The 57,671-nt window shown below is 48.4% G+C and carries 44 protein-coding genes (1 of these 44 running past the window's edge); 35 read left to right on the top strand and 9 right to left on the bottom strand.

The window, feature by feature from the left end; genetic code table 11:
* Positions 1-284, bottom strand: the beginning of a protein-coding gene (shc, locus tag IEY34_RS13140; RefSeq protein ID WP_189012213.1) for a squalene--hopene cyclase. It extends 1,660 nt beyond the left edge of the window; 284 of the gene's 1,944 nt are visible here — the first part of the coding sequence; the start codon lies at positions 282-284; its stop codon lies off the left edge, out of view.
* A 183-nt stretch (positions 285-467) separates the two neighbouring features.
* Between shc and IEY34_RS13135 the strand changes: the two genes are divergently transcribed.
* Positions 468-1,289 (top strand): squalene/phytoene synthase family protein, encoded by an 822-nt coding sequence (locus IEY34_RS13135; RefSeq protein ID WP_229757631.1) that lies wholly within the window; start codon positions 468-470, stop codon positions 1,287-1,289.
* Between the two features lie 166 nt (positions 1,290-1,455).
* Entirely contained in the window at positions 1,456-1,674 is a 219-nt protein-coding gene (locus IEY34_RS13130; RefSeq protein WP_189012211.1) for a hypothetical protein, read from the top strand.
* 45 nt (positions 1,675-1,719) lie between these two features.
* On the opposite strand, the gene pdxR is transcribed toward IEY34_RS13130, so the two are convergent.
* Both pdxR and IEY34_RS13120 read right to left on the bottom strand, forming a co-directional pair.
* The gene (gene pdxR / locus IEY34_RS13125; protein ID WP_189012210.1) at positions 1,720-3,156 is read right to left on the bottom strand and encodes a MocR-like pyridoxine biosynthesis transcription factor PdxR; all 1,437 of its coding nucleotides are present in this window, start codon (positions 3,154-3,156) and stop codon (positions 1,720-1,722) included.
* Positions 3,157-3,200: 44 nt separating this feature from the next.
* Positions 3,201-4,040 carry an AraC family transcriptional regulator gene (locus IEY34_RS13120; protein WP_189012208.1) on the bottom strand — a complete coding sequence of 280 codons (840 nt, stop codon included), beginning with the start codon at positions 4,038-4,040 and terminating at the stop codon, positions 3,201-3,203.
* A gap of 124 nt (positions 4,041-4,164) precedes the next feature.
* On the opposite strand from IEY34_RS13120, the gene galA reads away from it, so the two are divergent.
* The 3 genes from galA (at position 4,165) to IEY34_RS13105 (ending at position 8,231) form a co-directional block, all read left to right on the top strand.
* Positions 4,165-6,546 carry a beta-galactosidase GalA gene (gene galA / locus IEY34_RS13115; RefSeq protein ID WP_189012206.1) on the top strand — a complete coding sequence of 794 codons (2,382 nt, stop codon included), beginning with the start codon at positions 4,165-4,167 and terminating at the stop codon, positions 6,544-6,546.
* 22 nt (positions 6,547-6,568) lie between these two features.
* Positions 6,569-6,709: a hypothetical protein gene (locus tag IEY34_RS13110; protein WP_189012205.1), complete on the top strand. Its 141-nt coding sequence runs from the start codon at positions 6,569-6,571 to the stop codon at positions 6,707-6,709.
* Between the two features lie 331 nt (positions 6,710-7,040).
* Positions 7,041-8,231 (top strand): stalk domain-containing protein, encoded by a 1,191-nt coding sequence (locus tag IEY34_RS13105; protein ID WP_189012204.1) that lies wholly within the window; start codon positions 7,041-7,043, stop codon positions 8,229-8,231.
* A gap of 50 nt (positions 8,232-8,281) precedes the next feature.
* Here IEY34_RS13105 and IEY34_RS13100 read toward each other — a convergent pair whose 3' ends face one another.
* Entirely contained in the window at positions 8,282-9,175 is an 894-nt protein-coding gene (locus IEY34_RS13100) for a helix-turn-helix domain-containing protein (RefSeq protein ID WP_189012203.1), read from the bottom strand.
* 118 nt (positions 9,176-9,293) lie between these two features.
* Here IEY34_RS13100 and IEY34_RS13095 point away from each other — a divergent pair, with 118 nt between their 5' ends.
* Positions 9,294-11,168 carry an ADP-ribosylglycohydrolase family protein gene (locus tag IEY34_RS13095; RefSeq protein WP_189012202.1) on the top strand — a complete coding sequence of 625 codons (1,875 nt, stop codon included), beginning with the start codon at positions 9,294-9,296 and terminating at the stop codon, positions 11,166-11,168.
* A 3-nt stretch (positions 11,169-11,171) separates the two neighbouring features.
* Positions 11,172-12,005, top strand: a complete 834-nt coding sequence (locus IEY34_RS13090) for an amidohydrolase family protein (RefSeq protein ID WP_189012201.1) — start codon at positions 11,172-11,174, stop codon at positions 12,003-12,005.
* Positions 12,006-12,411: 406 nt separating this feature from the next.
* On the opposite strand, the gene IEY34_RS13085 is transcribed toward IEY34_RS13090, so the two are convergent.
* From IEY34_RS13085 to gap, 4 genes are all read right to left on the bottom strand, one after another.
* On the bottom strand, positions 12,412-13,542 hold the full coding sequence (locus IEY34_RS13085) for an NADH:flavin oxidoreductase (protein WP_189012200.1): 1,131 nt from the start codon (positions 13,540-13,542) through the stop codon (positions 12,412-12,414).
* 133 nt (positions 13,543-13,675) lie between these two features.
* Positions 13,676-16,357, bottom strand: a complete 2,682-nt coding sequence (gene ppdK / locus IEY34_RS13080) for a pyruvate, phosphate dikinase (protein ID WP_189012198.1) — start codon at positions 16,355-16,357, stop codon at positions 13,676-13,678.
* A complete protein-coding gene (locus IEY34_RS13075; protein WP_189012196.1) occupies positions 16,354-16,533 on the bottom strand; it encodes a GapA-binding peptide SR1P in 180 nt (59 codons plus the stop codon). The genes ppdK and IEY34_RS13075 overlap by 4 nt, the downstream gene beginning before the upstream one ends.
* A complete protein-coding gene (gene gap / locus IEY34_RS13070) occupies positions 16,512-17,567 on the bottom strand; it encodes a type I glyceraldehyde-3-phosphate dehydrogenase (RefSeq protein WP_189012194.1) in 1,056 nt (351 codons plus the stop codon). Before gap ends, IEY34_RS13075 begins: the two co-directional genes overlap by 22 nt.
* A gap of 278 nt (positions 17,568-17,845) precedes the next feature.
* Here gap and IEY34_RS13065 point away from each other — a divergent pair, with 278 nt between their 5' ends.
* The 15 genes from IEY34_RS13065 (at position 17,846) to IEY34_RS12995 (ending at position 40,947) form a co-directional block, all read left to right on the top strand.
* Positions 17,846-20,095, top strand: coding sequence for an AraC family transcriptional regulator (locus tag IEY34_RS13065; RefSeq protein ID WP_189012186.1), 2,250 nt, complete (start codon positions 17,846-17,848; stop codon positions 20,093-20,095).
* Positions 20,096-20,295: 200 nt separating this feature from the next.
* Positions 20,296-21,288: an ABC transporter permease gene (locus IEY34_RS13060; protein WP_189012184.1), complete on the top strand. Its 993-nt coding sequence runs from the start codon at positions 20,296-20,298 to the stop codon at positions 21,286-21,288.
* A gap of 1 nt (position 21,289) precedes the next feature.
* Positions 21,290-22,168 (top strand): carbohydrate ABC transporter permease, encoded by an 879-nt coding sequence (locus tag IEY34_RS13055; RefSeq protein ID WP_189012182.1) that lies wholly within the window; start codon positions 21,290-21,292, stop codon positions 22,166-22,168.
* A 98-nt stretch (positions 22,169-22,266) separates the two neighbouring features.
* Positions 22,267-23,799, top strand: coding sequence for a type 2 periplasmic-binding domain-containing protein (locus IEY34_RS13050; RefSeq protein WP_189012180.1), 1,533 nt, complete (start codon positions 22,267-22,269; stop codon positions 23,797-23,799).
* 207 nt (positions 23,800-24,006) lie between these two features.
* On the top strand, positions 24,007-26,328 hold the full coding sequence (locus tag IEY34_RS13045; RefSeq protein ID WP_189012178.1) for a glycoside hydrolase family 95 protein: 2,322 nt from the start codon (positions 24,007-24,009) through the stop codon (positions 26,326-26,328).
* Between the two features lie 468 nt (positions 26,329-26,796).
* Positions 26,797-28,098, top strand: a complete 1,302-nt coding sequence (locus IEY34_RS13040) for an LLM class flavin-dependent oxidoreductase (RefSeq protein WP_189012176.1) — start codon at positions 26,797-26,799, stop codon at positions 28,096-28,098.
* A 25-nt stretch (positions 28,099-28,123) separates the two neighbouring features.
* Positions 28,124-28,966, top strand: coding sequence for a sulfurtransferase (locus IEY34_RS13035; protein ID WP_189012175.1), 843 nt, complete (start codon positions 28,124-28,126; stop codon positions 28,964-28,966).
* Between the two features lie 112 nt (positions 28,967-29,078).
* Positions 29,079-29,699: a thioredoxin family protein gene (locus IEY34_RS13030; RefSeq protein ID WP_189012173.1), complete on the top strand. Its 621-nt coding sequence runs from the start codon at positions 29,079-29,081 to the stop codon at positions 29,697-29,699.
* Between the two features lie 12 nt (positions 29,700-29,711).
* On the top strand, positions 29,712-31,217 hold the full coding sequence (gene argH, locus IEY34_RS13025; RefSeq protein ID WP_189012171.1) for an argininosuccinate lyase: 1,506 nt from the start codon (positions 29,712-29,714) through the stop codon (positions 31,215-31,217).
* A gap of 113 nt (positions 31,218-31,330) precedes the next feature.
* Positions 31,331-32,272, top strand: a complete 942-nt coding sequence (locus IEY34_RS13020) for an amidohydrolase family protein (RefSeq protein WP_189012168.1) — start codon at positions 31,331-31,333, stop codon at positions 32,270-32,272.
* Positions 32,269-33,642, top strand: coding sequence for a sugar ABC transporter substrate-binding protein (locus IEY34_RS13015; protein ID WP_189012166.1), 1,374 nt, complete (start codon positions 32,269-32,271; stop codon positions 33,640-33,642). The genes IEY34_RS13020 and IEY34_RS13015 overlap by 4 nt, the downstream gene beginning before the upstream one ends.
* Positions 33,642-34,511, top strand: coding sequence for a carbohydrate ABC transporter permease (locus tag IEY34_RS13010; protein WP_189012164.1), 870 nt, complete (start codon positions 33,642-33,644; stop codon positions 34,509-34,511). The genes IEY34_RS13015 and IEY34_RS13010 overlap by 1 nt, the downstream gene beginning before the upstream one ends.
* A 35-nt stretch (positions 34,512-34,546) precedes the next feature.
* On the top strand, positions 34,547-35,332 hold the full coding sequence (locus IEY34_RS13005; RefSeq protein ID WP_229757630.1) for a carbohydrate ABC transporter permease: 786 nt from the start codon (positions 34,547-34,549) through the stop codon (positions 35,330-35,332).
* 1,170 nt (positions 35,333-36,502) lie between these two features.
* Positions 36,503-39,784, top strand: coding sequence for a pectate lyase-like domain-containing protein (locus IEY34_RS13000; protein ID WP_189012162.1), 3,282 nt, complete (start codon positions 36,503-36,505; stop codon positions 39,782-39,784).
* Between the two features lie 116 nt (positions 39,785-39,900).
* Entirely contained in the window at positions 39,901-40,947 is a 1,047-nt protein-coding gene (locus IEY34_RS12995) for an S-layer homology domain-containing protein (RefSeq protein WP_189012160.1), read from the top strand.
* A 67-nt stretch (positions 40,948-41,014) separates the two neighbouring features.
* Here IEY34_RS12995 and IEY34_RS12990 read toward each other — a convergent pair whose 3' ends face one another.
* Positions 41,015-42,520 carry a phytoene desaturase family protein gene (locus IEY34_RS12990; RefSeq protein ID WP_189012158.1) on the bottom strand — a complete coding sequence of 502 codons (1,506 nt, stop codon included), beginning with the start codon at positions 42,518-42,520 and terminating at the stop codon, positions 41,015-41,017.
* A gap of 131 nt (positions 42,521-42,651) precedes the next feature.
* Here IEY34_RS12990 and IEY34_RS12985 point away from each other — a divergent pair, with 131 nt between their 5' ends.
* The 13 genes from IEY34_RS12985 to IEY34_RS12925 all read left to right on the top strand — a co-directional run bounded on the left by IEY34_RS12985 (position 42,652) and on the right by IEY34_RS12925 (position 57,060).
* Positions 42,652-44,109 (top strand): aldehyde dehydrogenase family protein, encoded by a 1,458-nt coding sequence (locus IEY34_RS12985; RefSeq protein ID WP_189012156.1) that lies wholly within the window; start codon positions 42,652-42,654, stop codon positions 44,107-44,109.
* Entirely contained in the window at positions 44,106-45,248 is a 1,143-nt protein-coding gene (locus IEY34_RS12980) for a glycosyltransferase family 2 protein (protein ID WP_189012154.1), read from the top strand. The genes IEY34_RS12985 and IEY34_RS12980 overlap by 4 nt, the downstream gene beginning before the upstream one ends.
* Positions 45,245-45,745 carry a glycosyl-4,4'-diaponeurosporenoate acyltransferase CrtO family protein gene (locus IEY34_RS12975; protein WP_229757629.1) on the top strand — a complete coding sequence of 167 codons (501 nt, stop codon included), beginning with the start codon at positions 45,245-45,247 and terminating at the stop codon, positions 45,743-45,745. The genes IEY34_RS12980 and IEY34_RS12975 overlap by 4 nt, the downstream gene beginning before the upstream one ends.
* Positions 45,745-46,656 carry a MerR family transcriptional regulator gene (locus IEY34_RS12970; RefSeq protein WP_189012152.1) on the top strand — a complete coding sequence of 304 codons (912 nt, stop codon included), beginning with the start codon at positions 45,745-45,747 and terminating at the stop codon, positions 46,654-46,656. Before IEY34_RS12975 ends, IEY34_RS12970 begins: the two co-directional genes overlap by 1 nt.
* Positions 46,657-46,767: 111 nt before the next feature.
* Entirely contained in the window at positions 46,768-48,318 is a 1,551-nt protein-coding gene (locus IEY34_RS12965; RefSeq protein WP_189012150.1) for a phytoene desaturase family protein, read from the top strand.
* Positions 48,309-49,751 carry a phytoene desaturase family protein gene (locus tag IEY34_RS12960; protein WP_189012147.1) on the top strand — a complete coding sequence of 481 codons (1,443 nt, stop codon included), beginning with the start codon at positions 48,309-48,311 and terminating at the stop codon, positions 49,749-49,751. Before IEY34_RS12965 ends, IEY34_RS12960 begins: the two co-directional genes overlap by 10 nt.
* A gap of 4 nt (positions 49,752-49,755) precedes the next feature.
* The gene (locus IEY34_RS12955; RefSeq protein WP_189012146.1) at positions 49,756-50,631 is read left to right on the top strand and encodes a phytoene/squalene synthase family protein; all 876 of its coding nucleotides are present in this window, start codon (positions 49,756-49,758) and stop codon (positions 50,629-50,631) included.
* Complete coding sequence (locus IEY34_RS12950) at positions 50,628-51,350, top strand: carotenoid biosynthesis protein (RefSeq protein ID WP_189012144.1); 723 nt, start codon at positions 50,628-50,630, stop codon at positions 51,348-51,350. Before IEY34_RS12955 ends, IEY34_RS12950 begins: the two co-directional genes overlap by 4 nt.
* Positions 51,319-52,074 (top strand): lysophospholipid acyltransferase family protein, encoded by a 756-nt coding sequence (locus IEY34_RS12945; protein ID WP_189012143.1) that lies wholly within the window; start codon positions 51,319-51,321, stop codon positions 52,072-52,074. Before IEY34_RS12950 ends, IEY34_RS12945 begins: the two co-directional genes overlap by 32 nt.
* The gene (locus IEY34_RS12940; RefSeq protein WP_189012142.1) at positions 52,050-53,306 is read left to right on the top strand and encodes a glycosyltransferase family 2 protein; all 1,257 of its coding nucleotides are present in this window, start codon (positions 52,050-52,052) and stop codon (positions 53,304-53,306) included. Before IEY34_RS12945 ends, IEY34_RS12940 begins: the two co-directional genes overlap by 25 nt.
* Positions 53,303-54,772: a phytoene desaturase family protein gene (locus tag IEY34_RS12935; RefSeq protein ID WP_189012141.1), complete on the top strand. Its 1,470-nt coding sequence runs from the start codon at positions 53,303-53,305 to the stop codon at positions 54,770-54,772. The genes IEY34_RS12940 and IEY34_RS12935 overlap by 4 nt, the downstream gene beginning before the upstream one ends.
* 82 nt (positions 54,773-54,854) lie before the next feature.
* Positions 54,855-55,592: a (S)-benzoin forming benzil reductase gene (locus IEY34_RS12930; protein ID WP_189012140.1), complete on the top strand. Its 738-nt coding sequence runs from the start codon at positions 54,855-54,857 to the stop codon at positions 55,590-55,592.
* Between the two features lie 85 nt (positions 55,593-55,677).
* Positions 55,678-57,060 carry an extracellular solute-binding protein gene (locus IEY34_RS12925; RefSeq protein WP_189012139.1) on the top strand — a complete coding sequence of 461 codons (1,383 nt, stop codon included), beginning with the start codon at positions 55,678-55,680 and terminating at the stop codon, positions 57,058-57,060.
* The last annotated feature ends 611 nt before the right edge of the window (positions 57,061-57,671 follow it).

Below are 57,671 nucleotides of genomic sequence, written 5' to 3'. Positions count from 1 at the left end.
AACGCGTAATAGGCATCAACTGTGGCGTCTAGGTTACCGTCCTCTTCATCCTGATAGACCTTCCAAGCACCATTCGCTTCCTGCTGGGAACGGATTCGGTCATGGAGCTGCCTAATCAGCGTCTCCTGCGGTTGTTCCAACGTCCTAAGGACAATGATCAAGTAGGCATCTGTCAAAATACCATTTTCAAAGCAAAATCGCCAGGAACCATCTTCTTTTTGTACACGTTCGAGCATGCCGGTCATGCGGTGTATTTCCGCGGCAACGTCCCTCCAAACAGGCATTTCTCGTCCACCTGCCTATTCCAAAACGAATTTAGATCCATCTCTCCATCTTATGAATCTCGCGCAAGATCATGCGATGAACTTTACTTTAACTTAGTGGTCACGAGGATATTTGGATTGACATTATCAAAGTGTGTTATGATAGGTAGTAAACTATGAATAAGTCAAAAGCTAAGCGCATATTTGGAGGTAATTGTCATTAATAACACCGCACTGACCGATGCACTGACCATGTTGAAGAAAACGAGCCGCACTTTTTATATCCCCATAAGTCATTTGGATGCGGGACTGAAGGAGGCTGTATCCTCTGCATATTTGTGTATGCGGGCCATAGATGAGATCGAGGATCATCATGAACTGACAGATGAATTGAAAGTGAAGCTCTTGTTTGGCGTTAGCGAAGTATTTCAAACTTCGGATTTGAAGGAAGCTACCCAGAAACTGTTCGCTCCATACGAGAAGGAACTCCCTGATGTGACGCTGCAGCTGAATGATTGGTTCATTCTTTGTCCGACGACAGCAGCGCCAATTGTCTTTCGCTACATTGCCAAAATGGCCTTCGAAATGGCAGAATGGGTGCAAAAAGGGTGGCAGATCCAGACAGAAGAGGATTTGGATCGCTATACCTACAGCGTGGCAGGCATGGTTGGAGAAATGTTATCCGAACTCTGGTTATGGCATGATGGCACCAAATCTGATTTAACGAAGGCAGTTGCCTTTGGACGAGGTTTACAGGCGGTAAATATTCTTAGGAATCAAAAGGAAGATGCGGAACGCGGTGTGAGCTTCTTTCCAGAAGGTTGGGGATTCAAGGAAATGCAGCAGTATACACGCCGCAACTTGCAGATCGCTGATTCGTATGTAGCTGATCTGAAGAGTGGTCCGGCTTTGAAATTTTGCAAGATTCCATTAGCGCTGGCTCATGCAACCGTAAACCTCATCTCCGCAGGCGGGAACAAGTTGACAAGAGATGCTGTGTTGAAAATTGTGAGCCGCGTGACATGATGATCGGAAGGAAGGGGCAGGTGCCGCGGCAGTCTGCTCTTTTTTGTTGTACAAGCCAAGTGGATGGTATGAAAGGGACAAAAGTGGCTGATGATATTTATAGATCATTCAGCTATACTTTCCTCATAGACATATGGACTAACAAAATGGATCAGAGGGGTGTCTTATGAACTTATATGCCTATTACATCATATTTGCGGTTATCTTGCTGTTCGGTTCTGTTGCTACGATTATGATCGGGATTTCGCGCAAGAACCAGGACGGGGATCAAACGTATTTCCAAAAAACAGGGGTAAAATGGGTGCGACTTACTGCTCTCTATGTCATTGCGATTGCGGCAGGGTTGTTGGCCTTATTAGCTTATATACGGTACGCTGTTGAATAAAGATGACAACGTCTTCGGGATAGAACGCGAAGACGTTGTCATCTTTTACTTACAATGGATGTCCAAAGCTTCTTTCAGATAACTGAGGCCAGGAAGGATCTCATCGAAATGAGGTCTCGCAAAACTGATGCGAATATGCCCTTGATCAGAACCATAAACACTACCCGGAACAAAGAGCACGCCTCGTTTGATAGCCTCATCCAGCAATTTGAAATCGTCGACTTCCCGGTTGATTTTACACCACAGATTAAGCCCGCCCTGCGGCAACGTATAGGACATATAATCGCCCATAATCGTTTGCAAACCTCGAACCATCTCATTTCTTTTCTTCTCTAATTCTCTTCGTAAAGTCTTCAAATGATTCTCGAAATGTCCTTCGGAAATAAATTGTTCAGCGATCCATTGCGGAATCGTACTCAAGCCGAAATCCATTTGCTGCCGTGCGTCAGTTAAGCGATCAACAACGGTTTGAGGAGCTAGCAGCCAGCCGATGCGTAAGCCGGAGGCGGCAATTTTGGAAAGGGATCCTATGTACAAGACATTGCCGGTTTTATCCAATGACTTCAAGGTAGGCGGAGGATTCCCATCCAGAGCTGTAAGTGTAAAAGGATCGTCCTCGACGATCGGAATTCCGAGCTCGGAAGCAATCTCGAGCAAGCGGATTCTGCGCTCGGTCGCCATAATGCTGCCCGTGGGATTCTGAAAATTAGGATTCAAAAATATCATGCGTATGCGGTGCTGTCGATATAACGTAATTATATCCTCGGGATTAATGCCATGCTCATCGACAGGCAATCGAAATAGACGTAGTCCTGCGGATTGAAACATGGGCAAGGAATAACTGTAAGAAGGATCCTCGATGGCAACCGCATCGTTCGGGCTAAGGAGACATTGCGTAATCAAATACAAGGATTGCTGAGAGCCTGATGTTATCAGAATGGAAGCATCTGTACTCTGAATTTGCAAGTGTTCCTCTAGAAACGAGACAAGCGTTTGTCTCAGAGGGCGATAGCCCTGAGGGTCTTCATAGCCCAGTTGTCCAAGGAAGGGATGCTCTTGCAGCAGGCTGCGTATGGTGTCCGCAGGAAATAAATCATTCGATAATTCCCCGCTTGCGAAGTCGATGATCCCCGTCTTTTTGCGCAGTTCCTCGCGAATTCTGCGAATGAAAGGAAGATTCGGAAGGAAGGTACCGCCTTCAACATAGGTTTTCCAATTCGGAGTTTGTTTAGGCGTAAGCCCCCATTTATGTTTCGTCACCCGTGTGCCGCTTCCTTGAGCGCTTTCTACGATGCCGGAAGCTCGCAGTTCCTCGTAGGCAAGGACAACGGTGCTGCGGTTTACTCCAAGCAGGTTAGCCAGCTTTCTCTCTGAAGGTAGCACACTTCCAGGCGGAAATTCACCGAAAGAAATTCTGCGTTCCATGTAATCTGTTATTTGCTGGTAAATAGGTTTTCTAGTTGATCTATCTGGTTTCCACATGACTAATTTCATCACCTTTTTACTAGTATAACATTCTCAGGCGATCATCGGACAGCATGCATCTTACGAAAAGCGTTAGGCGTCAATCCCTCGCTGTTCTTAAATAGCTTGATAAAATAGCTGGGACTCTCAAAACCGACCTGCTCAGCGATGTATCTAACTTCCATTTCGGGCATTTGTTGAAGAAATTCCTTCGCTTTCTGGATCCGGTAGCGATTGATATAGGCGAAGGGCCTTGTGCCTAATGTCCGTTGGAATAGAACACAGGTATAATGCGGTGTGACTTCCAATTGATCTGCCAAATTCTGCAGGGTAATAGGCTTGCTATAATGCTTCTCAATATAGTCGAAAATTGGTTTTAACTGTTCGAAATGCTCATGATTGGAACGGTTGTCGGAAGCGGATGTATAGCGAAATAAATCAAGGAGCAAACCATACAACAGTTGGGAGCCCTCGTAGCTCGAAAGCTGGTTTTTGTGCCTGTTGTACCTATGATTGATTTCATTAATTCGTGCCTGCAGAACTTCCGGTTTGGTTATATACAGCACGATGGATTCAAAAAAATGCAGCGAATGAAGGAGAGATTCGGCGAAATTGCCATTAAATTCAACCCATTGTACGGTCCAAGGTTCACTGATTGGGAAATAGCGATGAGGTACTCCCGGATACAATAGCATGCCTTGACCTTGAGATAAAGTTAGGGACTTACCGGCGATTTCGAGAATGCCTTGTCCGGAGAAGCATTGAAACCATTGAAATCCCTTATATCCATCTTTTCTGGCCACTTGCGGTTGATTCTCCCAGTAGCCAGTCGATACGAGATAGAGGGGTAAATGAAAGTCGATATCCGTTAGTAAATTCCAGAAAAAACGCTTCTTCTCCATATCAACCATCCTCTATAAATCTTAATATTATTATATTAAAGTAAATATCCTTTGATTGATGATGGTTTTATTGAGGCATATAATTATCAATAAAATTATATTCAGGTGAAGGAGAGACGTCAATATGCCGCTTCAATTTGCAAGAGATAAAGAAAGCTTCGATAGGGACTGGTTTTTTCACAAAGGGGATATCCCGATTAAATATGCCGTCAAAGCTGGGATGACTGGAGGCATCACGGATTGCGGGAAGCGAGAGGAGGGAGACTGGCTGGAAATCGCTTATGTGGATAAGGATACGGGAGATGTCCCCATCCCTCAAGACTGGCAGCGTGTCCAGATTCCTCATGACTGGGTTGTTGAAGGAAGCGCTGTTAATGACCCGAATTTAGGAAGCCGACCAGGCAGTCATGGTTATTTGCCCACAGGCGTTGGCGTATACCGTAAAATGTTTGCGATGCCATCCGATGATCTCGGGAAAAAGATAACGGTTCATTTCGATGGGGTTATGGGAGTAAGCACAGTCTGGTTGAATGGTCATCTGCTCGGTACCCATGAGAGCGGCTATACCGAGGTTCATTATGACATTTCGGATAAAATACGTTACGGTGACGAAGGGCTTAACGCTATTGTCGTCAAGGTAGACGCTAACCGTTATGAGGGTTGGTGGTATGAAGGCGGAGGGATTTACCGGCATACATGGCTGCAAAAAACAGATTGTTTGCACGTCGCTCATTCGGGCACTTACGTCACCACACCCCGCGTGTCAGAGGAGTCGGCTGACGTAGTTGTCCGCACAATCATACATAACGAGTATGAGCAGGATCAGACATGCGAGCTTAGATCTACGATTGTAAATAACCACGGGGTAGGGGTCGCCAAATTTACCGAAACCATAACTGTACCTTGGCTGGATCAAATGGAAATAGAACATAAGCTTAGCATCGCGGCTCCCCAACTATGGTCACCAGAGTGCCCTAATTTATATAGATTAAATACGGAAGTCATTGTTAACGGGCAGCAAGTAGATTCGTATGAAACGATGTTCGGCGTTCGCACGATCGCTTTTACGAGAGATGGCTTTATTTTAAACGGAAGGCCTACACTGATTAAAGGTACGTGCAATCATCAGGATTTTGCAGGCGTCGGTGTGGCCTTGCCGGATGCAGTGATCGCTTACAAACTTCAACTGTTGAAGGAAATGGGGTGTAATGCGTATCGAAGCGCTCATCATCCACCTACGCCTGAATTATTAGATATGTGCGATAGGCTTGGTCTGCTGGTCGTTGATGAGAACCGCCTGCTGGATAGTTCGCCGAATGGCATAGCCGATCTTCAGAATTTGATTAGAAGGGATCGCAATCATCCCTCGATTATTATATGGTGTATGGAGAATGAAGAAATTCTGGAGGGGAAAACCACGGGAGCACGAATCCTGCGTTCCTTGGCGAATGTGACCCGTAAGCTGGACCCAACCCGGCCTACGATGGCCGCGATGAATCATGGCTGGAACGGAGAGGGCTACAGTGATCAAGTGGATATAGTCGGCTACAATTATGGACAAAGAAACCAACAGGATATCAACGATCATGCTGCCTATCCGTCTAGAATTATGCTGGGAAGCGAGAGTGCAAGCAGCACAACGACCCGCGGCATCTATGAACTCGATGCGGAGAGAGGATATTGTCCTGCCTATGAGGGCATCTACATGCCTTCATGGTCTTGTACGGTTGAACAAGCATGGAACGATGTCGTGAACAATCCCTTTCTAACGGGTGTATTTCTTTGGACGGGCTTTGATTATCGAGGAGAGCCTACCCCTTACAGTTGGCCTTGTGTGAACTCCCATTTTGGCATCATGGATACTTGTGGATTTCCCAAAGATGTGTATTATTATCTCAAGTCCGTATGGACACCAGAGCCGTTGATCCACATCATGCCGCATTGGAACTGGGGGGACCGCATTGGAGAGTTGATCGATGTGTGGGTGTACACCAATGGCGAACAGGTTGAGCTCGCATTGAATGGACGAAGCCTCGGCATGAAACCGATGGTTCAAGCTGGACACTTAACGTGGCAAGTACCTTATGAACCAGGTGAACTTAGCGCAATAGCCAGACAGGATGGCCAAATTATTGCTGTGAAAAGAGTCCAAACAACAGGAACTCCTGCTGTCCTTCATATGGAACCTGATCGACGTATTATTCAGGCAGATGGCACCGATGTTTGTCTTGTCAAAGTATCGATTCGTGACGAGCGCGGTAATGTCGTTCCGACCGCTGATCAAGAAGTCATGTTCGCAGTGGAAGGCCCAGGCGCCATCCTTGGCGTGGGCAATGGAAATCCCAGCAGCCATGAACCGGATAAAGCGAATCGCCGCAGAGCCTTCAACGGATATTGCTTGCTGCTCATTCAATCCAGTTTGTTAGCTGGCGAGATAGTAGTGACCGCGACATCGACCGGTTTAGCAGCTGCGAAACTTGCCATTTTGGCTGGGCCAGCCGCTTAGCATAAGAGAGGAGACGGTATCAATGAACCAAAGTCAGCCTACGGTTCCGAATGGGTGCAGTTGTGGGTGGATCGGGGATATGCGGCGATCGCGATGGATCTGGAAGGACATATCGGCATCGCTAAGAATGAGCGCCGAGTTTGCCGATAACTTGGAGTCATGATCCCCATTTTCCGCTTCATTTGTTCAGCAAATCGTTTCAGGCGGCGAAGCAAGGTGTATATCCGTCAAGTTTAAGCATTCATTTCGGACTTCAGCATTCCCATGCAGCAGCATGGAAGCCTTTGGAAATTTATGCGTTCGCTGATTTAGTACCCCTTTGTATGACAGCTACTATTCTTGCTTTTAAGTCCTAGCTGGTGCTCCAACTCGGCTACTCTGTTTTCCAGTTCAGTGATCCGCTCTAGCAGTTTTAATAATCTTCATTGACAGTTTGACTTCCTGTAATGGTATTATAAGTAAGGCATTATTATACATACCAAAGGGGAACTACGATGAAATCCAGTTTAAAAGGTTTTATGTTAGGCGTTGTTACCACATGTCTTATGCTGGGAGCAACCGTCGCCTATGCGGCAGGTGGGACACAGATCGAGGTTTATTTTGAAAAGTTGAAGTATGTTTTCGAAGGGGCCGAGAAGCAACCCACGGCAGAACAAGGACAAGGGTTTATCTATAAGGGGACAACGTATGTGCCATTGCGTTTTGTGAGTGAATCTCTCGGCAAGGAGGTTGGTTGGAACGCTACTTCCAAGACGATTTGGATCGGGAAGCAGCCGGAGAACACAAATACAAACGCTGGGAACGAGAACGGCAGCAATCCGACATCTACAGGAACAGAAGCTGCTGTGTATTTGACAGACTTGACCGGGATGACCAAGGAAGATGAAGCTAGCATGCTCAGCGTAAATAGCTGGGGGAAAAGCTTCAATACAGCAGCGCGCAAACCTGCTTATCAGATTGCTGGCACAAGCTATAAGAAGGGATTAGGTCTTTACCATCATGATCATCCGTATCCCCCGAACATCAAAACAGGGGGAACCGTTCAGTACCCGTTAGATGGCAAATACACGAAGCTTACTGCTTTTGTCGGAGCTGCTGACAACGAGCTGCCCAATGCGGCGGCGGGAACGATCAAGTTCATCGGTGACGGGAAGGAACTTCTCGTTGTTGACGCCATTACCGCAGGGAAGAGTGCTACGCCTGTGGATTTGGACGTGACTGGCATCCAAGTTTTACGCATCAATTTCAATTCGAACCGCCAGGGCTCCTTGAATCTGATCGTTGCTGATCCGATGGTTATTCCCGCTGCGAAGCCAACCACTTCGACGCTAAATGTACAGTCTGACATGATTATCGTTGAACGCGACAAGAAGGCGGAGTTCGTTGTGTTGAAAAATCGGGGCACCAAGGAAATCGATCTTAAAGGCTGGAAAGTTATAAGTGTAAACGGCCAGGAAGTATATCCGTTCAAAGAAAGTTATGTGTTAAACCCAGATTCTTATGTGATGCTCCTTAGCGGCAAAGAAGGTAAATCCTATGAACAAACCGGTGTTAACGGTACGGAGTTCCGGACGTACTCCCGAAGCCTGCTTTGGACAACATCGGAGGTCTGGAACGATACAGAATCCGATGCGGTCGAGCTCTATAACCTTGCAGGCGTGAAAGTTAGCGAGTACATCAATTAAATCACAAACCTTAAGAAGGCAGTCGGTCATTGTACCGGCTGCCTTCACTGCTATTTCTCAGAACTTGCCCCTCGGAAATGCTGGGGTGAGGTTCCTTCGATTTTTTTGAACATCCGGCTGAAATAAAAGGGGTCCTGATAGCCGACTTCTTCCGCGATATCTTTCACGCTTTTGCCCGTATTCAGGAGCAAATATTTGGCGCGCTGCGCTCGCAGCTGATGAATGTAATGATGGATGTTCGTATGCGCATAGCGTTTGAACACTTGGCACAAATATTCATATTTCCGATTCAACACTTGCTCCAAGTGATCTTTGGAAATGTCGGATTCATAGGAATTGTTCAAGTGGTTGACCAGTCCACGGAAAGTGATATAGGAAGCTGAGAAATTCGTATCCACAGCACTCTGCTCCAAAAAATCACTTGCAATGAGCCGCAGAATCTCACCCAACAACAGGGTCGCATGGAAACGGAAATAGCCTTTCGGCTGTTTCATGGTCGATACCAGTTCTTCGAACAAACCCAAGAGTTTGTAACGCTGGATCGCTTGGAATTGGCGTGGAACGACCAATACATCCTCATGTTTCATTTCCGTCGTACGCAGCTCGGTTCTTTCGGCATGGACAATATTTAGTTGGCTTGCTTGATCCAGAAGGAATTCATTCAGGCCGGGGTCGCAAGAAAATTGCGCCCAAAAGAACTGGCCCTGCCGCTCCTCGGGATTCCAGCCCGTATGCGATTCCCAAGGCCGCATAAGCAGCGACTGGCCGGCATGCAGACTCATGCGGGTTTCACCTGTCTGCAGATGTACCGTTCCGTCAGCAATAACAATCAGCTCGTAATAGGGATTATGATGCTGCTCGCGGTAAAAGGAACTGTTCTTGGTATCGAACAGATCCGCCCAAATGACGTCAAGCTTGGACAATCGCGATAGAGAGTAGTACATGGCATGACATCCTCCGAGATTTATTGTTTTGAAGTCTAATTGATGTACATGGATTGAGAACGAAACCGCACGTATGATGAACTCATGACCATTATATCAAAATAACGGAGGTTTCTACATGAGCTGTCAGATTCTTAATGAAAAGGATTACTATCGTATTGTATATGGAGGATGGCTGGGTAAAAATATCGGAGGGACACTCGGCGCGCCTGTCGAAGGCGTGAAGGAACTGCTCACATTGACCTATTATCCGGAGCTGCCGGACGGGCCGCTGGAAAATGATGATTTGGATTTGCAATTGGTGTGGCTGCATGCTTTGGAGCAGTACGGCCCTGGCTTGACTGCGCGTGAACTAGGTCAGGAATGGCTGGAGCATGTCTTCTTCCCTTTTGATGAATACGGTTACGCGATTACGAATATGCGCAGAGGACTCGTTGCGCCGGTTGCAGGAGCTTTCAATAATCCATTTACGAACTGTATGGGTTCGCCGATTCGCTCTGAAATTTGGGCCATGGTAACCCCCGGATCACCGGAAACAGCAGCTCATTATGCCTATCAAGATGCGATCGTTGATCATGCAGGCGGTGAAGGCGTATACGGAGAGATGTTCTTTGCTGCGCTGGAAAGCGCCATTTTCTTCGAGAAGGATCGGGATCGTTTAATTGCCATCGGGATGACCTATATCCCGGAAGATTCCCGCACGGCCAAAGCCTTGAAGGATCTGCTGATCTGGCATCAAGAAGGGAAGGATTGGCTCGAAGCGCGCGCCTTGATTTTGGAACACCATGGCAGTGATAATTTCACCGATGCTCCGCAAAATATTGCTTTTACCATCCTCGGCTGGTTGTATGGGGAAGATTTCGAAGATGCCATCTTGAAAGCCGTTAATTGCGGCTATGATACGGATTGCACAGCAGCTACGCTGGGGGCGATTCTGGGCATGCTGCTCGGGCCAGAAGGCTTGCCTGCTGCATGGGTAGATCCGGTTGGGGACCGCATTGTTGTCAGCCCGCCGATCAAAGGCTTTCCCGCGCCGAAGAATTTGGACGAACTCACGCAGCGCACAATCCGTATGGGCAAACAAATACTCGCTGCCTGGGACACAGGCATTATCATTCATCCCGACCTGCCTACGTCGTGGGATCAGCCTGCCGAGGTAGAGCAGGCACATTCGCGAATTCGTGAGCTTTGGGCCAAGAAAGTAACGGCCAATCACTACTTGCTGCCTCTTAGCACACAGCAGAACGCGGATGCCGAGTTGGAAATTGAGTTTGGCCAGACAGGTCCGGCGATCGGTGCAAATCAATCGAAAACCTTGCAAATCACACTGACCAATCGTGCTTTGACGCCTGTTACAGGTTGGCTGACCTTGGAATTGCCAGCAGGTTGGGAGGGACCAACTGCGGTAGAAGTTAGCTTGCAGCCTAACGAGTCCACGGAGTGGAATGCCCTCATACGCGCTTCTGAAACGGCCAAACCGAGTTATGAACTGACATGTGTATGGACGCGTTCGCATGATGCTTCGATTTGGACGGCTCATCGCGTGCCTTTTGCGCTGGTCAATGCGGCCAAATGGACCGTCTGGGGACCAAATGGAGCAGAAGGGAAAGAGGTCTACGTCACTGGAAACCGACTGGAACTCGAGCAGGCGCTTGCTTCGGAGGACGATGGCGTGTACCGTGCACAAACGACGCTATTTAACCCTGAGTCTCGCACAGTCAGGCTTATCGCAGCGGCGAACAGCCCGGTTAAGCTCATCTTAGATGGCAAGCTTGTCATCAATTGTGATGAGATTTTGGAATTTATGCCGGCGTATCACCGGGCTCATGATGAGCAATTCATTGAGCTAACATTAGCTGCCGGAAGCTACAAGGTGGAAGTAGAAGCGCTAAGGAATGGCAGTCCTCTGGAGGTCTATATTTTGCCAGTGGCAATTAAGGAGACCAGCATGCCAGGACCACATTACTATTTTACAGATATCTTGTTCGGGTGAACCATGAGAATTGATGCTCATCAACATTATTGGCTAACAGAACGTGGTGATTATGGCTGGTTGACTCCTGAGCAGGGCATTCTATTTGCGAATTATATGCCGGAGCAACTTGCAGATGCTGGGCAGCGCCATCACTTTGAGCATACGATTGTTGTGCAAGCCGCACCTACGGTAGCGGAAACGGAGTTCCTGCTTTCTTTGTATGAGGAGCATGATAGTATTGCTGGCGTAGTGGGGTGGTTGGATCTCGATTCCCCTCAATTCCCCGAGCAGTACGCCAAGCTTCGCAAGCACCAAGGATTCGTAGGCTTTCGCCCAATGCTCCAGGACTTGGAGGATGATTGGATCCTTCGACCACGCGTTCTGGATCATCTCAAACGTGTGATTGAGGACGAGTTTCCGCTGGATTTGCAGCTTAGGCCAAGACATCTGCCGTATATCCTGGAGCTGCTGCGGAAGTTTCCGACACTCAGGGCTGTGGTGGATCATGCGGCGAAACCCTTTATTGCGGCTGGTCTGATCGAACCATGGAAGTCGCAACTCGCCGAACTGGCAGCTTTTCCTCACATCATGTGTAAGCTGTCAGGATTGGTCATAGAAGCGAATCATCCAGCTTGGCGATGGGAGGATTTGGCTCCCTATGTCCACGCCGTCGTAGACATATTTGGTCCAGATCGCATTATGTTTGGCAGCGATTGGCCGGTGTGTTTGCTCGCCAGCAGCTATGATGAAGTCTACGAGGCGCTGCTTCAAGCTTTACCTGCGCATTTATCCGAAGAGGCGCACTTGGCCTTATTCGGAGACAATGCGGCGCGTTTTTATGGCGTTGGCGAATAGTTATAAGAATTTGGAGTAATCAGGGGTAGCCCCAGCTGCCTCAAGCGGAGGGAGGGAACTACAGTTCGCTATTATAGCAAAAAGTGGCATTATCGCAATGTTGAGGGAACTAGAGTTCACTATTTTGCCGTTTGAGGGGCAATTTCAGCCCTTTTCAGCGAAATAGTGTATCGAAGTTCCGCGTAACAGCCCAATCAGCCGATTTGTCACAAATAGCGTATCGTAGATCCTTTTGCTTTGGACGTGCTGCCGCATCGCCCAAGCCATTGGCTACTTTCCTTCACAGCTACTCCCAGCGTTCTCCCAACCCTATATCCTACTCCCACCAACCAGACAAATTCGACTCCATGGGGATCGTAGAATAAAATGAACCTAGCCGCAGTCCTGCAGGCTAGGTTCATTTTAATTAAGTCAGCGTTTGCGTTGACTCAGGCGTAAATGGCAGCAGTTCATCCGTGCGGCCTTCGCGGATTTTCTCTGCCCATTGCGGATCATGCAGCAAGGCGCGGCCGACGGCGATTAAGTCGAACTCTCCTTGCTCCAATCGCTCCAGCAGATTGCCGAGATGGACCGAATTGGCGCCAGCTCCCTCTTGAAAGAGCTTCGTGAATTCTGCATCCAGCCCTACGGAGCCGACGGTGATGGTTGGTTTGCCTGTGATTTTTTTGGTCCAGCCTGCTAGGTTGAGTGTGGAACCTTCGAATTCAGGGTCCCAGAAACGTCTGGTTGAACAGTGGAAGACATCGACACCCGCTTGCACTAAAGGAGTTAAAAACTGCTCAAGTTCTTCAGGCGTGTTAGCCAGTTTCGCAGCATAATCAGAACTCTTCCATTGCGAGAAGCGGAAGACGATCGGGAAGTCAGGGCCAACGGCGCGGCGGCAAGCTTCGACGACTTCAACCGCGAAGCACGTGCGGCCAACAAGGCTTCCGCCATATTGATCGCTGCGCTGATTTGTTTTCTCCCAGAAGAACTGGTCGATTAAGTAACCATGCGCGCCATGAAGCTCGATGCCATCGAAGCCGATGCGTTTCGCATCCGCGGCGGCTTGGGCATAGGCCGCGACCAGGGCGCTGATTTCATCTACGGTTAGCGGCTCGGATACTTTGACACCGTTCAGGTCAAGGCCGGATGGGCCTACCGGTGGAGCTTCCGGATTCGGTTGACTGCCGACTGCGCGAGTTGTGCCCACATGCCAGAGCTGCGGAATGATTTTCCCGCCAGCTTCATGTACGCCAGCTACGACTTTGGCCCAGCCTTGCAAGGCGGCTTCGCCGTGGAAATTCGGCCAGTTCGGGCTTGCGCCAGCCGCCGGATGGTTGATGAGTGTTCCTTCGGTTACGATGAGGCCTACGCCGTGCTCGGCGCGGCGGCGATAATAATCCGCTACGTCTTGCCCAGGAACACCATTAGGTGAGAAGCCGCGTGTCATGGGCGCCATGACAATGCGATTGGTTAAGTCCAAGTGGTCCGAGTGAAAGGACTTAAATAAGGGAAGTACCGAAACAGAATCGGCAGGAGTGTTAGGGTTGGGCATGGATATATCTCCTTTAACAGGCATTTCAGCGAAGAAACGAAGCTCCCACACTGATGAATTTAGAATACCATAAATTCTTACTAAATTCATAGGGATACACCAGTATGGCCGAATTCAATCATTCGTTCACGTTTCAAATTGCCAGCGAGACACGCTGCTGCCCCTTGATTCCATGCTGAATGAACGCTTGCGCAGCGGCAATTCGAGCTAATGGAATGCGGTAAGGGGAACAACTGACATAATCCAAACCGGTCAGATGACAAAAGAAAATCGATTCTTTATCGCCGCCATGCTCCCCGCATATACCCGTTTTAAGCGCAGGCTTAATGAGACGTCCGGCATTCACAGCCAGTTCAATGAGTTGTCCCACGCCTTCCGTGTCGAGCACCTGAAAAGGATTATGCGGAAGAAGCTTGTGATCGACATAATGGGATAGAAATTTCCCCTCGGCATCGTCGCGGCTGTATCCAAAAGTCATCTGTGTTAAGTCATTCGTGCCAAAGGAGAAGAAATCGGCATAAGCAACAATTTGGCGTGCCGTAAGCGCCGCTCGCGGCACCTCAATCATCGTCCCCACTTTGTACGGACAATCGCGGAGCTTATCTTTCCCCAGCACCTGTTCAGCAACGAAGTCAACAAGTTCTCTGACGATTTTCAGTTCGTTGGCATGCCCAACGAGTGGAATCATGATCTCGGGAAGTACGCGGATGCCTCTGTCGGTACAGGAGGAAGCAGCGCGGAAAATAGCCTCAATCTGCATGTCATAAATCTCCGGAAATACGATGCCCAATCGGCAGCCCCGCTGTCCCAGCATGGGATTGGCTTCATGGAGAGCCTGTACTTTGCGGAGGAGGTTGGCGACCTCATCTCTTTCTACGTTTGTTCCGGCCTGATCATAAGTCAGTTGAGCATGTCTTTTTTGCAAATCTTCGAGGTTAGGCAGAAACTCATGCAGCGGCGGGTCAAGCAAGCGAATCGTGACAGGAAGACCAGTCATTGCCTCGAAAATACCTTCGAAATCCGACTGCTGCATAGGGAGCAGCTGGGCAAGAGCCCGCAATCGGTCCTCCTTGTCATCTGCCAGGATCATGCGTTGAACGACAGGCAAACGAGCGGGGGAGAAAAACATGTGCTCCGTTCTACATAATCCGATCCCTTGCGCCCCTAGCTGTCTTGCTAGTATGGCGTCTTCCGGATTGTCTGCATTCGCGTAGACTTTTAACGACCGAATCTCATCCGCCCATGCCAGCATGACGAGCAGTTCATCTGTCATCCGGGCTTCTTGCAAGGGCATGACACCTGCAATGACGCGTCCGGTTGCACCATCCAATGTGATCCAGTCGCCTTCTTTCAAGAGGCTGCCCCCCGCCAACATTTGCTTCTCATCTGCTGATATTCGGATATCCTCACAGCCGCATACACAAGGTTTGCCCATGCCTCTAGCGACAACGGCAGCGTGGCTCGTCATGCCTCCACGGCTCGTAAGAACGCCTTCGGAGGCGATCACGCCATGAATATCTTCAGGCGTCGTCTCGCTTCTTGCCAGAATGACCGTCTTGCCGGCACGATGCCATTCAGCGGCCGTATCCGCGTCAAAGACAAGCTGTCCAACCGCTGCGCCCGGCGATGCTGGCAGTCCTTTGGCCAACACATCCTTGATCGCATCTTCTTGGATGCCTCTGTGCAGAAGCTGATCAAGATGCGCCACCTCTATGCGCCCAACGGCTTCCTGCTTGGATACTAATCCTTCGTGAACCATATCCACAGCCATCTTCAGCGCGGCTTGGGCATTTCGTTTTCCATTGCGTGTTTGCAGCAGGTAAAGCTTATTATTTTCCACTGTAAACTCGATGTCCTGCATATCTTTGTAGTGCTTCTCAAGCTGTTTGGAGGCTGTAAACAACTGCTCATAGATTCCCGGCATTTCGCTTTTCAGCGCTTGGATCGCCAGCGGCGTTCTTGTACCTGCTACGACGTCTTCCCCCTGTGCGTTGATCAAATATTCACCGAAGAACGTATTCTCACCCGTAGAAGGGTTTCTCGTAAAAACAACCCCCGTACCGCAATTACTGCCCATGTTGCCAAAAACCATGCTCTGAATGTTAACGGCCGTACCCTGTTCATCGGGAATCCGATTCATTTTGCGGTAAATCTGAGCTCTTGAATTGTTCCAGGATTTAAAAACAGCCTCAACGGCCATTCGCAACTGCTCGTAGACATTTTGTGGAAAAGCCCGGCCAGTTTGCGTTAGGATGCATTGTTTGTAAGCTTCGATAAGCGCTTTCCATCCCTCAGCTGTTACATCCTGATCTTGTTCTACGCAAGCTGTCTCTTTCAAATGGTGCAAAAGCTTCTCGAAATGGCGGGATTCAATGCTAAGAACCACATTGCCAAACATCTGAATCAGACGACGGTAACAATCGTAAGCAAACCTTTCATTTTGCGTAAGATTTGCTAATCCTTGAACGGTTGTATCGTTGAGCCCGAGATTTAGAATGGTATCCATCATTCCCGGCATTGAGGAGACAGAACCGGAACGTACGGAAACGAGCAGGGGATTAATGGCATCTCCGAACGATTGTCCTCTCTGTTTCTCCAACTGTTTGAGGGCGGTTGTCATTTGTTCGTATAGTTCGTCAGAGATCCGATTCCCCGTTTTGAAAAAAGCCAAGCATGCCTCGGTTGTAATCGTAAAACCCGGAGGAACGGGAAGGCCAGCACGTGTCATTTCAGCTAGATTGGCTCCTTTTCCTCCTAATAAAGCTTTCATTGAAGCATGGCCATCTTGAAAGGGAATTACTTGCGTCTTGCTCATCGTTTGTTCTCCTCCTTATTTTTTTCTATGCATGTGATGGAGCAGCACAAACTATAAAACTTTTTATATCCATTCGTAGGCAAGGTTGCAATCACTTCATTGCACGATTTACAAATAATAACACCAAGATCATAGCGATGGATGGCCGCCAATTTTACATCGTTTGTGTTAGACATTGTTTTTCCTCCTTCGAATTTAAGCTTTCTGCGCGAGAGATATAGGATACGAAATCAAGGACTCGGTTCGCATAACCCCATTCATTGTCATACCAAGCCAGCAGCTTGATCTGGTCTTCATTCGTCATAATGCTAAGCCCATCGATGATGGCGGATTTCTCGTTTCCAATATAGTCGACAGAAACTAGAGGTAATTCATTGTAGTCCACATACGTGCCAATGTGCCCGGCAATCGCTTGTTGGATGGCATGCTTCACTTCTTCGATTTGTACTTTGCGGCCGACTGTGACCTGAAAATCGAGCAGTGAGACATCTTGCGTCGGCACTCGAATAGATACGCCTTGAATATGGGAAGCGAGATGAGGAATGACATCTACTAGCGCCTTCCCAACGCCGGTTGAAGTTGGAATAATGGCATTCGTACAGGCCCTGGCACGCCTGAGATCTTTATGCGGGTTATCCAAGTGATTTTGATCATTCGTGAAGGCATGAACCGTTGTCATAAATCCAGTCTTAATGCCAAAAGCCTCATCGAGAATATGTAGAATGGGTGCGATGCAGTTGGTCGTACAGGAGGCAGCAGATAGCAAGTGATGCTGCTTGGGGTCATATCGATCTTCGTTTACGCCCATGACAACAGTCAGATCCATGTTCGTCCCAGGTGACGTGATCACAACTTTGTTGGCTCCGGCGAATAGGTGCCGCTCAGCGCCATGCCGATGATTAAACTTTCCGGTTGCATCTATGACCAATTCAACGCCGTAATCCTTCCACGGGAGTAAATCAGGTTCTCTTTCACTGATGACGGAGATTTGCTGTCCGTTGATCTGGATGAAGTTGTCATGCAGCACTTCAATCGTTGCATCCCAAGTCCCATGAACCGAATCATATTTCAACAAATGGGCAAGAACATGAATGGGACTTGTGGAGTTGATTGCGATTACTTCGTAATCCTGTTGTTTCGCGCTTAAAGCCTTTCTCAAACACAGTCTTCCTATTCTGCCTGTTCCACTAATTCCAACTCGCATCTCCATCCCCCAAATCTTTAATTAGTACGTCATTAATGTAACATATAACTATATAGTACACAATATATAATGTTAAAATAATTAAATAGCAATGAATTATCATTGAAATAGAGAGTTTTAATTATATGTGACACACTATATAAGTGGTGTTGCAAAAAATGATTGATTTTAAGCCGCTAACCGATTAAAATGCTCATTAATCTGTTAGCGAGGTGATCGTCCTGCGCAAAGTACTTAACTACAAATGGAAACGCTTCTTTCAGCGTAAAACGATGTTTCGCAACATGGTAACGTTGGCTCTATTCGTGGCGATTATCCCTGTGCTTGTTGTTGGAATAGGCAGCTATTTATATTCCGCCTCGGCGGTGCAAAGTGAAGTCAATCAATCGAATGTGCGGATTCTCAATAACGTCTCGGCCACCATAGATTCGACATTGGATCGCATACAGAACAACGGCATTCAAATGCTGCTGGGCACTTTTTTTAGCTCAAATCTAACGGAGTTGAAAAATACCAATTATTCCGGTCTTTACTCCGGTATTGCCCGCGAATTATCAGCGCTGATGAGCGGGAACAAAGAGGCGGGGGATGTCGCGATTTACGTGCCGGATGAAGGCTATTTAACCTCTCCGATCTATGGCGGCCGCAAAATTGAGAGCCAACCGGAACGCGATGCCCTGCAGAAGGAGCTTGACTCAGAAGATCAGCTCAAATGGGTGATTGGTCCTTATCCAGCTTTGCCTGGCTACAATGTGAACGGGGTAACGTTAATTGCGAAGGCGCCGCTTCTAGCCAAGCATCCGATCGGACTGCTGTTCATACGTATCGATGAAGCACAGTTTCAAAACATCATGAACCGATTTATCAGCTATGACGGAGAGCAGATGTTTATTCTGGACGCGAAGGGGCAACTGGTTACTTCAATAGGCAGTGACGAGGTGCCGCAAGGCTTGTTTGATTTGGTTGCTCAGAAGGGTTCCGAGCAGCGGTTTGCATTTGCCTACAATGAGACGGACTACATGGTTACTTCCATTACTTCCTCTTATAACAAGTGGCAGTACATTAATATGGTGCCAATCAAGCAATTGAATGCCAAATCGAACGGTATCGCGACCATCACACTGATTATTGTTGCCGTCTGCCTTGTGTTCGGAGCTTTATTCGCCTTGTGGGGGACGCGGCGGGTGTACCGACCGATTCAGAATCTCGTGGCTCATGTCAAAGGGGGCCAAGCGGATGACGCTGAGGCGGATGAAGTTGGCTTCATGCATAAACGTTGGGCGGAACTTAGTTCTACGGCAAATGACTTGCAGCAGCAGCTTAGTGATCAATTGCCGCTGATTCGCGAAATTTTTGCGCTGCAGCTCCTGCAAGGGCGGTTTCTTCACTATTCTCCGGATCAGCTTGCGGGCATGCTGCGCAGGTATGATGTGCCTGCCGAGAGAGAAAGCAGCGTGATCGTGATAGCCTTCGATGTGCAAACAGATGGCGGGGTGCGCTTTCAGGAGAATGATCGGGATTTAATCGTCTTCGCCGTGAAGAATATCGTCAGTGAACTTCTGCAAGCGCAGGAAATGGAAGGCATCGTCATTAATCTGCTGAACGATCAGGTTGCTGTCTGGTTATTCCGTGATCCGATGCAGATGGAAGAGGGAGATTCGAGCATTAAACTTTTCTCCGAAAGATTGCGGGTGCTTGTATCCGATTACCTAAGATTATCGGTGACGATTGGTCTAAGCGGACAAAGCGAGAGAATTGGCGAAGTGCCTGAATTATACGAGGAGGCGCTGCTCGCTGTCCGTTCCCGCATGATCGTCGGGGGTAATCAGGTGATCGCCCATACCGGCGGCAGCGGCCATTCGGAGATCCATTATCGTTATCCACTGGAAATCGAAACGCATTTCGAGAATTCCTTGCAGCTTGGCGACCGGGAAGAAGCAGAACGCATGATGGATGAATTCGCCAAATCGATGGAGGAGGCGATTCATAAGCCGGAGTTGATTCAGATGTCCTACTATCGACTGCTCACGGCAGCTATTCGCACTGCTTACCTACTGGGACTGGATACGAATCAACTGTTTGGAGAAGAGAGTTCAGATCCTTATCTGCACATTCGCAAAATCAGCACCATTCTAGAATTGAACACTTGGTTCAAAGCGTGCTTGGTTGAACCCATTGTAGCTTTCGTGCATGGCAAACAGCATCAGGAGCATGAGCAATTAATTCAGAAAGTGGTTCGCTACATCGAGGAAAACTATCACTTCGATCTATCGCTTGATCAATGCGCGCAAATTTGCGGCTTGAGTCCGCATTATTTGAGCAAGCTGTTCAAAAAGAACATGGACGTCTCTTTTATTGAGTACTTGACGAAAACGCGCATTGATCAATCCATTGAGCTGTTGAATACGACTGATTTATCGGTTTCCGATGTCGCTGAGCGAGTGGGTTACCAGACGAAAAATTTCATTCGTGTATTCAAAAAGCATATCGGTGTTACTCCAGGCCAGTATCGGGGAGCAGACAGCGAAAACTAGGATGCACATTTATTGTTCCAACGTGTATTGAGAGGCAAAAAAAGTGACAAATAGCAAGAGGAGCCCCGCTGCTGCGGGGTTCCTCTTTTTTTGCCTGGGCGCAGAATGCGGTTAAGAATTGGTCATTGTCCGCATGGCTTGTGGTCATGTACGATCGTTTCAGGCAAGAAGGCGAGATGCAAACGACATAACGAGAGGTGATGACATTGTCGCATAGTCAATTGGAACGGCTTCAAGAAGCGCTGCCAGCTGGACGGAGCGAAGGCGCGCATCCCAAGAAAACTTGGGTGCAGGAATGGCAGGTCGCATTGAAGCGAGACAAATATTTATATGTAATGGCTGCGCCAGGACTTTTATTTTTCCTTATTTTTAAATATGTCCCACTGTGGGGGTTACTGCTGGCTTTTCAGAACTTTTCTCCCTATTTGGGCTTCTGGGATAGCGAATGGGTGGGATTCAAGTATTTTGCAGAGTTTTTTGGCAATCCGGATTTCATGCTGCTGTTCCGCAATACGATGGCGATCAGCCTGCTGAATATCGTCTTCTTCTTCCCAATACCGATCGTGGTGGCACTGCTGCTGAATGAAGTGAGGAAGCTGGCTTTCAAAAAATTCATACAAACGGTCATTTACTTGCCGCATTTTCTGTCATGGGTCATTATCGTCGGAATTTGTTTCCTGATTCTCGGTGAAGGCAGCGGCGTTGTCAATCAATTGATCGTGGAGTTTGGCGGGCAAAAAATTCAATTCCTGACGGAGCCGAATTTATTCTGGGCGATGCTGACGGCGCAGAGCATATGGAAGGAAGCGGGCTGGGGCACGATTATTTTCCTGGCAGCGCTTGCGGGCATCAACTCGGAGCTGTATGAAGCGGCGCAGATTGATGGGGCTACCAGATGGCAGCAAATGAGGAATGTAACGATTCCCGGCATCAAAAGCACGATTATCGTGCTGCTCATCCTACGTTTAGGACAAGTGATGGACGTAGGGTTCGAACAAATTTATTTGATGGCAAGCGGACCGGTTGCTCAAGTTGCAGACGTGTTTGATACGTATGTGTACCGCGTTGGTATTCAACAAGGACGGTTCAGTTACGCGACAGTCGCAGGGCTTTTCAAATCAGTTGTAGGGCTTATTCTGGTCGTCTCGGCGAACCGTCTAGCCAAGAAATTCGGAGAGGAGGGACTTTACTAAGATGAATAAAAGCATGGGAGCCAAAATTTTTAATGCGCTGAACTATACCGTATTGACGATAGTCGGGCTGGTAACGCTGCTGCCTTTTATATATGTCGTTATCATTTCATTTGCCGACCCTACCGAATATTTGACGAAGTCGCTGGTCCTGATTCCTGAGAAGTGGAGCTTGTCAGCGTACGAGTACATCTTCTCAACGAATGCCTTCGTTCACGCTATGGGGGTCAGCGGATTTCTGGCGGTGTTCGGCACCTTAGTAAGCTTAATTGTAACGAGCGCATTGGCGTACGTACTATCACGCAAACGCTTAAAAGGGAAAAAGTTTTTCCTTGTCGCCATCCTTATGACGATGCTCTTTAATCCGGGGATGATTCCTAACTACCTGCTCGTAGACAGCTTGGGGTTAATGGATTCCATTTGGGCGCTGATCTTGCCGGCTTTGACTAGCGCATGGTACGTCTTTTTGATGAAAAACTTTTATCAGGAAATCCCGGACGAATTGGAGGAAGCAGCCAAAATGGATGGTTGCTCGGATATCGGCGTGTTCTTTCGCATCATGCTGCCCATTTCAGTTTCGGCGCTTGCCGCCTTCGGCTTATTTTACGCAGTAGCCTACTGGAATACGTACTTCAGCGGAGTGCTTTACATCAATCGTGACAGTTTGCGTCCGCTGCAGGTACTGCTCCAAATGCTGCTGATCTCAGCTTCACAAATGGCCGATCCTTCCATGGCTGCGATGCTGGAGAGTGAACGAACCGTTCCGCCGCAAGTCATCAAAATGGCTGCTGTCGTCCTTTCTTCCTTACCGATCGTAATGGTATATCCGTTTTTGCAAAAATATTTTGTCAAAGGCATGATGGTTGGCTCTGTGAAAGGATAATGGTTTCCGCTTTGAAAGGGGTGAGGCGGGTTCGAGATGACCGTGCGACAGGACGTTTGATTTGATAGTATAGTAATCATATAACGGGAGGTCTTTACATGAAACCAATGGTTAAAAAAATGGCTGTCATCTTAACAGCAGCAGGACTGGTCGCTTCCTTGGCGGCTTGCAGCAAAGGAACGAATGAAGGACAAACGAAGGCAGGCGCAGCAAGCAGCAAACCGGCAGCGCCAACGAACATTTCGATTACGACACTAGCTTTCGCAGCGGCACCAACGGGAGAACTGGAAGCTGTCAAAAAGCTGAATGAGAAACTGAATGTCAATCTGAACCTGAGCTGGATTCCATCCGCTCAAATTTCGGAGAAATTAAATGCGCTGCTCGCATCTCGCGACTTGCCGGATGTCCTCTTCGTGGAAGATTTCAATGCAACGCCTGCGTTCCTGAATGCCATTGATCAAGGTGCTTTCTGGGAATTGAGTTCTTATATTAAAAACTACCCAAATTTGGCCAAATATCCGGAGAACGTATACAAGAACGCCTCATTGAAAGGCAAATTGTACTCGCTTCCACGTGTTCGGCCGCTGGACGGCCATGAATCACTGCTGATCCGCAAAGACTGGCTGGATAAGCTTGGTTTGCAGCAGCCCAAAACGATGGATGAGCTGTACACAGTTCTCGAGGCATTCGCCAAAAAAGATCCCGATGGCAATGGCAAAGCCGATACTTACGGCGCTGTTATGCCTGGTTCTCCAGGGCCTTCCAGCTATGTGCTCTCCATGTTTGGAACAGGAACGAAGTGGAAGGATGAGAACGGCAGTATAGTCCCTTATTGGTGGACGTCCCAAGCCAAAGACGCGTTGACGTTCTGGAATAAAACATACAAAGCTGGAGGCATTCTACCTGATTTCCCTGTCCTAAAAACAGCGCAAATTAAAGATATGCTCGTGCAGGGGAAAGCAGGCGTGGCGATTGCAAATGTCATTGATGCTTACAAATACAACGTGGAACTGCAAAAAGTAAATCCACAGGCTAATCTTATTGCGGTTGAAATGCCAAAAGCGGCAGATGGCAAAGCTTACTATGAGCAAGCCAGCGGCTATTACGGACAATTCTTAATCAATAAAAAATCCGTGGACGAGGCGAAACTCAAGAAAATTCTTGAAGTTTACGACTATACGGCATCCGTTGAAGGATACAACTTGGCTGCATATGGCATTAATGATGTTGATTATAAAGTGAAGCCAGACGGAAGTGTTGAGCAAACGGAAGAAGGCAAGAAAAAAGGCTATTCGGGCGATACGACAGGCCAATGGGTAACCGGATACTTCGATAAGTATTCCAGAGCCAAAATGTCCGGCATTCCAACTGACGTGCTTGAACAAAACAAAAAAGTAATCGATGCAATTAGTTCCATGCCAGATCCGACTTACGGCTTGATGAAATCTGCAGCATTCAAAGAAAAAGGCGCAGACTGGGATAAGAAGCTGAATGATATGATCGTGAACGTCATCATTGGCAAAAACTCCCTTGAAGACTGGGACAAATTCGTGAAACAATTTAAAGATGATACAAGCTTCCAACAGCATATTAAAGAAACAAACGACTTCTACAAAGAGAAAGCGAAGTAAGAAAGTCGACAACCATTCAACCCGATCGTGCCGTAATTTAGGCGTTGTCGGGTTTTCTCTTAGGGCTACCACGACTCATAAGGCAATTATACGAATTCCAACTGTTCAAGTAAGCGGCGTCCATATTGAAATTACCCAGCGGGATGGGTAAGTTTCACTACGCAATCTCAGCTTTCACCATACAGCCAAAAAGGACGGTTGATTCTCATGTGCGCGCAAGATTTGAAACTATGGTACAAACAGCCTGCTGACGCTTGGGTGCAAGCACTTCCTGTTGGGAATGGACGGCTGGGCGCTATGGTATTCGGCAGGATCAAGGAAGAGCGGATGCAACTCAATGAAGATTCCCTATGGTATGGGGGACCTAAGACGAGAGAGCAGCCTGACGCACACAAACATCTGGAAGAAATTCGTCGCTTGATGTTCGAAGGCCGCCCGCAAGATGCGGAATATTTGGCGCGGATGGCGTTGACGGCGGCGCCCAAGTATTTGGCTCCTTATCAAACACTGGGGGATATCCACTTGTATTTTGGCGACATGGATGGGGACGTCCATGATTATGTGCGGGAACTGGATTTGGCGTCGGGCATTATCAAAGTGTCCTACAGATTGGGAGATACGAAGTATCAAAGGGAAATAATGGCCAGCACGGTGGATCATGTGATTGTTGTTAGGCTTACGTCAGATCGGCCTGGAGCGCTGAGCTTCGCGGCTAATCTGAGTCGGCGTCCTTTCGAGGGAACGACAGGGCGAAAGGGGGCTGACAGCATTCAGATGTGCGGTCAATGCGGGCCTGATGGCGTCCACTATTCAGCCGTGCTGCATGCTGTAGCAGAGGGCGGCGCGGTACGAATCATCGGTGATTACCTCTCTGTGGAGTCTGCTGATTGCGTAACCTTGTATGTGGCAGCGGCGACAACGTTTCGTTATGAAGATCCGCTTGCGATATGCTGTTCGCGTGTTGAAGCGGCTGCTGCCAAGGGGGTTGAGGCGATTCGCGAAGCGCATGATGCTGAGCATCGCGCGATATTTGAGCGCGTTCAGTTGGAGATCGATGCGCCTGATGAGGAGGGGTCTGAGCTGCCTACTGACGAACGGTTGCTGCGGATACGGGCTGGGGAATCAGATCATGGATTGGAAGTGCTGTTTTTTCAATTCGGCCGCTATTTGCTCATGGCGAGCTCCCGTCCGGGTTCGTTGCCCGCTAATCTGCAAGGCATATGGAATGAAAGTCATACGCCCCCATGGGAAAGCGACTTTCATTTGAATATTAATTTGCAAATGAACTATTGGCCTGCCGAAGTTTGCAATCTAGCGGAATGCCACGAACCCGTATTCGACCTTCTGGATCGGCTGTGCGAGAATGGGCGAAAGACCGCCAAGGAGATCTACGGTGCCCGCGGCTTCACAGCGCATCATGCGACGAATCTATGGGCGGAGACGGACATTTGCGGCATCTATGTGCCGGCTGTCTTTTGGCCAATGGGCGGCGCCTGGCTGTCTTTGCATCTGTGGGAGCATTATCGATTTAATTTGGACAAGGAGTTCCTCCGTAAACGGGCGTATCCGATTCTCAAGGAAGCGGCGCTGTTCTTTCTTGATTTTCTTGTGGAGGATGAGCAGGGTCGCCTTGTGACCGTTCCATCCCTCTCGCCAGAAAACACGTACCGTTTGCCTAGTGGCAATAGCGGCTGTCTCAGCATTGGTCCATCGATGGATTCGCAAATCATTCATGCGCTTTTTGGGGCATGTGTGGAAGCAGGACGGCTGCTCGGCGAAGATGACTTGTTCCTCGAACAAGTGGCGGAGTCAAGGGGGCGTCTTCCTAAGCCTGCGATAGGTCAGCACGGGCAGTTGATGGAATGGGCTGAAGATTATGAGGAGCTGGAACCTGGTCATCGTCATATCTCTCACTTGTTTGCTCTGCATCCAGGCGAGCAGATTACGATTCATCATACGCCTGAATTGGCGCAAGCAGCACGCCTTACGCTGGAAAGACGGCTTGCCAACGGCGGGGGTCATACGGGTTGGAGCCGCGCATGGATCATCAACTTCTGGGCGAGGTTGAATGAGGGCGACCAGGCGCATGCCAATGTTGTCGCACTGCTGGACCATGCTGTGCATCCGAATTTGTTTGGCGAACATCCGCCTTTTCAAATTGATGCCAACTTCGGCGCGACGGCTGCGATAGCCGAAATGCTGCTGCAATCCCACAGGGATGAGATTGTACTGCTCCCCGCGCTGCCAAGCGCTTGGCCAAGCGGGCGTGTCCGCGGTTTGCGCGCCCGCGGCGGATATGAAGTCGACATCGCGTGGCATGATGGCGTACTTGCCCGAGGCGCGCTGCTTGCTGCGCAGAGTGGAACCTGCACGATACGCAGCGCAGTGCCTCTTGCGGTAACCAATGAGGCTGGCCGCATGCTGGCTCGTCAATCGGCGGACAATCCACTCCTTCAATTCCCTGTGGAATTAGGGGGAAGATATATGATCCTTCCCGCATTGGGAGAAGCTGTGAGGGAAAGCAACTAAATTTCTTAATATATAAGAGTTTATATGATTTGGAGTGAACGCGGAGTTACTCAAGCCAACCTGTGCGAACAGAGGGAGGGAACTACAGTCCGCTATTCTAGCCAAAAGTATCCATATCGCAGGGGTTAGGGAACTACAATCCGCTATTTTGCTGTTTCCAAGGCAAATTCAGCGTTTTTCGTGGAAATAAGACCCTGTAGTTCCGCTAATACCCCAGCATCCCTGCTATTTGCCTATATAGCGTCCTCTAGTTCCCTTAACAGGTTTTTTCGCTACTAAGAGGCTGATTGATCAGGGCGGCAAAGCCGTTTTCTTACCGAAGAGGAAGCACAAATGCGCTTCCTCTAATTTAATTCCGACTATTCCACTAAACTTTGTTTACAAAGTCGGTGGAAATATTTACAATTAAAGCACGAGGGTTCTTTTCACTCTGAAAGTCCATTCCATTTACAGGCAAAGGTGATGATTATGAGTAAAACAAATGGAAGAATGATTCTGAATCTCATGCTGCATAATGCCGGATCACATCGGGGAGCATGGCGTCATGCGAGCACCAAAGTTGAGGAGATCCATGACATCAAGCATTTCCAGCGGCTGGCGCAGAAGGCGGAGGCTGCGCGAATTGATTCGCTTTTTCTGGCGGATGGCTTGTCGGTTGAAGTCAAGGCTGTTCAGCATGGCCCCATATTTGGCTTTGAACCGTTAACGTTATTATCTGCTATTGCGGCGGTGACAGAGAACATTGGATTGATCGCTACCATGTCTACAAGCTTCAATGAACCGTATAATGTGGCGAGATTGTTCGCATCGCTTGATCATATTAGCGGCGGGCGCGCGGGGTGGAATATGGTGACGACGGGGGTGCAGCGAACAGCGCATAACTTCGGGATGGAGCAGCTGCCGTCCCATTCACACCGCTATGCGAGGGCACAGGAATTCGCCGATGTCGTGCTCAAGCTTTGGGATAGCTGGGAAGAAGATGCCCTTGTTCAAGATAAGGTGTCGGGGATTTATGCGAATGCCAATAAGGTCCATGATATTCATCATCAGGGGACCTACTTTACGGTGCGAGGTGCTCTTAACATTATGCGTCCGCCGCAAGGCAGGCCTATTCTTGTGCAGGCAGGCGCTTCTGACGAAGGAAAGAATTTGGCTGCGCGCTATGCCGAGCTTATTTTTACGGTTCAGCATACGATTGAGGAGGCTAGGCTTTTCTATCAAGATGTGAAAGCAAGGACGGCGAAGGAGGGGCGCTCTCCGGGCAGCATCAAAATTTTACCTGGTTTGCATGTTATCGTGGGGGCAACGGAAGCTGAAGCCAGGGAGAAGGCAAGTGAGCTAAGTGAGCTGGGCTCCATCGAACGTTCCGTGATGTCCTTATCCAACCTGCTGGGGATCGATTTTTCGGTGTATGGGCTCGATGACCCTTTCCCTGAACTGCCGGAATCAACCCAAGTCAATGCGTATCAAACTTTCTATCAAATGGTGCTTAACATTGTGCAAAGGGAGCAGCTGACGCTGCGGGAATTTTTGACGAAACATTGGATCGGCAATGGCCAGCTCTGCATAGCCGGCACGGCCGAGCAAATAGCCGACGTGATGGAGGAATGGTATACGACCGGTGCGGCGGATGGCTTTAGTGTGATGCCTCAGCTGTCATTTGGGGGCGTGGAGGATTTTCTGGACCTAGTCGTACCGGAATTGCAGCGAAGAGGCTTGTTCCCGGAATCCTATACAGGCCGTACATTGCGTGAGAATTTAGGTCTATAATAGGGAGTAAAGGGGGGAATCAGATATGACCATTCAGAATGAGTACGAACAGTCCGATTATCCTAACCAACATTTGCTGGTCGATGCCCAGTGGGTGAAAGATAACAGCAGCAACCCAGATATCGTTGTTTTGGATACGCGAACGCAAGGCTATGAATCCGGGCATATCCCTGGAGCTATCAGCTTGCCTGTGAAGGTAGTGAAGGATGCAGAGCGTCCTGCCTTCGCTGCTCCAGAGATGATTCAACGTGAACTTGAGAAACGCGGAGTTAGCAGGGATACAACGATTATCGTGTACGACGATGGAGCGGGTGTATTTGCGACGCGCATCTTCTATGTGCTGGAATATTTCGGACTGAAGGATCGCGTAAAGTTGCTTCACGGCGGTTACACAGCTTGGCTCGCAGCAGGCAATGCGGTGTCGACACAAGCGGCAGAGGTGGCAGAAGGAAGGATTGATTTGGCTGCTCAAGATCAGCTAGTCGTTACCAAAGAAAGTATACAAAATGGTGTGGATAACGCCATTCTAGTGGATGCTCGCTCAGCGCTTGAGTATACGGGGGCCGATCAGCGTACGAATCGGAAGGGCGGCCATATCAATGGGGCGATCCATAAAGAGTGGAAGGATGCGCTAGGCCCTGCTGACGGCAACGGTGTTGTGCATTTCAAGAATTATACAACATTAAAACAAGAATTCGAAACGCTAGGCGTGCGACCAGGCCATACGATTATTCCTTATTGCCAATCGAATCAGCGGGGAGCGCATACGTATTTTATTTTACGATTAATGGGTTATCCAGATATTCGCCCCTATGAGGGTTCGTGGGATGAGTGGGGAAATGACGAGCATACGGAATGTGTTCGATAAAGGTTGAATAGAAAAGATCTATTTGACAGAATTTGGGGGCCGGTGTTACCATTCGGTTAATAACCAAGTAAACAAATTGGAATTTAACAAATTGACAGCAGGAGGATGACCGATGAGTATTCAAAAAGTAACGGGCATTTCGCAAGAACGCAGGGAAAGAGCGTTTAGGGAAGCTTTGACGTACCCGCAATTTATTGGAAATGCCCAAGTAAATGTCGACAGGCTGCAGGACAATTACGATCATTATGTATTAAGCGAGCAGGAGCTTGCCTATTTCGCAGGGCTTGCCGAGCCTGTTCATGTATTGGTTTTGGCTCATGATTGGTGTGGAGATGTCGTTGCTAATTTGCCGCTGTTTGCCAAGATTGAACAAGTGACAGGCAAGCTGAAGCTGCATATTTTGCTGCGTGACCCGGATAACCAAGATATTGCCGCTGCTTATTTGCAAGAGGATGGAAAAAATCATATTCCTACGTATGTCTTTTTTGATGAAGCGGGGGAGGAGCTTGGCGTATTCATTGAACGCCCTGATGTGATAACAGCTCGCATTCGAGATTGGAAAGATGAATTTTGGGAGCAGCATCCGCAGTGGCAAGGACGGGATCTAGCGCTTGCTGAATTAGATGAAGATGTGCGCAAAGCTTTTCTTGCTTATTTGAAAGAGCAGCGTCCCAAAGAACGAAATCAGGAGCAAACAGCCATTATTGAATTCTTGCGCACGATTCTCAACTAGGAGGAGTTTCCGATGCCTAATCAAGCAGCTCCGGCATTAGATCAGAATCATGCTTTCCCAGGAAAGACGTATGCGGAAGTGGTGTTAAGCCCTGCCTACGACCACGCCAAAGAGCAATTGCTAAGCCCTATGCTGGACATTCACAGAGCCCATTTGATTATGCTTCGCGAGCAGTCGTTAATTGATGAACAAGATGCCGACGCCATTGGACGCGCCTTGCAAGCGTTAGATGCCGAGCGGCTTCGCGAAGCTTCCTATACAGGCGAATTTGAGGATCTATTCTTTGAAGTGGAGCAGGAGCTTCACTTGTTGGCTGGTGAAGCAGCAGGCAATTTGCATATCGGGCGCAGCCGCAATGATATGGGAATCGCGATTTATCGGCTCACGCTGAGAGAAAAGCTGCTGCATACGTTGGAATCCGCCTTATTTCTGGAAGAGCATCTGCTGCAGTTTGCACGTTCGCATGTGGATACGATCATGATTGGCTATACGCATACGCAGCAAGCTCAGCCAACAACGTTAGGCCACTATACGGCAGCTGTATCGGATAGTTTAAGTCGCGATATCCGCCGATTGCAAAGTGCGTATGCGAATTGCAACCGCAGCAGCATGGGGGCGGCGGCTTTAACGACATCCGGATTTCCGCTTAACAGGCAGCGGATAGCAGAGCTGCTGGCTTTCGATGGTCTGATCGAGAATGCGTACGACGCTGTGAGCGGAGCCGATTATGTCGGTGAAATTGCGACGAGTGTGCAGCTTGCAGCGATTAATCTCGGCCGTTTCATTCAAGAGCTGCTGCTGTGGAGCACGCAGGAATTCGCGGTGCTGCAGGTGGCGGCGCCCTATGTTCAAATTAGCTCGATCATGCCGCAGAAACGAAATCCGGTCTCGATTGAGCATATGCGGTCACTCTTGTCCAGTTGTGTTGGTCTTACACAAACGGTTTTAAGTATGATACATAATACACCTTTCGGCGATATCGTTGATACGGAGGACGATATGCAGCCATACGCGTGGAAAAGTCTTGCCGTTCTCTCGTCGGTCTATCGGCTATTGGCGAATGTAATCGCAACGCTATCGATCAACAAGGAGGCGCTGGAGGCCAGGGTAGAAGCAAGCTTCTCTACGGTCACTGAGCTGGCAGATACTTTGGTGCGGGAGGAGAAGCTTTCCTTCCGCACGGCCCATCATATTGTCAGTGATTCTGTGCGCAAGGCACTGGTTAATGGCAATGACAAACGATTCTTGACCTTGAGTGTACTGAACGAGTCAGCGCTGGAGGTCATTGGCCGGAAGTTGTCATTCAATGAGGAGAAACTAGCGCTGGCCTTGAATGCCAAACATTTCGTCCAGGTAAGGACATTGATCGGAGGACCCAACGCCAATGAGGTGGAGCGGGCCTTGAATGGACAGACACAGCGATTGAACGATGATAAAGCTTGGCTCACCGACAAAAGAAGAGCCATACGTGCCGCACAAGAGGACGTTGAGCGCGAGCTTCAAAAGCTGTTCCTATAAGAATTGACCGGACACCCGGAGATGAGTTTTCTTCTGTTGAGAAGATAGGGCACATCTCCTTTTTGTTGTTCAAACCTACCCTTATGACCAAGAGACACAGAAGGAGGAATACCATGTTGTTTAAAAATGGTTTCAAAGTGTTTGATTTGCACGCCCACCTGCCTTACCCATGGCCATGGGCGGCGCGCAACGAATTTATTGAGCTTCACAAAGCGGAGCGCAACGAACGCATGCGGCTCACCTGGGATTTCCCCAACCAGCCCGATTCAGAGGAGGAAGCCAGCCGTCCGCTCGTTGATCGCTGGATAGATGAATTGGATCGCCATCAGATTGGCGGGATCAATTTCCTTACGGCCTGGAGCAATGATGACCTCGCTGCGCAAATACAGCAATATCCAGATCGCATGACGGGCTTTGCCCACCATTCGATAGAGGAGCCTAATGCGGCTGAGGAGCTCCAGAGAGCCGTGGACGAACTTGGTTTGAAAGGTTATAAGCTCTTTGGTCCCTTAGTGGAGCTTCCTTTTCATGATCCGAAACTGACCCCGGTTTGGCGCTTTTTGGCGGAAAGAAAGCTGCCGGTGCTGATCCATTTTGGACTATTAGGTCATACAGGGGGCATTGCGCAGCACTTGAACATTAATCCCTTAGCGATCTTTAATGTGGCCAGGGAATATCCCGAAATTCCGTTCATTATTCCACACTTTGGAGCCGGTTACTTCCAAGAGCTGCTGCATTTGTGCTGGAGCTGCCCCAATGTGCACATTGATACTTCGGGGTCTAATCAATGGATTCGCTGGAGTCCTTATGAATTGACACTGGAGACGCTATTTCGCAAGACGTACGAGCTGATTGGCCCTGAACGCATTCTTTTTGGAACAGATTCGAGTGCGTTTCCGCGAGGTTTCGTGAATCGTTACTTGCAGGATCAAGTAAGGGTTACCAGGGATCTGCGTTTTTCGGAAACAGACATCGAACTTATTTTTGGGAATAATGCCAGAAAACTGCTGAAGATCAATCAGCCAACACTTGTAAGCGGAGGAGAAAAAAGATGACAATCTATAACCGTACGACCAAGGGCACGATCGTTTCATCCCTGGGATTTGTGATTTTGTTAACTGGATGCTCGGCAGGAGGCAGTCAGCCAACATCGACGTCAGTGGCAACCAGCACTAGTCCTAGCGCAACTCAGAGCGCTGCAGCAACCGCAGCCAGCCCAGCTGAAAAGGTGACCATCGAATACTGGCAGTATCAGTTTCCTGCAAAGGTCGACCTGATCACAAAACTGATTGCCGATTTTCAAAAGCAAAATCCGAATATAGAAGTCAAGCAGACGAACTTCCCGTATGATCAATACAACGAAAAAGTGGCCACGCTCGTTCCTGCGGGGAAAGGGCCGGATGTTATCAATCTGTACTATGGCTGGCTGCCCAAATACGTAGCTTCCGGCTATCTGCAGCCTTTGCCGGACAGCGCCTTCTCCGAGGATAAAATTAAGGCGGAGTTCTTCCCGTTCGTGGACACAGCGAAGCTGAACGGCAAATATTATGCGATTCCGACAGCTGTTCGGACACTCGCTTTATTTTACAATAAAGATCTATTTACCAAAGCTGGGCTTGATCCGAACAAACCGCCTGCAACGTGGGATGAACTGGTTTCGCAGGGCAAGAAGCTGACGGAAAAGGATAAAAACGGCCAATATGTCGTAGAAGGACTAGCTTGGCAGCCGAACGCTCAACTGCATCACTGGTTCCGCGATGCGCTCGTTTATCAGGCTGGCGGCAAAGATATCAGCGATGATCGACGCAAGGTTTTGTGGAAAGAAACGCCTGCGGGCCTAGAGGCATTCAAGTATTTAATTGACCTGTCATTTGTGCATCAATTGGGCACCAAGGACTTTTACAATGATGATATTACAGCGTTCAAAGGCGGCCATGCGGCAATCACGATCGACGGATCTTTCCAGCTTGGCGGGATCAAAAAGGATGCCCCAAACTTGAATTATGCCATTGCTCCTCTGCCTTCGTATAAAGATAAAGCAACACAGGTATCCTTCTGGGCGAATGCCATCACCAAAAACGTGCAGGGCAAAAAGCTTGAAGCCGCAACGAAATTCTTGCAATTTCTGACAAGCAAAGAAGTGCAGGAGCAGTGGGTTGAGAAGGTTGGGGAACTCCCAGCCAAGAAGGATGTAGCTCTGCAAGATATCTATAAAAAGGATGAGAAACTCGGACCGTTTATTAGCCAGCTGTCTTATGCGCATGCGCACTATTTTGTAGATGAGAAGTTGGAAAAAGACTATTTTACGGATGCCGTCGATCAAGTGGTATTGAACAAAGTACCCTACGAAAAAGCTTATGACGAGCTCGTTGCCAAAACGCAAAAGTTATATGACGAGTATTGGGCCAAACAGGACAAAAAATAATGGTCAGGCATAAGTATGTCTTCGTCTACAGCTGCTTGCTGATTCCATTATTGTTTTTTCTAGGCATTCGTATCGCGCCTATCCTGTATTCATTCAACATCAGTCTGCGGGAGTGGGATATGCTGTCTGAAGAAAAGCCCTTCATTGGGCTGCAAAATTTTGTTCAGCTGTTTCACGATGAGATTTTTCTCATTGCCTTGCGGAACACGGTTAAATACGTTGTGATTGGTGTGCCGGTGCAACTGCTGGCCGGTCTCACCATTGCGCTTTTGCTGCAGCGGGTGAATCGATTCAAAGGTTTATTTCGCACCTTGTATTTTATCCCTTATGTTACGAGTGTTGTAGCTGTTAGTTGGGTGTTTCGATGGACGCTGTTGAAGAATGGCATTGTGAATGCTTGGCTGATTAAGCTTGGTTTGGAACCGCAGCTCTTTCTCGGCTCACCTTCCCAGGGGATCTATGTCGTCATAGCCGTTATGATTTGGCAAAGTGTCGGCTTCCAAATGCTCATCTTCCTAACAGGGTTGGAGACGATCCCCAAATCCTATGAGGAAGCTGCCGCCATTGATGGCGCGAATAGTTGGCAGCGATTGTGGCATATCACCTTGCCCCTGCTGAATCCAGTGATTGTATTTTCGGTTGTCATCGCCAGTATAAGTTTCCTGCAATCTTTTACACAGATCTTAAATATGACGGGCGGAGGGCCGCTGAACTCCACGATTTCTATGGTGCTTTATATTTATAATTTGGCTTTTAAGCATTTTAAAATGGGGGAGGCTGCCGCAGCAACCATCATCCTGTTCTTAGTGATTCTCTCGTTGTCTCTGCTCCAAATGAAAGTGCTGAACAGGCGAGTCGATTATGAGTAAAGGAGGCGGAGATTCTGCGTAAAGCAGCTTGGTATTTGCTATTGAGTGTGGGCAGTATCGGGATGATTTTTCCGCTGGTTTGGATGATCGCTACGTCGTTGAAGGCTTCAACAGATGCTTTCTCGCTAAGCGTGATACCGACGGGGCTGACACTCGACAATTATGTGGAGGTGTTTAAAAAGACCCCGTTCACCCAGTGGGTTCGGAACAGCTTGGTTGTCGCTGTGATTACAACGTTAAGCGTCTGCTTTTTTGATACTATCATTGGCTATGTATTGGCTAAATTCACTTTTGTCGGCAAAAAGCTGATTTTTGTTGCGATCCTTAGTACGCTGATGGTCCCTACCGAAATGTTGATCATTCCTTGGTATTTGCTAACGGTCAAGTTCGGGTGGGTGGATTCCTATGCGGGCATTTTATTCCCGGGCTTGATCTCGGCGTTTGGTATATTCCTGATGAAACAGTTCATGGAATCATTGCCTGGCGACTTATTGGATGCGGCCCGAATCGATGGCATGAACGAGTGGAGCATCATGCTGCGCATTGCCGTTCCACTTGTGAAGCCGGCGCTCGCTACCTTGTGCATCCTGTCATTCTTAGGCAGCTGGAACGCGTTTATCTGGCCGCTGATCGTCACGCAAACTCCGGAGCATTTGACGATTCCGGTAGGGATTTCTTATTTCTCCAGCGAGCTGAAAGATCGCGCCAGCTGGGTGTTGGTGATGACGGGCGCCTCTTTGTCGGTCATCCCGCTCATTGTTTTGTTTTTCGTTTTCCAGAAACAGATTATTCGGGGAATTGCTTTAACGGGGTTTAAATAAGTGAAAAGACCGACCAACTTCTGCAGCGTGTGATGCTGTGGATTGTTGGGCGGTTTTTTGGTGTTGTGGGGTGGGTATCAGTGGCGATACGGGGTAGGCGAGTAGGCATTGTTTTTTCAAATCTACGCGCAATAGGTGTGTCTACGGATCGTCGATCCTTTGAAGCCGAAATTTGTCTGGGTGATGGAGTTTAATAGCAGGTTGGGAGAACACTGGGAGTAGCTGTGAGGGAGAGTAACTAATCGCTTGGACGATGTGGCAGCACGGCGAAAGTGAATGGGACGAGGATCCATCAGAGGCGATACTGGGTAGGCGAAATGGCAGAAAAGGCAGCTGGAAGTTCCGAATCTATGGAGATAACGCTGAAAAACATCGCTAACGCTAAGGCGGGACAGGAATCGGCATCTGTAAGGCTGAAAAACAGCCTTAACAGCAGGGAAAAGGCCAGAAGAGTGCTGAATCCACGGAGATAACGCTGAAAAACATCGCTAACGCTAAGTGAGGACAAGAAACGGCATCTGTAAGGCTGAAAAACAGCCTTAACAGCAGGGAAAGGGCCAGAAGAGTGCTGAATCCACGGAGATAACGCTCCAAAACATCGCTAACGCTAAGTGAGGACAAGAAACGGCATCTGTAAGGCTGAAAAACAGCCTTAACAGCAGGGAAAGGGCCAGAAGAGTGCTGAATCCACGGAGATAACGCTGAAAAACATCGCTAATGCTAAGTGAGGACAAGAAACGGCATCTGTAAGGCTGAAAAACAGCCTTAACAGCAGGGAAAAGGCCAGAAGAGTGCTGAATCCACGGAGATAACGCTGAAAAACATCGCTAATGCTAAGTGAGGACAGGAATCGGCATCTGTAAGGCTGAAAAACAGCCTTAACAGCAGGGAAAAGGCCAAATGAGCGCCAAATCCACAGGAGGTTTTCCCGTTAGCACGCTGAAAACCTTCCATGATAAGTTAATTTATCCCATAATCTTGATAAACCAACCCTTTAATCTTAATTTCGCCCCTTTCAAAAGGGGGGTTATTTTTCTATGATGGTTCTATCAACTACGAATACACGCCAGATTCACAAGGAAAGGAGTTTTCGAGTACTAATAATGCAAGCGCTTACGCATTGAGAGTAGAAACGAAACTGAACGGATTTAACTATACGGGAGGTAAAAGATGCGAAAGATAAGTAAAATTGTTTCATCGATTTCTGTGATGGCTGTTGCTCTTAGTTTTTTGATTCCTGGCGTTTCCAAGGCGGCTACGCCGATTACGGAGGCTAACTCATCGATTTTTGGCCCCAATGTGTATGTGTTTGATCCTTCTATGTCGGCCTCTGACATTCAAGGTATAACGAATTCGGTGTTCAGCCGACAAGAATCCAACGAGTTTGGAAGCGAAAGAGATGCCTTCTTGTTCAAGCCAGGCACCTATAATGTTAACTTCAATGTTGGTTTTAACACGCAAGTGGCGGGGCTCGGGCAGAATCCAGGGGATGTGACGATTAACGGCGGTTTGAACGTGAATGCGGACTGGGATAACGGCAATGCGACCCGGAATTTCTGGCGATCCATCGAGAACCTGACGATTGCGCCATCAACCGGCAAAACGCAAATCGCGGTTTCACAGGCTGCGCCTCTTCGTAGGCTGCATATCAAGGGCGAGCTGCAATTGTTTGATTTTGATGCGAATTGGAATGCTGGATGGGCAAGCGGAGGATTTCTCGCAGATTCCATTATAGACAACGCGATCGTGCCAGCCTCACAGCAGCAATGGTTAACGCGAAACAGCCAGTATGCCAGTTGGTCCAACGGGGTTTGGAACATGGTATTCGTTGGTGATGCCAAACCGCCTGCTGGTCAATTCCCGAATCCACCTTACACGGTAGTCGAGAAAACGCCGATTATTCGTGAGAAACCTTACGTGTATATCAATGATGCTGGGCAGTACCAAGTGTTCGTACCCTCGCTTCAAACGAATACACAGGGAGTTAGCTGGGCAAATGGCTCGACGCCAGGCCAATCGATTGGAATCGATCAGTTCTACATTGCGCGTCCGGATACTTCCAATGCGGCCAGTATTAATGAAGCACTAGGGCAGGGCAAGAATCTTTTATTTACGCCGGGAATCTATCACTTGAATGATACAATTCGTATCAATAATGTCAATACGGTTGTACTCGGTCTCGGTCTGCCTACGTTAATACCGGATACGGGCAAGGCCATAATGACAGTTGCTGACGTCGATGGCGTGAAGATTGCAGGTCTTGTTTATGAGGCAGGCCCCATCACATCGGCTACTCTTCTCGAAGTTGGTCCTAACGGCAGCGCAGCGGATCATTCTGCTAATCCCACTTCGCTGCATGATATTTTCTTCCGAACAGGCGGTGCTACGGCGGGGTCCAATGATGTGGCGCTCAAGATTAACAGCAATCAGGTGATCGGTGATCATTTCTGGTTGTGGCGCGCAGACCATGGCGCTGGGGCGGCATGGACGAACAACGTTTCGAAGAACGGTCTTGTCGTGAATGGCAATAATGTCACTCTGTATGGCCTGTTTAATGAACACCATAATGAGTATCAAACGTTGTGGAATGGCAATGGCGGCCGTGTCTACTTCTATCAATCGGAAATTCCTTATGATGTTCCCAATCAAGCAGCTTGGATGAGTCAAAACGGAACCGTCAAGGGGTATGCTTCTTATAAGGTTGCTGATTCTGTAACCAGTCATGAAGCTTGGGGCCTTGGTGTGTATGCCTACTTCAAAGATGCGGCTGTTAAGCTCGAGAGCGCAATTGAAGTGCCAAAAGTGGATGGTGTGAAAATTCACCATGCGACAACGATTTGGTTGAACGGAACGCCTGGCAGCGAAATCACGCATATTGTCAACTCAACCGGAGGCAGCGTTTATGCCAATTCACCGGGTGATGCGATGCGGCAAACGGTAACGGAATTCGTTGGCTCCGACGCTGGAGATACGACTGCGCCAACAGTGCCAGCGAATTTGACGGCGACGGTGAATTCGAGCAGCCAAATCAATTTGAGCTGGAATGTTTCCACAGACAATGTGGGTGTAGCTCGCTATGAAGTGTATCGCGATGGGGTGCTTATCGCGACGCCAGCTTCGAACTCGTATAATGACACAGGGTTAGCTGAAGCAACGGCCTACACGTATACGGTTAAGGCAAAAGATGCGGCAGGCAACGTATCCGCAGCCAGCAATACGGCAAGCGGAACAACACCGGCCAAACCGTTGGACCGCACGGGCTGGACAGCAACTTCATCCCCGACAAGCGGAGATGGTCCGGCGAATCTAATTGATGGCTCCATGAATACGCGTTGGAGCACAGGCGCGGTGATGGTTCCAGGGCAGTCTTTCACACTGGATATGAAAGCGATTAAAAGCATTTATAAGATTGTGATGGACTCAACTGGAAGCAGTCAAGATTATGCGCGTGGCTATGAGGTATATGTTTCTACAGATGGCACGAACTGGGGCAGTCCAATTGCCAGCGGAACAGGCACTGGACCCGTCGTTACAGCCAATTTCTCAGCGCAGAATGCCCGTTATATCAAGGTTGTACAAACGGGAACATCGTCAAGTTGGTGGTCTGTAAGGGAAGTCAATGTATTTGGCAGTACAGCAGCTGGCACATCGTTGACGGGACCGTCTGCGGTTGCTGGCGGGCAATCCTTTGATACAACATTAGTCGTTAATGGGGTTGCGACGAGTGTCTACGCACAAGATATTACTTTAGGTTTCGATGGGAATCTGCTGGAATTTGTTTCTGCAGATGCAGTGAAAGAGGGTTTAATCCTCGTAGATAAGAAGCTGGAATCCAATAAAATTCGCTTGATCACAGCCAATGTAAGCGGCTCAAGCACTAATGGCGAATTGATTAAGCTTCATTGGAAAGCGAAGTCGCCAGACGACCTTGCGAATACAGCCATTACGCTATCGCAATTGACGCTGGCGGATGGGCAAGGGATTGAAGTGCAAATGGATGGTGCTACTCATCCGTTAGCGATTAAAGCAAGTGTTGATCTTACATCGCTTAATACGCGAATTGCAGATGCACAAGCTGCGCATGATGCGGCAGTTGAAGGCACACAAGCTGGTCAATATCAAGCCGGCGCGAAAGCTGCGCTGCAAACTGCGATTAATCAAGCGAAAGCAGTTGCTGCGAACCCTGATGCGACGCGTCAACAAGTGGCGCAAGCCGTAACAACATTGAATGCAGCGCTGCAAACATTTACTCGATCTGTCATTACCAGATCACCTGGTGACACGAACGGAGATGGCAAATTCTCCATTGGCGATTTGGCCATTGTTGCAGCGGCTTATGGTAAAACTTCTGCCGATCCAGATTGGGAACAATACAAGAAGGCAGATTATAACAATGATAATCAAGTGGATATCCAAGATTTGGCTGCGGTTGCGCAAAAAATATTGCAATAGTTTGATGTAATATTCAACAGGTAAAACTCCGCCATGCATGATACGAAATGTATCTTGCATGGCGGGTTTTCCTGCTATATATCCATACACATTATGATGGAGAAGGGGAAATCCGAATGGGCTTGCGGAAATGGGGTACCCGTTGTTTGGCGTTACTGATCCTACTTACGATGAATCTTCCTTTCGCATCTGCGGCAACGGAAGTAGATAAGCAACCTGTTTATACATTATCCGTCTCGAATGATACGCCTTCCAAAGGCGATACGGTGGAGGTTCTGATCAAAGGGAGCCATCTCAAAGATCTCTATGCTTTTGAAATTAATTTGGATGTGGATGCCACAACATTGAAACTGATAGAAGCTAAGACAGAGGTATCCGGATTTTCGGTTGGACCTATTCAAAAGGAGAATCACATTCAACTTGCGCATACACGTGTTGGTCAAGTCAAGGGAATCGACGGTGATCAAATCTTATATAAAGTGAAGTTCGAAGCCATTCGCTATGGACAAGTTGAGCTGCGCATCAGCAAGGTGAAGACCGTCGATTCGGCACTTGCAAGTGCGACACTTCAAATAGATGCTAAGCATAATTTTACGATAAAAAGTCCTTATTTATTCGATGATCTTGATAATTACGAATGGGCTATTAAGGCCATTGAAGCACTGGCAAAAGCCGGCATCGTTACCGGCACCTCGGATCGTATGTTCAGTCCGGAAGCTTCGATAACGCGCGCTGATTTTGTTGTGCTGCTCATGCGGACACTGAAGCTCAAGGGCGAGGCAGGTCAAAGCTTCGATGATGTGCAGGACGGCCTGTACTATACGACAGCATTGGCGCAGGCTAGAGGTTTGGACATTGTACAAGGGGACGAAAGCAACAACTTCCGGCCCAAAGCCTCAATCACAAGAGAAGACATGATGGTGCTAACGGATCGGGCACTGCGCGCGGCGCAATTAAGCCTAGCAACCAGTGAATCCGTATTAGATGACTTCAATGACGCGTCCATCATATCCGATTATGCCATCGGCAGTGTTGCGATACTCGTGAAGCTTGGACTGATTCAAGGTTATGATCAAGGCATTCATCCGAAAGAAACATCGAATCGGGCGCAAGCTGCGATGCTGATCCAAAATCTACTTGCGTACGTGGAGCAGAAACGTTAATGATGTGTAATCAACAAAAAAACGAGCAGACTCTACGAGTTTACTCGTTTTTTTGTTGACAATTCTATTACATTACTGATTTTTCTGCACTGCTCAAATGTTCTTTAATCAGATCTGCGGTGAGTTGGCCAGACAAGGTCACCATCGGGACGCCGCCACCGGGATGCGTTGATCCGCCGACGAAATAGAGGTTGTCGAGGAGGTCGCTCTTGCTCGGGATTTTGAAGCCGCCATTGAGCTTGCGGTCCGTAACCACCCCATAGATCGAGCCGCCATTAGACCCATACAGCTGCTGAATATCGTCCGGAATAAATGTATACTCGAATTCAATATGCTGCCTGAGATCGGTCAGTCCCATGCGTTCGAGCTTAGACAGAACGAGATCACGGTACGCCTCTTTCTGGGAAACGAAGCTCTCACCAGGTTTAAGCGGGGGAACATGCGTAAGCACGAAGAGATTTTCTTTGCCCTGAGGTGCTTGACTCGGATCGGATTTGCTGGAAACGCCGACATACACAGTCGGATCAGCCGTAGCTTTTCCCTCTACGAAAATATCGTTGAATTCCCGATCAGGGTCCTCCGAGAAGAAGAAATTGTGATGCAGAAGCTGCTCATACACTTTATCCACACCAAGGAGTAGGACAAGCCCTGATACCGTTGGCTCGTATTTGGCCAAATCTTTGGCACGCTCCGCTGATTTAGGATGTTGTTTCAATAGGCTGTGATGAGCAGGAATCGCTTCTAGATTAGAAACAATGAGATCAGCGTCCACAAAGCTGCCATCCTCTAGAATAACGCCAGTTGCCGACCGGCCTAGAGTCTGAATCTGAGCAACAGGTGAGGAGGTGCGAACTTCTACGCCAAGCTCGCCAAGCAGCTTCAGCATGCCTTCAGCAATCTGATACATTCCGCCTTCAACATAGTAGATGCCAAGTCCCATTTGCACATAAACTAATTGTGACAGAACAGCGGGGGCTGCATACGGCGAGGATCCGATATACATAATGAAAAAATCAAACAATTGTCGAATATGTTTATCCTTCAGAAACCGATTTGTCGTCTGATGCATCGTCCTTAAAGGATCCATAGACAGCAGTTCTTTCATAGAGTGGAACCGACGAAGATCGCTTAAGCCAGAGAGACTACGGTTATAGAAGCTTTTGGTGTTGAGGAGATACATGTTTTGGCTATACTGCAAATAAGAGAGGAACCCAGCCGCATCGGCAGGTGAAATTTGTTCGAATTGCTGTAACAATTGAGGTAAATCGCTTGTAATATCCAAGGTTACCCCGTCTTCAAAAAAAGTGCGCCATTGCGGCTCGACACGAACTAATGTCATGTAATCTTCTAAACGACGGCCTGCAGAAGCAAAGAGCTGCTCCAAAACCCAAGGCATTGTCAATATAGAGGGACCCGTATCGAAGGAATATCCTTGCCCGGATCTCATATTTAACTTACCGCCAGCTCGTTCGTTTTTCTCGAGTACCGTTACCTGATGTCCATCTGCCGCAAGGCGAATGGCGGAAGACAGACCACCGAGGCCGCCTCCAATTACTACGATTTTTTTGCTCATAGTGAGCACATCCTCTCATCATTGGTCATTATGCCGAAACGATGCTGATGACAAAACCATATACACAATTGTATAATTATTGTAGAAGTAATGTCAAAGGTTGGAATGTCGAGCAGAAAGAAGGAACGGACATGAACATGCCGAACACGTACGAACCTACCGATGAACAGAGCCGTCTGGAAGCTGCGATGCATGCGGCTCGGAGGGCTTTTCCCATTTGGAAAATACAAACGGTTCAAGAACGCCTCCGTATACTAGCTAAACTTCGCCAGCTATTGGTTCGAGACATGGATGAATGGATCGAGCTCCTATCCCATGAAGCTCACAAAACACCGATGGATACCTTAATGACCGAGCTCTATGTCACCTTAGAAGCCATCGCTTACTATGAGAAACGCGCAGCGCGGATGTTACGCACCCAACGTAAGAGAACACCTATCGCTTTTGTGGGGGCGCGCTCCTATGTTGTACATGAGCCTTATGGTGTTTTACTTGTGATTACACCATGGAATTTCCCTTTGCAGCTTGCACTAGTGCCTGTCATTTCTGGGTTAATTGCAGGTAATGCTGTGCTGCTTAAACCATCTGAGAAATTGCCCAGAGTTGCCGCGAAGCTGTCATCGACACTAAGCGAAGCAGGCTTTCCGGTTGGACTTTGCCAAGTCATTCAAGGTGGCAGCGAAATTGTGGAAGGACTGATTGAGGCGAAGCCTGATAAAATCTTCTTCACTGGCGGTGAACAAGCAGGACGTAACATTCTACAGCGAGCAGCTGCGCATCTCATCCCTTGCGATATGGAATTAAGCGGCAAAGATCCAATGATCGTGTGCGCGGATGCGAATATCGAGCGGGCCGCAGCGGCAGCAGTTTGGGGAGCCTTTCTAAATAGTGGCCAAGCTTGTATCAGTGTGGAACGGGTGTATGTACATAGACAGCAATATCAACCGTTCTTAGAAGCAGTGCTGAGACATACACGAAGCTTGCAACAAGATATCGCAGGCCGATGGGCCGATGTTGGCGGCATGACAACAATAGAAGCTTGGTCGAAGGTTCAAACTCAGCTGCAAGATGCCGTCTCAGGTGGTGCTATTGTGGAAATAGGAGGGTTAACCCCAGATGCTGAACCCCCACTATTCCCACCAACAGTCTTGACAAATGTTACCAATGATATGCGTGTGATGCGTGAGGAAACCTTCGGTCCTATCTTACCCATACTCGCATTTGACGATGTGAGTGAGGCTATCAGGCTGGCTAATGACTCTCCTTATGGTCTAAATGCCAGTATTTTCACCCGATATGCAGCAAACGGACGTAAAATTGCGGATCAACTAGAGACTGGCAATTGCGTCATTAACGATGTTGTTCGGAATATTAGTAACATGCATCTTCCTTTCGGCGGTGTGAAGCAGAGCGGATTCGGCCGCACCCATGGTGAGGAAGGACTTCTTTCTTTTTGTCAAAGCAAGTCTATTATGGTGAAGAAAGGCAGGCATAATCGCGAAATCAACTGGTACCCGTATAAGAAATCGTCATTTGCATTCATGAAGAAAGGCATTCGCTTCTTGTTTGGTCGAGGTCCACGAGTATGATCGCATCAACGTTTGTGTGGCTTGGTGGACTTATTTGTGGGGCATGGCTCTTGGGCAAAATCCTTCCCCTGGAAGGGAATTATCGTAACTCTTCGTCCAGGGGTCACAACCCTAACCTACCCCGCATTTCGGTCATCATTCCAGCGAGAAATGAAGAGCGGAATCTGGCTGTGTTGCTGCCATCCATCCAAGAGCAGCACATCCCTGATCTCGAGGTCATCGTCGTTGACGATGGATCAACGGATCGTACGGCAGAAGTCGCTTTATCCTACGCGGCTCGGATTATTACCCCTGACGAGCTGCCGCCCGGCTGGCTCGGCAAAAGCTGGGCGAGCTGGCATGGCGCGCGGGCCGCAAGCGGTGATCTGCTTATTTTCTTAGACGCAGATACCTGTATAGAACCTGGAGGCCTATGGAAGCTGGCCGCGGCAGGACTAGAGCAGAACGGGCTTCTCTCCATTCAACCCTATCACATCATGAAGCGCCCCTATGAATCGTTATCGGCATTTTTTAACATCGTGGTACTGGCTGCCGTTGCAAACCCGAGACCCATTGAGCATAACCGGAACCGATCAACAGGCGCATTCGGACCTTGTATTGTTTGTACGCGGGATGCATACTTTCAATCAGGCGGACATGAGGCAATTCGTCATCATATCCTCGAAAATCACAGTTTAGGTAGTTTATTGGCGAGACAACAGCAACCTGTACGTAACCGAACTGGTGAAGGGGTATTATCGTTTCGCATGTATCCGGAAGGTTTTGGGCAGCTCGTCAGTGGCTGGAGTAAAAGCTTCGCTTCTGGCGCTTCTTCTACAACGCCGCTACGCTTACTAGCGATTATCTGGTGGTTGACGGGCGCGGTGACAGTTGTCACACAATCAATCAATTCACAGATGTGGTCATCTCCCCTTGCTAGCCTGCTATGCTTTACCAGCTATACGGCATACGCCCTATTGATCTATGCGCTGCTCAAACGAGCGGGCAACTTCAGTGTGATGACAGTCATCTTGTTCCCGATTCCACTGTTTGCCTTCATGGGAATCTTCGCGAGCTCGATGCTGCAAACCTTTTTCAAACGCAAGGTGACTTGGAAGGGACGCTCCATTTCAACCTCAAAGGGGAGAGAGGAACCATGAGAATTATCGAGATGACGCCCATATGGACTTTACTTGCTGATATCACAGGATGGCTTCTCGTGCATTTGGGGGTGTCCTATCTATTTTTCGTCATGCCAGCTGGGTGGTTTATACGAATAACAGATGGCAAGTTGCCCGATTCACATGGGCTGCGAGAAGAAATTATCTCTGAACGGTATCTCCGAATTCGCACTTGGAAGGATAGACTTCCCGATGGCGGAGGACTTTTCCCTGGGGGCTTTGCGAAGAAGAAATTCGCTAAACTGGATCAAGCATATGTGAGTACATTTATACGGGAAACACGGCGAGGGGAGTGGACGCATGTTGGTTCGATGCTGCCGGCGCCACTTTTTTTTATGTGGAATGAGCCCCTATATGGGTGGGTGATGATGATCTATGCCATTATAGCGAATGTGCCTTTCATCCTCATACAGCGCTATAACCGCATCCGATTGCAACGAATTCTTAGGAAATTGACAGAAAAGAGTGGGAAATAATGATGTACACAATTAAGCAAGCCTCGACACTTCTAGGGATTCCGGCTGTCACAATAAGGGCTTGGGAAACAAGATACGGCGCAATTAAACCCGTTCGCACGGAGGGTGGCTACCGCTTATTTACGGACAAAAACATGGAAGATCTCCGTTTTCTCAAAGTACAAACAGACGAGAAAGACATGACGATCTCGCAAGCGGTTCGCTTGTTGAAGGAGCAGCAGGATTTACGTGAACAACTGCTGGACAACAAGCCGGAAACGGATGCTTATCCAGGCAAACAAGCGCATCAGGACATGATTGACCGCTTATATGACAGCTTGAGTAACTTCCGGACCGAACAAGCGAAAACGATGGTAGAGCTTGGCTTTTCAATGTACGGCTACGACATGATGATTTATCATATTTTATTCTCGGTCATGATCAAAGTGGGCACGGAATGGGAAGAAGGACGCGCATCCGTTGCGCAAGAGCATTTCATTACACAATTCATTACACAGCGGTGTTTGAGCTTCTTTCATCTGTTCCCTGTGGACGAGCGGGTGCCGCGTATGTTGGCTCTATGTCCAGCAGGCGAGCATCACCAAGCAGGGCTTCTCTTATTTTCTTTATTTTTACGAAAAAAAGGGGCAGACGTTCTGTACTTGGGCCCTGATACGCCGGAGGACGGTATCCAGAAGATCCTGCAAGAGCAGCATATTCGGATCATTTGCCTCTCGTTGACTGATCCTAAATTAATGGACCAAACCTTTGCATTCATTGATCGTTTGCGGGCATCTAATCTGGAACTGGAAGTTGTTCTTGGCGGGCAGGGTTTTCAGGATGTGCCAGAGCCGTACGCTGCATGGGTGCTTCCAAGTGATAATCAGGATGAATGGGAAAATTGGTTTCAAGACCGGGTGCTGAGGTTCTAATTTGAATTCTTGGGCAATAATTAACTAGACAGACTATTATCAAGTATGTATTATATTTGTATAAGGTTTGTATAGTTAGTGGAACGCTCAAGGAAGGAAGTGGGCCTCAGGATGAGTTTAGGTAAAGTTGCGGTGATAGGCGCAGGACCGGGCGGGTTAGCTGCTGCAATGGAGCTCGCTGGACGGGGCTATCAAGTGACCGTATATGAGAAACAGCCCTACATTGGGGGAAGGACCTCACGCGTACAGCTAGGTGAGTATAAGTTTGATCGTGGGCCAACCTTCTTCATGATGCCACAGCTTCTAGAAGAGATGTTCGAGTCCGTGAATCGCTCCTTACACGATTATGTGAAGCTCATTGAATTAGATCCGCTGTATCGCTTGCAGTTTGGCGATGTGCATTTCTCGCCTACACGCGATGAAGCGCGAATGGTGGAGCGCATTGAGGAGCTTTTTCCCGGCAATGGCCAAGGGTATTTACGATTTATGAAAGAGGAAGGCGAGAAGTTTAACCGGGTGTCACCCCTATTGCAAAGGCCTTTCGGCAAGCTAAGCGACTATATCTCTCGCGATGTGTTTCAAGCGTTGCCACGTCTTAATGCGGTAGGCAGTGTGTATGATAGATTGTCTCGTTATTTTACAGATGAAAAATTAAAATACGCCTTTACGTTTCAAGCCAAATATTTAGGCATGTCCCCGTGGGATTGTCCAGGTACGTTCACGATTTTGGCCTATTTGGAGCATAAATTTGGCCTGTTTCACCCCATTGGCGGCGTGAATCGTGTCTGTGAAGCGATGGCGGAAGTAATTAGGGAATACGGGGGTGTGATTGCAACCTCATGCGGCGTCAAAAGTGTGCTAAGCAAGAACGGAAAGGCAGTCGGACTGCTCTTAGATAGCGGTGACAAAATAGATGCCGATCATATTATCATTAATGCGGATTTTGCGACGGCGATGAACCGGTTATTTGAACCGGGGGAGCTTCACAAATATAGTTCAGCTAAGCTGGCGAAAAAGAAATATTCCTGCTCGACCTTTATGCTTTATCTTGGGGTGGATCGCGAGATTAGGATGCCTCACCATACTGTGCTTTTTGCAGAGAATTATCGAGAGAATGTACATGACATTATGACCAAAAAGGTGCTTTCACAGGACGCATCTATCTATATACATAATCCGGGAATTATTGATGCTTCCCTTGCTCCACAAGGGAAAACCGCCCTATATGCCCTCATGCCAGTGCCCAATTTGAGTGCGAATGTGAAATGGGAAGAGCAACAACAACGCGTGAAAGAGGCCATGATAAACCGCATGGAGCAAGAGCCTGAGCTGAAGGGATTCTCCTCGCACATTGAAGAAGAAGCCATAATATCACCTTTAGATTGGCGGAATGACCATGATGTCTATGAAGGCGCAACCTTTAATTTAGCCCATACACTGGATCAAATGATGCTGCTGCGTCCCCACAATCGTTTCGAAGAGCTCGGCAATTGCTGGCTCGTTGGGGGAGGGACTCATCCGGGAAGCGGATTGCCGACGATTTTTGAATCGGCTCGCATTTCAACCCGCTTACTAATGGCACAAGACCGTAAGGACCGCATCAGAGTCGGCGGCGCTGCTTCAGCCCTCCACAAGCAGAAGGAGGCAACCCAATGGAAGTAGCCTTTGTTGGTGGTGGAATTGGCAGTTTAACAGCCGCACTGTTATTGAGCAAGCAGGGTAAGAAAGTGACCATTTATGAACGAAACACGCGGCTTGGCGGCAGATTGGCCTATCAAGAAGGCGGCGGTTATCGGATTGATCAGGGACCAACGATCGTTCTCTTGCCGGAGATGCTGCTTAGTATTCTGGAAGAGGCGGGGATTGAACGTTCACGCATTCCGCTGCTTGAATGTGATCCGTTATATCGCATTCACTATGCGGACGGGACTGTTTTCCATAAATGGCGGAATAAACGAAGGCAGATTGAAGAGCTGCAACGATTGTTCCCTGACGAAGTCGAAGGCTTTCAACGGTATATGGAAGACATGGAAAAAGCTTTCGTGCAAGGGAAAGAGGCGTTTCTGGAAAAGCCGTTCTTGCGTAAGCGAGAGTTTTATACGTTGCGAAACATTTCCCTATTAACAAAGTTGAAAGCGTATAAAAGTGTACGTTCATTTGCAGGGAGATATTTTCGTAATGAGAAACTGCTTGATGCTTTCTCTCTACAAACCTTATACATTGGTGGTGCGCCTTTTCAATCCCCAGGACTATACACGCTGCTCCCCTATGCTGAGCATGCGTTCGGTGTTTGGTATGTCAAAGGCGGTTATGCCGGCTTAGTTGCCATTCTTGAAGAGGAACTGCGCAGAAGACATGTCTCGATACGCACAGAAACGTCGATAGAAGGATTATTACTAGATGCTGGTCGTTGTATAGGTGTAAAAGTAGCAGATGGCGGCGAAAATAGACATGATGCTGTTGTATTTAATGGGGACTTTCCTCATCTGACCAAATTGCTTCCTAAGGGTACTGTGTCTGAGAAAGCTTATAAACCGTCATCCGGCACGATTCTGATCTATCTTGGTCTGAATAAGCAATGGGTACATGCTGCTGCCCATCAGTTCTTTCTCCCCAATGAATTAACCGATGGGTTGAAGGACATTTTCATAAAGAATAAGCTCCCAAAGGACCCATCTTTTTATATTTTTTATCCAACAGCCATTGATCCAGATGCTGCACCCCCGGGTGAGAGTGTGATGTATATGTTGCTCCCGTCACCACCACACGGTTCCGTATCATGGGAAGATGAACTGCCCGCGCTTGTTGACCATGTCATCGATGAGGCTGAGAAACGAGGATTTCCGGGTTTAAGGGCAGCGATTCAATGGAAGGAAGTTCGATCACCGAAGCATGCGGAGTCCGAGGGGCTTTACCAAGGAGGAAGTTTTGGCATCGCTCCAACTTTCGGTCAATCGGCCGTGTTTCGACCGCAAATCGTACCGTATCCCATTGAAGGGTTGTATGCTGTAGGGGCATCTGTTCATCCCGGCGGAGGTATACCTATCGTAATGCAAGGCGCTAAACTACTTGCTAATCATTTGTTAAAGGAGTGATGGGATGGAACTTGCAATGTGCTTATCCCAATGTGAAGCCATGATTCAGAAGGGCTCGTCTTCGTTTTACAGTGCCTTTCGTTCTTTACCAAGTCCAAGGCGTGAAGCTGTTTATGTGATTTATGCGTTTTGCCGAATCATTGATGATGCGGTGGATGAACCAGACCTCTCTCCATTTACCATTGATGAGATAGAATCAAAGTTTACCCACCTGGAAGAGGGGGAGGGACATTTCATTTGGCCATCCTTACGGTGGCTTTTCGCGACATTCCCAGTGACCCCAATGCCATTTCTCAAACAAATGGAGGGGCAACGACGCGATTACACCCTAACCCATTATGAGTCAATGGCTCAACTAGAGGATTATTGCTATCTGGTTGCAGGTACCGTTGGTGAAATGCTGCTGCCTGTCCTGCATGATCATCCAGATCAAGCAATCGTTGAGGCTGGCATTTGGCTAGGCAAAGCGATGCAAATTGTGAATATCGTACGTGATGTCGGTGAAGATCAGAAACGTGGACGGCGCTATTTGCCGCTTGATTTATTTGCTCGTCATGGTTACAGCGAACAAGAATTTCAAGATGGTGTAATTAACGAACGCTTTCGTCAACTCATTCAAGAGCTTGATACGCTGTCGCGCAGTTGGTTTGTACGTGGGATGCAGGGCATTGAAACGTACTCGCCACAGAGCGCTTTTTCCGTCGAGCTGGCCGCCAGCTTCTACGCAGCCATTCTAGATGAGGTAAAAACGGCTGATTATAAAGTATTTACAAAGCGGGCTGTAGTGGGCTCTTTGCGCAAAGTCAAACTGTATGCGGATATAAAGAAGAAATATATGTTCATCTCCGAAGCTAATGAAAGATCTGCGGTATCTCTATGATTCGACTTGTTTTTACCGTTTGGTATCTCATAGGGCTTGGGATGATGCTGACAATTGGTGTTCCGAATTGGCTATCGTTCTCGAATGGGCTTTTTCTCGTATTCTTTGCCCTGTACGCCTCTAGCCTTGAAACAAGGCTAGGCGAGAAGCGCATTGAAAGTTGGGCGAGAATTATCATAATTGGCGCCATCACCTTTGTGATTGAAGAGGTAGGGGTTCGAACAGGCTGGCCATTCGGAGAATACAGCTATACGCATGTACTTGGCGTTTCGTTAGGTCATGTTCCACTCGCTATTCCCTGTGCGTGGATCGGCATCCTTATCGCTGTCGTTAACATGTTAACGTTGACGAATCGCTGGCTCCGTGCCCTATTAACGGGGATATGGACAGTTATTTTTGACATGGTTCTGGATCCGGTAGCTTTCGAACGACAATTTTGGGTATGGGCAGAGCCAGGGGACTTCTATGGCATTCCGGCAACTAACTTCATCAGCTGGTTTGTCATAGCTGCGCTGATTTCACTCTTATTCCCAACGCAACGTTCATCGAAGCACATACAGTATGAATCCACTCGGCTGGTTCAAGCGATGCTGCTCATGTTCGGGCTCCTGGGTGCCAAAGAGGGCTTATGGATTCCTTTCATCATAGCATTTGCCGGCATTCTACTGGCGCAAGGAGGGATAAGGGTTGATCGCATCCGATACAAGCAGATGGTTTAAATGGCTGTTTAGCCACTATAACGAACGCTATTTGTTGCAGCGCCATTTTCACGCCATTGATACGGTCGGTGACATCGATCCGGCTCCTCCAGGACGGCCAGTGCTCTATATGATGAATCACAGCTCATGGTGGGATGGATTGATTGTGTATCAGGCTATTGTTCGTGCTTCCAAGCGCGAGCATTTCATGATGATGGATGAAAAGCAGATGTCACGCTATCGCTTTTTTCGAAAAATAGGAGCTTTTTCGATTGACAAGTCTTCATATCGGGGCGTGATAGAATCTCTGCATTATAGTGAACAGTTGTTGAAGCAAGGGCATAGCGTGTGGCTATTTCCGCAAGGAGATATCCAACATCTGGAACATCGACCGCTTCAGTTTCAAAATGGGATAGGCTACTTGTTAGAGCGTTGCCCAGAAGCAATCGTACAGCCGGTAACCGCTTATTATTCCCTCGGTCTTCATCAGAAGGCGGAAGTCAGTCTACTATTTGGAATGCAGATTGAGCATGATTGGCTGCTAGAAAGCAGGAAACTTAGGAATGCAATGCTCCGCGCCCGTTTGGAGCAACAATTAGATGATCATCGCAACCTAGTAATCAGAACGAATGGCGGTGCAATAGTCGGAGCACGATCTCTCCTGCAAACTACGCGTTCAACGAATGAAAAGTACGATGCTTGGAAGAACGGGGTGGCAAAATGGACATCTTTCTTTGGACGGTAGCTGTAGCCTTGTTGCTGCAGCTATTATTCGTTATTTGGAACCTCACGCAGCTGCCTCAACTTGGTGGAAACGGGCGTGGGAGAGCTTGGCTGGATGGGGAAGAGACGAGTATTTTGGCAATGGAGCAGGACGCAGGAGTAGAGCGGCGGGAAGAGATAGAAGTAGTAAAGGAAGCAGCGGAGATGATGAATATAAAGCCGCGGCTGTCGGTGCTTATTCCCGCACGCGATGAAGCGATGAACATCGCAGCGTGCTTGCGATCGGTGTTGGTGGAGCCGTCCCCGCACCTGGAGGTGCTGGTGTTGGACGATCGCTCCACGGACGGCACGGCCGATGCCGCGCGCCACGCGGCGGCTGGCGATCCTCGCGTGCGCGTTCTGCCAGGAGCGGCTTTGCCGCCCGGCTGGCTGGGCAAATCGCACGCGTGCCACCAACTCGCCGAAGCTGCGCGCGGCGAGTGGTGGCTCTTCCTCGACGCCGATGCGCGTCTCGCGCCAACGGCGCTTGCCGCTGCTCTGGACACCGCGCTCGCGCAGGGTCAAGGGCTCGTGACCGGTTTCCCCTTGCAGGAAACCGGCACGTGGATGGAGAAGCTCATCGTTCCGATGATGAGCTTCTCCATTGCCTGCCATCTGCCGATACGACTCGTTCGGCAGTCGGCAGACCCCAAGTTCGTAGCCGCCCACGGCGCTTTTCTGCTGATTGCCGCAGAAAGCTACAGGGCGACAGGCGGGCATGCCGGCTTCAAGAGTCATCTTGTCGATGATATGCAGCTAGCCAGCGCCGTCAAAAAAGCCGGGCTCCCCGTCACCTTAGCCGATGTTCGCCCCCATATCTCCATGCGGATGTATCAAGATGACGCAGGTGTATGGAACGGATATAAGAAGAATATATTCGCAGGCTTAGGACGAAATAGTCTGATTCTAACCTTTATGTTAACGACTTATGGACTTCTCTATCTCCTTCCACCTTTGATGCTACTCATCTGTATCTCTGTAGAAATCGCAATATCTTCCCTGCCCTGGCAATCCAATATATTCTTACCAAGCCTGCTAGGATATTTGATTGGCGTATGCATAAAAGCGGTCATTGATCGAGGAAGCGGTCAGCCATGGTGGTTGAGCTTTTTCTTACCAGCTAGCATATGCTTGCTGACTGCCATTGCATTAGCTTCGTGGTTGGCAAGCTTTACTGGCAAGGGATATGAGTGGAAAGGGAGGCGTTACTCATGAAGAAAGTCATCGTCATTGGTGGCGGTTTAGGTGGCATGTCTGCAGCGATCCGGCTAGCTCATGCAGGCTATCAAGTAACTGTGCTGGAACAGCAGCCAACATTAGGAGGCAAGCTGCAGCGCGTCGTGCTCGGGGGCTTTCACTTTGATCGAGGGCCTAGTACGATAACCATGCCACAAGTCTTCGAGCAGGTCTTTACAAATGTCGGGCGACGGATGGAGGATTACGTGACATTCTATCCGGTCGATCCGGGTACACGGAATCACTTTCATGATGGAACCTCCGTCGATACATCCTCTGATTTGGCTAAAATGGAAGCTCAGATTGCCGTGTTTAGCCCTGCGGATGCGAAACATTTGAGAGCTTTCATGAAAGAATCCGCTGAGCTGTATCAGCGCGCTGATCGGTTGTTTATGAATCGGCTGTTGTTATCGTGGCGGGACAAAACCGATTGGCAACTGTTAGGTGGACTTTTGCGAATTCGACCGTGGTTGACATTGGATCGCTTATTGAGGCGTTATTTCCGGCATCCCAATACGTTAGCCTTATTCGGACGCTACGCCACTTATGTAGGTTCGGCTCCGAGCCATGCACCTGCTATTTTCGCTATGCTTGCTCATTTAGAATTACAAATCGGCGTATATAGCGTTCAAGGTGGTACCTATCGTATCGTAGAAGCATTCCGCCAGTTGGCCATGGAGATGGGTGTAATGATTCGTACATCGGTGAGGGTTGACAAGATTTCATCCGCCAATGGCCACATCACAGGTGTGGTTTCGAGCGATGGAGACTATGCGGCTGACATCGTTATAGCGAACGGAGATGTGTTATCTATATGCCAAGATTTGATTAATGAATCAGAGCGCCCATCGATGAGAAATGACCGAATCACCGCTTACGAGCCATCACTGTCAGGGTTCGTTTCCCTCGTCGGGAGCAAGGAAACCTTCGATAAGTTGCTTCATCATACAGTCTTCTTTCCTGAGCATTATGGGCGTGAGTTTTATGACATTTTTGGAGAAGGGAAAGCAGCGCAAGATCCTGCCATTTATGTTTGTCATTCGGGATATTCGGAGAATGGGGTGGTGCCAGATGGAGGCAGCAATCTCTTCATTTTAGCCAATGCACCATCGACATCACCAAAAATCAAATGGGAGGAACAAGCCGACACGTATCAGAGGCAGCTCTGGAGGAAACTTGAGTACTATGGTTTGTCAGGATTTACACAAAATGTTCAAGTTTCAGATACGTTTACTCCAGACCAGTTGCAAATGCAAACTTCAGCTTATCGGGGGGCGATTTATGGCATTTCTTCGAATTCTGTCCGCCAAACGTTTGCTAGACCCTCCAATCAAGCAAATTTGAAAGGGTTATGGTTTGTCGGCGGTACGACCCATCCAGGTGGAGGAACGCCAATGGTCACACGATCGGGTCAGCTCGTTGCTGAAGCGATCCTTTCGCGATGAAGTCATAAAATCGAGACATATTAATCCTCAACTAGAAGAAACGAAGATGAATTTGGTCACTAGCTATAAGGAGTGATATGGAATGAAATATTTTTTGCTTACTGGCACCTCTCGCGGCCTCGGTGAAGCTCTTGCTGAACAACTTATTCAACCCGAACACCATCTCATCTGTCTGTCCAGAACGAGAACGATGAACACGGCACTTATTTCTGCAATTCCACCAATAGACTACCTAGAAATTGATTTAAATGATACTGACCAGATTGCTACGATAATGGAACAAGCCTTCAGCCGGATAGATAGATCGAACGTGGAAGGGATCTACCTGATTAATAATGCAGCCGTTGTCTCGCCGCTATCCCGAATCGAGCAGGGGAGATCAGAGCAGTTCAAACAGAATCTTACCGTAAATTTACTTGCACCGATCGTGCTGACATCCTTGTTCATTCGTTTATCTGAGTCGTTTCAAATAGAGAAAAGAGTGTTGAATATCTCCTCAAGCTCCGCCAAAAACCTGCTTCCAGGTATGAGCGTTTATTCAGCCTCGAAAGCCGGGCTGGACGTCTTTTCCAAATGCGTTGGAGCTGAACAGGGAGATGGAGCAAATGCCGTGAAAGTGGTGTCCGTTTGGCCAGGTATGATCGATACGGCTCTCCAGACAGAAGCCAGGAATATGGACAAGGAAACTTTTGCATCAGCGGATATCTTTCAAATGGTCAAAGATCGCGGTATGCTGGCTTCTCCTGCGGATGTGGCAACGAAGTTAATTAAATTGCTGCTTGGAGATCACTTTATACAAGGAACTGTTATTGAAATTTAACTGGTGGTGAATTGCAAACGTTTACGCTATAATATAACCCAGATAGAGACCAATATTTTGAATTACTCGGAGGTTCTGGGATATAATGGCGGGCAAACCTAAACGATCAACCTTCCGAAACCGCTTGGAAGAGATGGTCACCTCACTTCGTACAGATATCGTAACGGGGAATCTCAAGCCTGGCGAGTATCTGGCATCTGAATTAATGCTGGCTGAGCAGTTTCAACTTAGCAAAAATTCCATTCGCAAAGGGTTGGACACCTTGCTTGATCAGAAGATGATCGAGAAGGTGCCGCGTATCGGCACGCGTGTCGTTGGACCTGGTTTAAGCGAAAGGGTTACTTTGAAATTCGGATATTACCCCAGCTTAACGCTGGAAGCCAACTTATTGCAGTTGGTCGAGATGTTCAAACATCGGCACCCGCATGTGGATGTGCAGATGATTCCGCTGTCCCAATCGTATTTTAGCCAGAATGTGAAAGAGGCGCTGCAGAGGGACGGAATCGATCTGATCACGATGAATACCTACAATTATGAGTCTATTCGCGGGGAAGGGGCCGTCGGGGATATTCTGGAACCGATGGAGCGCCGAGATAGTACATATCCATTTCTGCTGGAGCCGTTCGCAGAAGACAATCATTTGTATGTGCAGCCGATGATTTTTTCGCCGATCGTGCTCTGTTACAACAAAGATCATTTTCAAGAAGCGAATTGGCCTGAGCCGGACAGCAGTTGGAAGTGGTCGGACGTGCAAAAAGCGGCTGCAGCCATCAGACAGAAGCAGGATCGGATTGGCATCCTGTTTCATTTGCAGTCCATTAATCGCTGGCCGCTGTTCTTGCTGCAAAACCGCGTCGTTTTTGAAAGAGATGCGCAAGGGAAGCTGAAGCTGGATAATGAGAATTTCAAGGAAGCGATGCAGATCAGCTACCAATTATTTGAAGACATGAACCCGGAAACGGTCTATATGTCAGAAAACGATTCGGATGCTGAACGATTTTTCTTGCAGCAGAAGGCTTCGATGATCGTAACCAGCTATTACAGTTTGAACCATTTGCGCAATGCCGAATTCGCCTATGATATTGCTCCGCTGCCTTACTCCAAAGAGGCGAAGACGCAGTTGTTAATTATTGGATTGGCGATTCATAAGTTGAGCAAAAATAAAGATGCAGCCAAAACTTTGGTGGATTTTCTGGCTTCGTCAGAAGCGCAAATGCATCTTCGCAAGACGACGCTCAGCATCCCAAGCTTCAAAACCGTTGCTGAGTCTACTGGGAAAGAGATATTGTCCAGACCGTCCCACTACATGATGTACCGGGACATTATTCCAACGTTCAGCTTCTATTCAGACATGAATGTGACATTTAAAGAATTGGAAGCGATGCGGCATATGTTCAAGCTGTACTGGGCAAGACTTGATGATTTCGAAAGTGTTTGCCGTCAGTTGAAGGATTCGATGTACGTCTAACTTGGATCGCAAGGCAATAGAAGGACCTAGCCCGCTGGCCAGGTCCTTTTGTGCGTTTTCGTGTGAACGCGGAGTTACTCCAGCTTCCTCGCGTCGAGGGAGGGAACTACGGTGCGCTATTCTAGCCAAATGTGTCATTATCCAGAGGTTGAGGGAACTGCAGTACGTGAGCGACCGCGGTAAAGTCGTGTAATTTAGCAGGTGGAACTCCTGCTTGGAAAGGCAAAAGCCATGCCACCAATAACGAGTCTTGGGCTGCCGCCAGTAATGTCGGGTGCTAAGCGTAGACAGTTAGGTAGTAGGCCTGAAAGTGATGGAGCCTCGAAAATAGTTGCAATGGGAAGGCCGACAGTTTGCGTACACTGGAAGGCAACACTTGATTTAGCGAAAGAAAAAAAAAAAAAGTGGTTAGCGCAATCAAGCTTCCCCGGGGTCATAGAGCCAGGCATGCTACACAATGGTTACACGGGAACCTGGGAGACCCTGCGACTCTTTCATGAAGGAGTACTCGTTAGGAAAACACATGAGAGTATGGCAAACAACTGATCAAAAAGGAGAATGCCAAACGGTGCGCAGGGAGTCGGATAGCTGCATAGTACCAAAGAAACCGA

The organism is Paenibacillus marchantiophytorum (assembly GCF_014640555.1).
GTDB lineage: Bacteria > Bacillota > Bacilli > Paenibacillales > NBRC-103111 > Paenibacillus_E > Paenibacillus_E marchantiophytorum.
The sequence above is the reverse complement of the archived record's forward strand: the minus strand, read 5'-3'. Positions and strand labels throughout refer to the sequence as shown.

What these genes read in the sequence shown, in the direction of transcription:
- IEY34_RS13015 (WP_189012166.1), top strand. Translation starts at nt 32,269, where the DNA reads ATGACAATCTATAACCGTACGACCAAGGGCACGATCGTTTCATCCCTG.
- IEY34_RS12935 (WP_189012141.1), top strand. Translation starts at nt 53,303, where the DNA reads ATGAAGAAAGTCATCGTCATTGGTGGCGGTTTAGGTGGCATGTCTGCA.
- IEY34_RS13055 (WP_189012182.1), top strand. Translation starts at nt 21,290, where the DNA reads ATGAATAAAAGCATGGGAGCCAAAATTTTTAATGCGCTGAACTATACC.
- IEY34_RS12975 (WP_229757629.1), top strand. Translation starts at nt 45,245, where the DNA reads ATGAGAATTATCGAGATGACGCCCATATGGACTTTACTTGCTGATATC.
- IEY34_RS13050 (WP_189012180.1), top strand. Translation starts at nt 22,267, where the DNA reads ATGAAACCAATGGTTAAAAAAATGGCTGTCATCTTAACAGCAGCAGGA.
- IEY34_RS13130 (WP_189012211.1), top strand. Translation starts at nt 1,456, where the DNA reads ATGAACTTATATGCCTATTACATCATATTTGCGGTTATCTTGCTGTTC.
- IEY34_RS13030 (WP_189012173.1), top strand. Translation starts at nt 29,079, where the DNA reads ATGAGTATTCAAAAAGTAACGGGCATTTCGCAAGAACGCAGGGAAAGA.
- IEY34_RS12970 (WP_189012152.1), top strand. Translation starts at nt 45,745, where the DNA reads ATGATGTACACAATTAAGCAAGCCTCGACACTTCTAGGGATTCCGGCT.
- IEY34_RS13060 (WP_189012184.1), top strand. Translation starts at nt 20,296, where the DNA reads ATGACATTGTCGCATAGTCAATTGGAACGGCTTCAAGAAGCGCTGCCA.
- IEY34_RS13090 (WP_189012201.1), top strand. Translation starts at nt 11,172, where the DNA reads ATGAGAATTGATGCTCATCAACATTATTGGCTAACAGAACGTGGTGAT.
- IEY34_RS13120 (WP_189012208.1), bottom strand. Translation starts at nt 4,040, where the DNA reads ATGGAGAAGAAGCGTTTTTTCTGGAATTTACTAACGGATATCGACTTT.
- IEY34_RS13035 (WP_189012175.1), top strand. Translation starts at nt 28,124, where the DNA reads ATGACCATTCAGAATGAGTACGAACAGTCCGATTATCCTAACCAACAT.
- IEY34_RS12995 (WP_189012160.1), top strand. Translation starts at nt 39,901, where the DNA reads ATGGGCTTGCGGAAATGGGGTACCCGTTGTTTGGCGTTACTGATCCTA.
- IEY34_RS13000 (WP_189012162.1), top strand. Translation starts at nt 36,503, where the DNA reads ATGCGAAAGATAAGTAAAATTGTTTCATCGATTTCTGTGATGGCTGTT.
- IEY34_RS13040 (WP_189012176.1), top strand. Translation starts at nt 26,797, where the DNA reads ATGAGTAAAACAAATGGAAGAATGATTCTGAATCTCATGCTGCATAAT.
- IEY34_RS12965 (WP_189012150.1), top strand. Translation starts at nt 46,768, where the DNA reads ATGAGTTTAGGTAAAGTTGCGGTGATAGGCGCAGGACCGGGCGGGTTA.
- IEY34_RS13095 (WP_189012202.1), top strand. Translation starts at nt 9,294, where the DNA reads ATGAGCTGTCAGATTCTTAATGAAAAGGATTACTATCGTATTGTATAT.
- IEY34_RS12990 (WP_189012158.1), bottom strand. Translation starts at nt 42,520, where the DNA reads ATGAGCAAAAAAATCGTAGTAATTGGAGGCGGCCTCGGTGGTCTGTCT.
- IEY34_RS13045 (WP_189012178.1), top strand. Translation starts at nt 24,007, where the DNA reads ATGTGCGCGCAAGATTTGAAACTATGGTACAAACAGCCTGCTGACGCT.
- IEY34_RS13020 (WP_189012168.1), top strand. Translation starts at nt 31,331, where the DNA reads ATGTTGTTTAAAAATGGTTTCAAAGTGTTTGATTTGCACGCCCACCTG.
- IEY34_RS12925 (WP_189012139.1), top strand. Translation starts at nt 55,678, where the DNA reads ATGGCGGGCAAACCTAAACGATCAACCTTCCGAAACCGCTTGGAAGAG.
- IEY34_RS12930 (WP_189012140.1), top strand. Translation starts at nt 54,855, where the DNA reads ATGAAATATTTTTTGCTTACTGGCACCTCTCGCGGCCTCGGTGAAGCT.
- IEY34_RS12940 (WP_189012142.1), top strand. Translation starts at nt 52,050, where the DNA reads ATGGACATCTTTCTTTGGACGGTAGCTGTAGCCTTGTTGCTGCAGCTA.
- ppdK (WP_189012198.1), bottom strand. Translation starts at nt 16,357, where the DNA reads ATGAGCAAGACGCAAGTAATTCCCTTTCAAGATGGCCATGCTTCAATG.
- IEY34_RS12960 (WP_189012147.1), top strand. Translation starts at nt 48,309, where the DNA reads ATGGAAGTAGCCTTTGTTGGTGGTGGAATTGGCAGTTTAACAGCCGCA.
- IEY34_RS13085 (WP_189012200.1), bottom strand. Translation starts at nt 13,542, where the DNA reads ATGCCCAACCCTAACACTCCTGCCGATTCTGTTTCGGTACTTCCCTTA.
- IEY34_RS13105 (WP_189012204.1), top strand. Translation starts at nt 7,041, where the DNA reads ATGAAATCCAGTTTAAAAGGTTTTATGTTAGGCGTTGTTACCACATGT.
- IEY34_RS13075 (WP_189012196.1), bottom strand. Translation starts at nt 16,533, where the DNA reads ATGTCTAACACAAACGATGTAAAATTGGCGGCCATCCATCGCTATGAT.
- IEY34_RS13110 (WP_189012205.1), top strand. Translation starts at nt 6,569, where the DNA reads ATGAACCAAAGTCAGCCTACGGTTCCGAATGGGTGCAGTTGTGGGTGG.
- IEY34_RS12950 (WP_189012144.1), top strand. Translation starts at nt 50,628, where the DNA reads ATGATTCGACTTGTTTTTACCGTTTGGTATCTCATAGGGCTTGGGATG.
- gap (WP_189012194.1), bottom strand. Translation starts at nt 17,567, where the DNA reads ATGGAGATGCGAGTTGGAATTAGTGGAACAGGCAGAATAGGAAGACTG.
- IEY34_RS12980 (WP_189012154.1), top strand. Translation starts at nt 44,106, where the DNA reads ATGATCGCATCAACGTTTGTGTGGCTTGGTGGACTTATTTGTGGGGCA.
- pdxR (WP_189012210.1), bottom strand. Translation starts at nt 3,156, where the DNA reads ATGTGGAAACCAGATAGATCAACTAGAAAACCTATTTACCAGCAAATA.
- IEY34_RS12955 (WP_189012146.1), top strand. Translation starts at nt 49,756, where the DNA reads ATGGAACTTGCAATGTGCTTATCCCAATGTGAAGCCATGATTCAGAAG.
- IEY34_RS12985 (WP_189012156.1), top strand. Translation starts at nt 42,652, where the DNA reads ATGAACATGCCGAACACGTACGAACCTACCGATGAACAGAGCCGTCTG.
- IEY34_RS13065 (WP_189012186.1), top strand. Translation starts at nt 17,846, where the DNA reads ATGGTAACGTTGGCTCTATTCGTGGCGATTATCCCTGTGCTTGTTGTT.
- argH (WP_189012171.1), top strand. Translation starts at nt 29,712, where the DNA reads ATGCCTAATCAAGCAGCTCCGGCATTAGATCAGAATCATGCTTTCCCA.
- galA (WP_189012206.1), top strand. Translation starts at nt 4,165, where the DNA reads ATGCCGCTTCAATTTGCAAGAGATAAAGAAAGCTTCGATAGGGACTGG.
- IEY34_RS13010 (WP_189012164.1), top strand. Translation starts at nt 33,642, where the DNA reads ATGGTCAGGCATAAGTATGTCTTCGTCTACAGCTGCTTGCTGATTCCA.
- IEY34_RS13100 (WP_189012203.1), bottom strand. Translation starts at nt 9,175, where the DNA reads ATGTACTACTCTCTATCGCGATTGTCCAAGCTTGACGTCATTTGGGCG.